Genomic DNA, 57,671 nt, shown 5'->3' with positions numbered 1-57,671 from the left:
TGCCGTTGCGCCGGGCTGCCTGGAACGCACCGTCAAGCACCTCCCCGAGCCGCAATGGCCGCAGCGGGATGACACCCGGCTTGGGCGGGGCGACGTACTGGTTATAGCCGTAGGGGTTGGGACCGGGTTGCTGCGGCTGTCCCCACTGGGGTTGCGGTGCGTACTGCCCCCACTGCGGCTGGGCCGGAGGCTGTTCGGGGGCGGCGGGAAGAGGGGACCCCGCAGGTCCCTGTCCCGGGTCGACCGGCGGCTCTTTCGGTTCCTGCGTCATCATGCTCCCCTGTGTTTTTCCCAGTCAAAAATGTCCACAGCCTCCACTGTGGCTGATCCGTTGCCGGGCCCCAAATTGAACGGCCGGAAACAGCCAGTTCCTGGTGCAGCGTGCACGTTCAACACTATCGGCAAGTGCTGCATTTGACGTGGGAACCGCCGATATCCTGCACGGATAATCGCCCGCTGCAGGCAACGGCGGCGCTGACCAGGCTGTCCGCTTGTAGCAAAACTGTGGCATCATCTGCCCTGCTGTGGAGGGTCGATGGGGACTTTGTGCCGTGGATAGGCAAATATAGAACTATGAAGGCACGCATTTTAGTGGTAGACGACGATGAAGCACTGGCAGAGATGATCGGCATTGTGCTGCGCAACGACGGATTCGACCCCGTCTTTTGCGCTGACGGTGCCAAGGCGCTGGAGACCTTTCGATCCAACAAGCCGGACCTGGTGTTGCTGGACCTCATGCTGCCTGGAATTGACGGCATTGAAGTGTGCCGGCTCATTCGGGGTGAATCGGACGTTCCGATCGTCATGCTGACGGCAAAGTCGGACACCTCGGATGTCGTGCGCGGCTTGGAATCCGGTGCCGACGACTACGTGGCGAAACCGTTCAAGCCCGCCGAACTGGTGGCCCGCGTCCGCGCCCGCCTCCGCCCCGGCGACGTCAAGGCCCCCGAAACCCTCACCATCGGCGAAATCACCATCGACGTGGCCGGCCATGCGGTCCGCCGCGCCGGTGAGCGCATCCTGCTAACGCCATTGGAGTTTGACCTCCTGGTGGCCCTGGCGCGCAAGCCCTGGCAGGTCTTCACCCGCGAACTCCTCCTTGAGCAGGTGTGGGGTTACCGGCATGCCGCCGACACCCGCCTCGTCAACGTCCACGTCCAGCGCCTGCGTTCCAAGATTGAACGCGACCCCGAAGCCCCCGAGGTTGTCCTTACCGTGCGCGGCGTCGGATACAAGGCCGGACAATAGACGCTCCGACAGCGCCGGAAACAGTGGCCAATCCACAATGAGCAGCAACCAGGGGGGACCGGGCGCCCCAATTAACGACAGTCCCGGCGGCAGAATTGTTGGCGGGCCCGACGCCGGTTCCCCGGTCGCGCGGGAAGTCCCGCCTTTCGCCGTGGAAAAAGCACCGCAGCCGGGCCGGATGCGCGGTATGCCGGCCCGCGCCGGCTCTGCGCTGCGTGGCGCCCTCGCGGCGGCTGGCCGCTTCCTCTGGAGGGCAGTGCAGTGGATCCAGCGGTTAGTCGTGCGCAGGTGGCGCACCTCGCTGCAGTTCCGCACCGTACTGACCACGCTGGTCATTGCCTCCATCGCCGTCATAGGCGTGGGCGGGTACCTCGCAGGGCAGATTTCCAACGGGCTGTTCAAGGAACGCCTCGCACAGGCCCAGGGGGAGTCCTCGCGCGGGTCCAGCCAGGTCCAGGAAAGTTTTTCCAACGCGAGCCTCAGCGACCAGCCGCGCGTGTCGACATTCGTCAAGGACACGCTGAAGCTGCTGGAGGTGGGCGGCACCGATGACAACCGCAAGTACCTGATGGTCAAGATCCCCAAGCAGGACAGTACTCTGACTGTCAGCTCCGTCGGTTCCATTGGCATCACCTCCGCCATCATCCCCGACGAACTCCGCCAAGCCGTGCAGGGGGACAGGCCCGGGCAGTACTGGCAGTCGATCGAACTGCCCACGGGCACCTCGGGAATGCACCCGGCGGTGGTGATCGGCAGCCAGGTGGAGCTGCTGAACACCAACTACGAGCTGTACATGATTTACGACCTCAACAGCGCCCAACTGACGCTCAATTACATCCAGTCGGTGCTGTGGCTTGCTGGCGCCATCCTGCTGGTGCTCATCGGCGCCATCGCCTGGTATGTGACGCGGATGGTGGTCCAGCCAGTCAGCGAGGCCGCCGCCGTGTCGGAGAAACTCGCCGCCGGCCGGCTTGAGGAGCGCATACCCGTGGTGGGCGAGGACGAGATGGCGCGCCTTGCCACATCATTCAACAAGATGGCAACGTCGCTGCAGGACCAGATCAACGCCTTGGCCACCCTTTCGGAGATGCAGCAGCGCTTCGTCTCTGATGTTTCCCATGAGCTTCGCACGCCACTGACCACGGTGCGCATGGCCGCCGAGGTGCTCTACGACGCCCGCGACGACTTTGATCCGATCAACAAGCGGTCCTCGGAACTGCTTTTTCACCAGGTGGAGCGCTTTGAACTTCTATTGGCCGACCTGCTGGAGATCTCCCGGTTCGACGCCGGTGTTGCCGACCTGGACGTGGAGTCCCTGGACATCTTCTCCGTCATCCATTCGGTGATTGATGGCGCCACGCCTGTTGCCGAGGCCAACCACAGCGCGCTTTCAGTGGTCACCCGGCTGCGGAATCACAAGTGCATCGTTGAAATGGACGCCCGCCGCATTGACAGGATTCTGCGCAACCTGGTGCTCAATGCCCTGGAACACAGCGAGGGCAGCCCGGTGAAGATTTTCGTCTCGGCCGATGAAAGTGCCGTCGCCATCGCCGTGCGCGACTACGGGATCGGCATGTCTCCGGATGCCCTGGAGCACGTCTTTGACCGCTTTTGGCGGGCGGACCCGGCCCGGGCCCGCACCACCGGCGGCAGCGGCCTGGGCCTGTCGATCGCCATGGAAGACGCCCGGCTGCACAGCGGCTGGCTGGAAGCCTGGGGGGCTCCCGGCGAAGGTGCCTGTTTCAGGCTGACCCTGCCCCGCACGCGGCGGGGCGAGCTGGCGCACTCACCTGTTCCCCTGCCGCCAGACGGCGGAGCTGCCGCGGCGTCCCGCAATCTCTACACCGGCCCCATCATGATCAACACCGGCTCTTTCGGGGTGGTGGGTGCGCTCGGTGCGATCAATCCAGCGGCCGCCACCGGTTCGAACAGTGCTGCCGGGAACGGTGGCGCAACATACGGGGACCATTCCAGCGGCGACTCGTCAAGGGCGGAATCGTGAGCAACATCGTGAAAGAGAATCAAATGGGACCGGCCGCTCCGGCGCGCCAGGACCGGCCACGGCGCCAGGGGCTGCTTCCCTGGTTGGTGATGGCCGCCGTCGTACTTTTCGTTGCGGCGGGATGCGCAGCCATCCCCACAGACGGGCCGGTGGGAAAGAGCGATCCCGTGAGTCCGCGCACCAATTCCCTCAGCGTCAATTACACCCAAAACAAGCCGGTGGCTGGCGCGTCCCCCGAAAGCATCATCCGCGGTTTCATCGATGCAGGCACCGGCATCGACGACGACTTCCAGACAGCCAGGCAGTTTCTGACGACCGGGTTGGCCCAGTCATGGGCCGCGGACACGCGGACCCTGGTCTACGGCAACGCGCTTTCCGTGGAACCGGGCAAAACCAAGGACTCGTACGTGGTGAAGGTCGACGCCATCTCCTCCGTGGACTCCACAGGGGTGCTGACGCCCCTGCCGGCCGGTTCCTCGGAAACCCTCGAAATGGACCTGGTCCAAGTTGACGGTGAATGGCGCATTGCCAAGACCCCGGACGGGCTTGTGCTCAGTCAGGACACCTTCAGCGTGCTCTTCAAGCCGGTTTCGCTTTATTTTTATGATTCGACGTACACCTATGGCATACCGGACGTTCGGTGGCTGGCCGGTCGCACCACACGGACGGCAACGGCCATTGTCCGCGCCATGCTGGCCGGGCCCGCCCCCTACCTGAAAGGAGCCGTGTTCAGTGCGTTCCCAACCGGAATGTCATTGGCACGCGAAGCCGTGCCGGTCAACGGCGGTTTAGCCAAGGTGGGACTGACGGCGCAGCCGCTGCTGGGATCCAGCGTGCGCCAACGCCAGCAAATGCACGCGCAGCTGCTCATCACGCTGCAGAAAAGCCTGAACGACGTCACGGAAGTGCAGTTCCTGGCAGACGACCGCGAGGTGGACATGGGCGGCTCCAGCGACTCCGTCCCGGCCATGGTCATTGATGCGCCGGTCCCGTCCGTCCAGGTGGGCATTTCCAAGAATGAACTCGCCACCTACGACGGGAGCACGATCACCCCGGTGCCGGGCATTGGCCCCATCGCCGGTCTCGGGCCCGCAGCGCCCGCCATCTCCTACAGCGGCAAGGACTTCGCCTTCCTCTCGGCCGACGGCAACCACGTTTTCAGTGCCTCGGCGGGACGCCAGCCGGCCGTTGCCGCGGACGGCACTGACCTGACTGCGCCTTCGTTCGCCCCGAACGGGTGGCTGTGGACGGCCGCCGGGGACGGCTCCGGTTCGGTGGTGGCCGTCAACGCAAATACCGGAGCCAAGGATGCGACGCCTGTGGTGCTCACCGTGCCGTGGCTGGTGGGACGGCAGGTGACCACGCTGCGTGTCTCCCGGGACGGCACACGGGCGCTGGTCATTTCCACCGCGAACGGCGAAACCCATGTGTCCATCACGGGCATTTCCAAGTCCGGCGACGTGCCCAAGGAACTGACGGCACCCATCAGCCTGGCCTCAGAGGGTTCGCCGACAATCGGCGTTTGGGTTAGTGAATCAAGTGTCGCCGTCATGGCCCCGTCCGCCAAGGGGGCCGTTGCGATCCAGATCCTGGATCTGGCCCGGGCGCCGTCGAAACTGCCCCCGGTCAAGGGCATTGTCTGGATCAGCGCCGGGGCCGGAGTGTTGAATGTGCACCCACAGACCGGCACCGAACTGTATTCGCTGGTCGGCAACAACTGGCAGGTCTCCGCCAAAGGCCTGCGCCAGGCGTCCTTCGCCGGCTGACACCTCCGCCGCCAGTGGATGCACAAGCGCCCGGTGGAGACCTTGCTTCCTCCACAGGGAGCTCCGGCGGCCGGCAGCCCACAAGATGGTCCCGGCCGCTGGCGGCTGCTTAAAACGCCGTTGATGCTGGTGGAATGGAGACGATCCGCACCAGCAACAGGGACGACGGCGCCCCCGCCACCTGTGGCGAGGGCGCCGTCACCTGCGAACCGGAGCCGGCCTGCGGTCCGCTCGCGCGGGGCGGGCGGCACCGTGGCAGGCCCCGCAGCTGGTGGGCCCGGGCCTGGCATTGGTGGGAAGGCGCGTGGCGGGACTTTCTGTATTTGGTGATGCCCGCCGAATGTGTGGTGTGCGGCCGTGACGACGCGGCGCTGTGCCCTGCCTGCACCGCCGTGCTCCGCCGGGAGACGTGCAGCCCCTATCGCGCCGAGCAGTTCGCGGACGCACTAATGAGCGTTTTTGGGCATACCATGCTGCCCGTGGTGGCGGTGGGCGACTACCGTGACACGCTGGCTTTGGCCATCCTGGCCTTCAAGAACCACGGCCGCACTGAGCTGGGGCCGCCGCTGGGCCGGGCTTTGGCCGGTGGGATTGCGGCACTGCCCCGGCGACTGCCCGGCCTGGAGGGCCAAAGGGTGCTCCTGGTGCCCGTTCCCAGCACCGGCAGCGGCTGGCGCCGCAGGGGCTATGACCCCGTGGCACTCATGCTGGGCGCCGTGGACCGGGAGCGCAGGCTGCCGCCTGGGATGGCGGTCGCCCCCGTCCTCGCGATTCGGCCCAGGCTGCCTTGGCGCCGGCACCACCAAAAGGGCCTGGGCCGGGCCGCCCGGCGCAGCAATGTCCGGAACTCCATGCGAATCCGGAGACGACGGATGGGTGGAATTCGGCCCGCAATGCCCCTGGCCGGATTCGCCGTGGTGATCGTCGACGACGTCCTGACCACGGGCTCAACTGTCCGCGAGGCCGCAAGGACCCTGGAAGAAGCAGGGGCAGTGGTGTGCGGGGCACTGGTTTTGGCCGCTGCCCGGGCGCCCGACAAAGGTGCCCCCGGAAGGCCGTTTTAAGGACTCGCCGAAAATAGTTTTGGGCAAAAGATGAATAAAGGGATGTGGTGAACTAACGTAAGTAAACGGGTACCTCTTGCGGGAGGAAACCACCCGACGGCGGCCAGGAGCGGTACTTGGATTGCTGGCCGGCCGCCGTGTCACCGAAGTTGTTTGGAGGGCACCATGGAGTTCATGATCAGCGGTCGCAACTTGAGCGTTTCAGACCGTTTCCGCGAATACGCCGGCGAAAAGCTCACGAAGATTGAGCAGCTGGCCAACAAGGTCCAGCGTGTCGATGTGAAGGTTTCCAAGGAGACCAAGTCCCGTTCAGCAGAGTCTCCGCTCACGGTGGAGTTGACCGTTTTGGGGCGCGGCCCAGTGATCCGGGCCGAGGCGGCTGCACCGGACAAGTTCGCTGCGTTCGACCTGGCCTACGGAAAGTTGCTGGAGAGGCTGCGCAGGGCCAAGGACAAGAAGAAGGTCCACCATGGCCGCCATGCGCCCGTGGCCGTCAACGAGGCGACCGGGGCGCTGGCCCCCGTCAGCAGCTCGGAGCCGATCTACGCGCAGTCCGAGCCGGAAGCCGCAGCCGAGCACTCTCCCTATGAGATCGAAAATGACATCCCCGCGGGTGACTCTCCGGTGCTGATCCGCCGCAAGGTCTTCCCTGCGACATCACTGACCGTCGACGACGCCGTTGACAACATGGAACTGGTGGGGCACGACTTCTACCTGTTCGTCGATTCCGCCACGGGCATCCCATCCGTGGTGTATCGCCGCAGCGGCTGGACGTACGGGGTCATCTCCCTGGACCCCAATGCGGACGAAACGCAAAGCCCGGAGGAAATTTCCGCCTACCGCTCACCGGACGAACCGGCCCGGGTCTAGTACCCCGCTGCGGAGTCAGCAAAAAGACGGCCGCAGACTGGATTTTTACGTCAGCAGCAAGAAAACGAAAAGGGGTCTTGAACGCATGGGTGCACGCCTGAGCCTGTCGCAGGCCCGGCGCATCGCACTCAACGCCCAGGCACTGGCCGGAGTCCGGCCCACTAAACCCGTGAATGCACGGGCGGTGGGCCGGACTTTTGCGCAGTTGCAGCTGGTCCAGATTGACTCCGTCAACATCCTCTCCCGCAGCCACTTCCTGCCGTTCTTCTCCCGCTTGGGCGACTACGACCGAACCATCCTTTCCACGCTTTCCGGCAGCGCCCCACGAAAGATGATGGAGTACTGGGCACACGAGGCCAGCTACATCCGCCCGGAACACTTTCGCGACCTCACCCTGTGGCAAAACCGCACCTGGGTGGGATCCTCCAGCCTGGACCCGGAACTGAGGGACTCCCTGGAAGGGGAGATCCTGGCCCTGCTGGCACACAGCCGCCCGCTGACCGCCCGCGAAGTCAAGGACAGAATTGGCCACCAGGAGGAAAAGAACCGCGACGAGTGGGGTTGGAACTGGAGCGCGGTCAAGCGCACCCTGGAAGGGCTGTTTGAGCGGGGAGTGGTGGGTGCGGCATCCCGCAACGAGCAGTTTGAGCGCCGCTATGCCCTGGTGGATAAGGTCCTGCCCCGATCCCTGCAAGGCAGTTGCCACGCCCTGCCGGCCCCGGGGCCGGCGCACCGCGCCACGGCGGCACAGGAAAGAGAGCTGGCCATGGACAGACTGATCGAGGCGGCGGCCCGGGCGCACGGGATCGGCACCCTGCGCTGTTTTGCCGACTACTTCCGCCTGCCCGCCAAGGAGGCAGCCCGATCCGTGGCACACCTGGTGGCGAGCGGGACCCTTGAACAGGTTGACGTCGGCGGGTGGAGCGCACCAACCTACCTTCACGCCGCGGCAAAAATCCCCCGCCGTGCCCAGGGCCGTGCCCTGCTGAGCCCCTTCGACTCACTGGTTTTTGAACGCCGCCGGCTGATGGATCTGTTTAACTTCCACTACAGGCTGGAGATCTACACGCCTGCGCCGAAGCGGAAATACGGGTACTACGTACTGCCGTTTCTGCTGGGAGAGAACATGGCAGCCCGCGTTGACCTGAAGGCGGACAGGCAGGGGAGCCGGCTGCTGGTCCGCGGAGCCTACGCCGAACCGGATGCCCCGGGGGGCGCGGCCGCAGAGCTGGCAGGCGAGTTGGCGCTCATGGCACGGTGGCTGGGACTTGATGACGTCGTCGTACTTCCCCACGGCGACCTTGCTGCTGAACTGGCGCTGGAGTCGAAACTAATCTGAGCGCCCGGGCATGTAAGGAACCTTCAGGGCACGTCCAGGAAATCCCATGCCGCGCGTGACAGACTGTCCTGTGGCTGTGCCTCTTCTCACGTAGACTGGTCACGCCACTTTTAGGCAGCCAAAGATTGGGAGCAATTTCGTGCCATCACTTCTTGAGCGGGTTCTTCGAACCGGCGATCGCAAGACGCTCAAACGTCTCAGCGTGCTTGCTGACGCCATTGATTCGCTGGAGGAGCCCTTCCAAACCTTCACCGATGCCGAGCTGCGTGAGGAAACGGACAAGCTGAAACTCCGCCACCAGGACGGCGAAACGCTCGATGACCTGCTGCCGGAGGCCTTTGCGGCCGTGCGTGAGGCATCGTCGCGCACCTTGGGACTGCGGCACTTCCGCGTCCAGCTGATGGGTGGGGCGGCGCTGCACCTGGGCAACATCGCCGAAATGAAGACCGGCGAGGGCAAGACGCTGGTGGCCACGGCCCCCGCCTACCTGAACTCGTTGTCCGGCAAGGGCGTCCACGTGGTCACCGTGAACGACTACCTGGCCGAGTACCAGTCGGACCTCATGGGCCGCGTTTTCCGTTTCCTGGGCCAAACCAGCGGCTGCATCATCTCCAACCAGGACCCCGCCGTGCGCCGGACCCAGTACGCCGCGGACATCACCTACGGCACCAACAACGAATTTGGCTTTGACTACCTGCGCGACAACATGGCGTGGAGCAAGGACGAACTGGTCCAACGCGGCCACAACTTTGCCATCGTCGATGAGGTTGACTCCATCCTCATTGACGAGGCCCGCACGCCCCTGATCATTTCCGGCCCGGCCTCCGGGGACGCCAACCGCTGGTACAGCGAATTCGCCAAGGTGGTGCTGCGCCTTGACATCGATGACGACTATGAGGTCGACGAGAAGAAGAAGACAGTGGGCGTCCTGGAGGGCGGCATTGAAAAGGTTGAGGACTACCTGGGCATTTCCAATCTTTACGAATCCGCCAACACTCCGCTGATCGGCTTCCTCAACAACGCCATCAAGGCCAAGGAACTCTTCAAGCGCGACAAGGACTACGTCATCATGGACGGGGAAGTCCTCATCGTTGACGAACACACCGGCCGCATCCTGGCCGGGCGCCGCTACAACGAAGGCATGCACCAGGCCATCGAGGCGAAGGAAGGGGTGGAGATCAAGGCGGAGAACCAGACGCTGGCCACCGTGACCTTGCAGAACTACTTCCGGCTCTACGACAAGCTCTCCGGCATGACCGGCACCGCCGAGACCGAAGCTGCCGAATTCATGGGCACCTACTCCCTCGGCGTTGTGCCGATCCCCACGAACATGCCAATGACGCGTGCTGACCAGCCGGACCTGGTGTACAAAAACGAGATCGTGAAGTTCGACGCCGTGGTGGAGGACATTGCCAAGCGCCACGAAACCGGCCAGCCGGTCTTGGTCGGCACCACCAGCGTCGAGAAGAGCGAATACCTCTCCAAAAAGCTGGCCGAGAAGGGCGTCAAGCACGAGGTCCTCAACGCCAAGAACCACGCCCGTGAGGCCGCGATCGTGGCCCAGGCCGGGCGCCGCGGGGCCGTCACGGTGGCTACCAACATGGCCGGCCGCGGCACCGATATCATGCTCGGCGGCAACGCCGAGTTCAACGCCGTCGCCGCGCTGGCCGCGCAGGGCTTGGACCCGGAAGAGACGCCGGAAGAATACGAGGCGGCCTGGCTGGAGGCCTTTGAATCCGCCAAGCTGGCCGTCAAGGATGAACACGAGGCCGTGCTGGAGGCCGGTGGCCTGTATGTGCTCGGTACCGAGCGTCACGAATCACGCCGCATCGACAACCAGCTGAGGGGCCGTTCCGGACGCCAGGGCGATCCCGGCGAGTCCCGCTTCTACCTCTCGCTCACCGATGACCTGATGCGCCTGTTCAACTCCGGTGCCGCGGAAAGGCTCATGTCCCGCTCCTCCATGCCGGACGACGTCGCCCTGGAATCGAAGCTGGTGTCCAAGGCGATCGCATCCGCGCAGGGCCAGGTTGAAGGCCGAAACGCCGAACAGCGCAAGAACGTGCTCAAGTACGACGATGTCCTGAACCGCCAGCGCGAGGCCATCTATGGTGACCGCCGCCGGATCTTGGAAGGCGACGACCTGCATGAAAAGGTCCAGTTCTTCCTTGAGGACACAGTCAATGAGATTATTGACGCCACCATCAACGAGGGGCACCCGGGCGACTGGGACTTCCACACGCTGTGGACCAACCTGCGCACCATCTACCCCGTCACTGTGACGCCGGACGAGATCGCTGAAGAAGCCGGCGGCCCCGGCCGCATTACGGCAGAGATGCTCAAGACCGAACTGCTCTCCGACGCCCAGGTGGCGTACCGCGAACGCGAAGCTGCCCTTGGTTCGGAAACCATGCGGGAGCTCGAGCGCCGGGTGGTGCTCTCCGTAGTGGGCCGCAAGTGGCAGGAACACCTGTACGAGATGGACTACCTCAAGGAAGGCATCGGGCTGCGCGCCATGGCCCAGCGCGATCCGCTGGTGGAATACCAGCGCGAGGGGTTCGAAATGTTCCAGTCGATGATGGCTGCAATCCGCGAAGAAAGCGTCGGGTTCCTGTTCAACCTGGAGGTACAGGTTGAAAACGCCCCGGAAGCGGCGGTGGGCGTCGTTGCCGGAGCCCCGGCCGGGCTGATGGACAGGGTGGACGGTGCCGGCAGCGACGGCGCAGAGAGCCTGGTCCATGCAGGCCCGCGCGTCATGGCTCCCGGGCTGGAAGCCCCGGCCCGCCCCGCCCAACTGCAGTTCACGTCCCCTGATGCCCAGGGCGACGCCGAAACGCATGTGGAGCGCCGCTCCAGCGGTGACGGCCTGCCGCCGTCGGCCAAGCGTGCCGGCAACAAGAACTCGAAATCCGGCAACAAGAAAAAGAAAAAGCGGTAGTCCCCACGCCCTCCCGCATGATGGCTCGCTAGCGAGCCATCATGCGGGTCCCTCGGGCGCGTGGGCCCATCCACGCCCTGTCAGCTGCCGGCAAGTCTGTGCGGGTCCCTCGGGCGCGTGGGCCCATCCACGCCCTGTCAGCTGCCGGCAAGTCTGTGCGGGTCCCTCGGGCGCGTGGGCCCATCCACGCCCTGTCAGCTGCCGGCAAGTCTGTGCGGGTCCCTCGGGCGCGTGGGCCCATCCACGCCCTGTCAGCTGCCGGCAAGTCTGTGCGGGTCCCTCGGGCGCGTGGGCCCATCCACGCCCTGTCAGCTGCCGGCAAGTCTGTGCGGGTCCCTCGGGCGCGTGGGCCCATCCACGCCCTGTCAGCTGCCGGCAAGTCTGTGCGGTCCCTCGCCGTTGTGGGCCCATCCACGCCCTGTCAACCGATCTGCAGGGCCGTCACCTTCCAGGTGCCCCGGGTCTCCTCGAAGCGCATGGCGATGGCACGGAACCGTGACTTGTCGGCAATCACCACCGACGTTTCGTAGATGCCGGGACGGACGGCGCTGCAGTGGGTCGAGTGGACTATGGGCTGGTGACGCAGCAGAACGACGTTAGCCCCGCCGCCCGTCTGGCTCAGATGCCTCCTCTCGGCCTGGCACGCGGTGGCATGCAGCCTGGCCCTGGTGGTCAGCGCACTAAAACACCTCGTGTCCAGCCACCGTGAAAGTTGTTGGACCGAGCGTGCCCCGCTGAGCACCTCCAACGCCGCCTGGGCGATTTTGCGGGACATTTCCGCCACCAGGGCCCGTTCCGGCGCCGACGGATCCAACACAGTGGGACCACCGAGCACCGGGTTGCCCGCGTGGAGCGCCGCTTCTCTGCCCGGTGCCGGGGCGTAGCCGGGACGCCGTGTCATCTTGACCACGGCACCGTCCGGGCCGTCGTCGCCTGCGGAACTTGGTCCTGTCGGGGCTGGACGTGCCACCAGCCTGGTGATGCTTGCGCCTGTTTCCCCAACGGCCATTGTGTTCATCATGTTCTCCTTCGAACTTTCCCAGTGTTCATGCGGGCTGCCGCGGCGCATTCAATAGCGACGCAGACAAGTGAAGCGTGGTGTGTATTTTGTTAGCCGGCAGGTGCGTGCAGGACCTGTCCGGGGAGGATGATGTTTGGATCACTGCCGATGACGCTGCGGTTGGCCCGGTACCACTCCGGCCAGGCCTGCGCCACCTCCACATCGGTGGCGTAGGGGCCTAAGGCGGAGGCGACGATGCTCCACAGGCTGTCGCCGCCTTGCACCACCACTTCTCCGTCGTCGTCGGCGGCGGAGTGGGAGGGACCCTGCCGCGCGGAGGGCCGCAGCTCCGGACGGGCCAGCGGCCCTGGGTCCACGGCGGGGCCCTGCGGAGTCCATTCGGGGTTGACTGGAGGGCTCTCATGCGCCCGGGCGGCGGCCCGGTCGGCAACCTGGGCCTGCACTGCGATGCGCGGTGGGGCCTGAACCGTTCCCGGAGCCTGTTCCACGCCAAGCGGTGAGGCCGCGACAGTGGCGGCATGCCACAGCGGATCGATGGTTCCGCCCCCGGGCCCGGCGGCCATGGCCATGGGTGAGGCCATGAGGTTCAGCCCCAGCACCACGGCGACCAGCCGGCGCATGAATGCCGGAGCCCCAGCTGCGGTCACAGTGGCCAAGCGGTGTCGGCCGTGCAGTTGGGCCACCCCGGAAATGAAGGCGCACACGAGGGCTGCGAACCACCACAGGGCCACGGCAACGCCGATTCCCGCTGCCGCAGCGCCCACAACCTCGGCCAGCTCCAGCGTGCCGGCCGGACGAATGCCACCGGTCCGCCGGCGCAGCAGGTCTCCGCCCGCAAAGACCAGGGACGCGCCCAGAAACAGTATTGCCGCCGTCATGGCGGCGTCGGCAACGGCCTGACGTTTCATAATCCCTATCCTTGTTCGACACTTTTTGACATCATTTAATAATGTTTGATCTTGTAAGACCAATTTTGAACCCTTTCGCTTGCTGTTGTCCAGTGTCTGATGGAAAGCTGTGGACAACACGCCGGATCCCAGGACAGTCAATTGCGTGGGCGTGCACCGGCACTGTTGACGGTGCACGGGGACAGCGCCTAGCGTGACGGCATGCGATGGGACGCACTGTTTGGCGATCTGGATGCGCAGTGGCACGCCGCCACGCAGCAGGACCTCGAGCGTGAAATCAATGAACTCGCCCGGGTGGAAGCGTCGCAGGTGACCCTTGCCGACGCCCTCCGAGGCGCGCTGGGGCGGGAGGTTGCCGCGGTCCTGCGCAACGGCGTCGTCCATCACGGCGTGATTCAGCGAGTGGAGGCCCAGTGGATGCTGCTGGGCTCGGGCGCGCTGTCGGTGGTGTTGCCGCTGGCCAAGCTGCTGCGGCTGCAGGGAATTGGCGCCGCGAGGGTGGTGCAGCAGGGCCGGGTGCGCTACACCCTCGCAGCTGCCCTGCGGATACTGGCACGGAACCGGGCGGTGGTGGTGCTGGAACTTGATTCGGTGCAGCCGGGCCGGGTGCGTGGCGTGGTGGACCAGGTGGGGGCGGACTTTGTGGTCGTCATGCAGCTGGCCGACGGCGTGTCCCGGGTGCGCGACAACAGGCAGGGCAGCGTGGTGGTTGCGTTGGATGCGGTGATGTCGGTGACGTCCTCCGTGGACAACGAATTCTAGCGGTCGGTGCCTGGACGATCCGGCCCCGGGGGGCCTCCGGCGGCAAGCATGGTCCGGGCAGCCGCATGGCGGTCCTCGATGAACTGCTCAAACTTGTCCGAGTCAACGCGCCATTGGCCGCGGCCGCCGATCTGGAACGCCGGAAGCTCCCCGCTGTGCACCAGGGCGTAGCAGGCGGCGGCGGAGATTTGGAGTTGTTCGGCCACATCAGCCAGGGTCAGGAATCTAGGCATGCACCCATTATGGCCCCATTCAACGTAATTTGTTCCAGTTATCCACCGTTTGCCATTCTTCGTCCACGGTCCGCATGGACGGGTTGTCCACAGTTTCCATGCCATTTGTCGATGGGGCTACCACCGCGGCAGAAACGGCGGTAGAAATAGAGGCAATGCGGTCCACGCCGGAGGGGTAATTCCAGTCCCCGCGGCCGTTCCCCCTTCCAGGGGACGCCGCAGCGTGGGGACCGGTGGAGGGACCGTGGGGATGGACGCACAGGACAGGGCGCCAAGGCTGACCAGGCCATCGTGGCGGGACCCGCGGCTTTTCGTGGGGATACTGCTGGTCCTTGCTTCCGTCGCTGCCGTGGTCGCGCTGGTCGGCAGCGCCGACAAAACGGTGCCTGCCTATGTGGCCCGGGACGCGCTGGTGGTCGGCCAGACCGTCACCGGGGATTCCTTTGACATTGTCCAAGTGCGCCTTGGAGACCTGGATGCCAAGTACCTGGATCCCGGGGTGGAACTGCCCTCCCATGCCGTGGCTGTCCGAATGGTTCCAAAGGGGGAGCTGGTGCCGCTGACCAGCATTGGCGGAACTGACGCGCTTGACCGAAAGCCGGCCTCGGTCACCGTATCGGAGCCACTGCCCAAGGAAGTGGCGGTGGGTTCCCACGTCGACGTTTGGGTGGCACTGCCCGATGAGCGGAACGGCTTCCGGGAGCCCGTCCTCATGCTGCCGGGGGCCGAAGTGGCCGCGCTCTATGACGCCGCCTCGGGCCTGGGGGCCGGCAAAAGCACACAGCTGATGGTGTTGGTGACGGACGTGCAAATGCCCAAGTTCCTCGGGGCTGTCGCCAACAAGGCCAAGGTGTCTGTGGTCTGGAATCCAGGTGCGGCCCAATGAGCCCGGTGACCGTGGTGAGCGTCGGTGAGACCCACAACCGTGCCATTGATGAGCTCGAACGCAGCCGCGGCCCGGTCACCGTGGCCCGGCGGTGCCCCGAGCTGACCGGGCTGCTGGCCGCCTGCCAAAGCGGCCTGGCCTCCGTGGCATTGGTGGCCGGGTCCACGGAGGAGCTGACGGCCACGCTGGTTGACCGGCTCACCGCCGTCGGAGTCGGGGTTGTGGCTGTGGCCGGCACTCCGGCCGAGGCAGCGCGGCTGCGCAGCATCGGTGCCTGGACGCTCACCGGCACAGTCACGGCGGAACTCCTCACTGAATCGGTGCTGGCTGCCCTCAGTGCCCGCAGGCACCACACGTCCGCCGCGTTCGGCTTTCCGGCGGAGTCGCCGGCGGCAACAACGGCGGTGCACGACGGCGGACGGTGGAGTTCAGCGGGTCCGTCCCTGGACGGCGGTGGTCCACCACGCGGGGGCCGTTCCACAAGTGACCGCAGTAACGGGAGCCCCTCCGGCGGCCATGATGGCGGGGACAATTCCATGGGGAGCGAAGCGCCCGAACTCCTGGACGGCGTGGGACTGGAAACGGGCTCGGTGGCCAGCGACGGGCCGGCCGCCGGGGCCGCCAACGGGACCGCGGCCGGTGCCGCGGCAGGGACCGCCAACGGGACCGCGGCCGGTGCCGGGCGGCCATCCGCCCGGCCGCAAACGTCTGGCCACTCAACGGCCCGTGGCGGAATGCCGGGCGCCGCGGCACGGGTGCGCTCCGCTGTGGCCGGCAGGATTTCTTTGCTGCGGTCCGGGCGCGGTCCCGACGGCGGTGTCCGGCACCAGGGAAGCCAAGACGGTCCGCGCCGTGACGGTGAGGCCAATGCCAATGCTTATGCCAAGGCGCGGCAGACCCGCCGCGGCCACCCCGCGCCCGCTTCGGCCGCAGGAATGGCCGCGGCGGACACCGGCCCAGCAGGCGCACCCACTTCGGCCGCAGCCGGCGGGTGGACCTCGCCGCGGACGCTGGCTGTGTGGGGTCCTGTCGGATCACCCGGGCGCACGACTGTCGCCATCAACCTGGCTGCGGAGCTTGCGGCCCAGGGGAGCCGGGTCATGCTGGTTGATGCGGACAGCTACGGGGCCAGCGTGGCGGCCAGCCTGGGTCTGCTGGATGAATCCGCCTCCTTTGCCCAGGCCTGCCGGGTCGCCGACCAGGGCATGCTGACTGCGGCAGAACTTGGCCGGATCTGTACCGAGGTGGTGTTTGCCGGGGGCACGTTCTCGCTCTTGACCGGGTTGACCCGCTCGGACCGCTGGCCGGAGTTGCGCGCGGCCGCCGTGGAACGGGTGCTTCAGACCGCGCTCACAATGGTGGACACCGTGGTCATCGATTGCGGCTTTTGCCTGGAAACGGACGAGGAGCTCAGCTACGACACCGTGGCGCCGCGGCGCAATGCGGCCACGCTGACCGCCCTGGGCCAGGCCGACACCATTTATGCCGTGGGCAGCGCAGACGCCATCGGCCTGCCGCGGCTCATCCGGGCGCTGGCGGACCTGCCGGAGGCATGCGCCGGCGCCGACGTGCAGGTGGTGGTGAACAAGGTTCGCAAAAGGGCGGTGGGAGGCACGCCGCTGAAAGCACTGGAGCAGGCCTGGGAGCGTTTCGGGCCGGCGCTGCCCATCAGCCACGCGCTGCCTTGGGACGCCGACGTGACAGCCCGGGCGCTGCTCGAAGGCAGGCTGCTGCAGGAACTTGCCCCCGATGCCCCCCTGCGCCGTGCCATTCGCGAGCTCTGTTGTGCACCTGTCCAGACGAAACAAAAGACTGTTGTATTAAACGCCACAGCAAGGCCTGGGAATACGGGCTAGGCTCGGGTTGAGGCCGCAAAGAAGCGGTCTTTTACTCTTTGACGGAGGCGTTAGATTTATGTCGTCCAACTCACCCACGACCGGGTCCGTTCAGGATTCAGCCCAGCCTGGAGCCGGTGACCAACAGTACATCACCGACTACTACGTACATTTGTCCGGCGAGGACGCTGCCGCGTACGACCCGGCGGTCCTCAATTCCCGGGCGCTGATCCACCGTGCCCTGGCTGCGGACCGGGCCCCCCGAACCATCAAGGTCGAGGTCCTGGACGAGCGTGATGCCAGCGTGGTTTACATCGTGACCGACGACATGCCGTTCCTGGTTGATTCCGTCAGTGCCGAACTGGTGCACCAAAACCTGGCCATCCGCCTCGTGACCCACCCCATGTTCGTGGTGTCCAGGGACCGCGTGACCAATGCGCTGGCCGGCATCCACAAGGTGCCCTCCTACGCCGGCGTGGCCAGCGGCGACACGTCCACGATGCCCAGCATCGCCCACCTGGTCACGGTGGGGGACAACACGTCCCATCTGGAGTCCTGGATGGCCGTCGAGATTGACAAGACCGACGACGCCGCGAAGGCCGGGCTCGTCGAAGGCCTCACCAAGGTCCTCGGAAACGTCCGTGCCGCCGTCGAAGACTGGCCTTCCATGCGCGAGAAGGCGCTGAGCCGGGCGGAAGTGCTGGCCACTGAACTGGCCGGCGAGCACATCACCGACACCCGCGAGGCCGAAGACCTGCTGCACTGGATGGATGCGGGCAACTTCACGTTCCTGGGCTACCGCGAATACGACCTGGTCAAGCAGGATGGCGAGGACGTGCTGGTCAACCGCGAAGGCAGCGGACTGGGCCTGCTCCGGGACGGTTCGAGCCACCCAACGGTCCAGCACCTGACCACCACTGGCCAGCGCAAGGCCCGCGAAAAACGGGTCCTGGTCATCACCAAGGCCAATTCCCGCTCCACCGTGCATCGGGCAGCCTACCTCGACTACATCGGCATCAAGTCCTTTGACTCCCAAGGCAATGTCAACGGCGAGCAGCGCTTCATCGGCTTGTTCGCCTCGGCCGTCTACACGGGCTCCGTACGCAACATCCCCGTGGTGCGTGAAAAAGTCGACGCCGTTCTGCGCCATTTTGGCTTCCCACCCGATTCCCACTCAGGCAAGGACTTGTTCGCGGTCCTGGAGACCTACCCGCGCGACGAGCTGTTCCAGATTGAGACCGAGGACCTGATTGAGATCGCCGACGGCATCCTGCGGCTCCAGGAGCGCCGCCGCACCCGGCTTTTCCTGCGTCCGGACATCTACGGCCGCTTCATGTCGGCGCTGATCTTCATCCCGCGCGACCGCTACACAACGGCAGTGCGCCGCCGCATCGAAAAAGAACTTACCCGGACCTTTGACGCAGTCTCCATCGACTTTGAGGCCAGGATGAGCGAATCAGCGCTGGCGCGCCTGTTCTTCCGCATCCGCCTGTCCAAGGACTACCACGTTCCGGCCGAGCTGCAGGCCGCCGAGCTGGAACAGCGCCTGGTCATGGCGGCCCGTTCGTGGCCCGAGGGCATCGCCCAGGCGCTGCGTGAAACCGAGCACTTGGAGACCGCAGAACGCTTGGCTGCCAAGTGGTCCGAAGCATTCCCCGCCAGCTACCGGGTGGATTTTGAGGTCGAGGACGCGCTCGAGGACATCAAGCGTTTTGAAAGTTTCGACACCCATTACAAGCAGGTGGTCGAAGCCGGCGGGGCACCGGAGAAGTGCGCCCCCGGGATGAACGTCTACCTGTCGGACAGTGCCGTGGACGGCCAGCAGGACGACGCCCGCGTCAAGTTGTACATGGCGCACCCGCAGACCTTGAGCCAAATCCTGCCCTTCTTCCACAACCTGGGCATTGAAGTCATTGACGAGCGCCCGTTTGAGATTGAAACCGCGGACAAGCGCGACTTCTTCCTGTATGACCTGGGCTTGAAGTACCCCGCCGATGTGGATCCGCGTGCGACGGCGTCGCTGCTGACGGACGCATTTGGAGCCGCCACCACGGGTGCCAGTGAGTCGGACCTTTTCGACCGGCTGGTGTTGACCGAGGGAATGGACTGGCGCCAGATCGTCATCCTGCGCGCTTACGCGAAGTACCTGCGGCAGATGGGCAACACCAACTCCTTTGGCTTCATCGCGGACACGCTGCTGCGCAACGTCGCCGTGACGCGGGCACTGGTGGAGCTTTTTGAATGCCGCTTTGACCCGCAGGGCGGGGACGCCGGCCGTGACGAACGCATCGCCGAAGTTCGCGGCCGCCTGGACCAGGCCCTGGACGGGGTTCCGACGCTGGACGCGGACAGGGTGCTGCGCACCATCGCCAATCTAGTGGACGCCACGCTGCGCACGAACTACTACCGCGGCCGGGACTTCCTGAGCCTGAAGTTCGATCCGTCGATGATCACCGGGCTGCCGTTCCCTCGTCCCATGTTTGAAATCTGGGTCTACTCGCCCCGGGTTGAGGGCGTGCACCTGCGTTTTGGCAAGGTGGCCCGCGGCGGACTGCGCTGGTCGGACCGCCGGGAGGACTTCCGTACCGAGGTCCTGGGCCTGGTCAAGGCACAGACGGTCAAGAATGCGGTCATTGTGCCTACCGGTGCCAAGGGCGGGTTCTTCCCCAAGTCGCTCCCGAATCCTGCCGTGGACCGTGGCGCGTGGATCACGGAGGGCCGGGAAAGCTATAAGACGTTCATCCGCGGGCTGCTCGACGTCACCGACAACCTGGTGGCCTCCGACGCCGGTGAGGTGGTGGTGCCGCCCGAGAACGTGGTGCGCCATGACGGGGACGACACCTACCTCGTGGTGGCCGCGGACAAGGGCACGGCGTCCTTTTCCGACACCGCCAACGCCATCTCCGCCGAGTACGGCTTCTGGCTGGGCGATGCCTTCGCCTCCGGAGGCTCCGTTGGCTACGACCACAAGGCCATGGGCATCACCGCCCGCGGAGCCTGGGAGTCCGTCAAGAGGCACTTTAGCGAATTCGACGTCGACACCCAGACCGAGGAATTCACGGCAGTTGGCATTGGTGACATGTCCGGCGACGTCTTCGGCAACGGGCTGCTGCGCACACGCCATGTGAAGCTGGTGGCGGCGTTTGACCACCGGGACATCTTCCTTGATCCCACTCCGGAACCCGGTGCGGCGTTCGATGAGCGCCAGCGCCTATACGACCTTCCACGGTCCTCCTGGCAGGACTATAACAAGGAACTGATCAGCGACGGCGGGGGCGTGTACTCCCGCGCGTTGAAGTCGATCCCCGTTTCCGAGCAGGTCCGTTCAATCCTGGGCCTGCCTGAGGGCACTGTGAAGCTCAGCCCGCCGGAACTGCTGCGGGCCGTTCTCCTGGCTCCCACCGACCTGCTGTACAACGGCGGCATCGGCACTTACATCAAGGCCAGCGGCGAAAGCAATGCAGAGGTGGGCGACAAGACCAACGACGCCATCCGGGTGGACGGCAGGGATCTGCGCGTGAAGGTCATTGGCGAAGGCGGAAACCTTGGCATGACCCAGCACGGCCGTGTTGAGGCGGCGTTGCACGGCGTCATCCTGAACACCGACGCCATCGACAACTCCGCCGGCGTGGACTGCTCCGACCATGAAGTGAACATCAAGATCTTCGTGGACCGGATGGTGGCGGCCGGCAAGCTTGACCCGTCCGAACGCACGGAGTTCCTGATGTCCATGACGGATGAAATCGGGCAGCTGGTCCTTGAGGACAACATCGACCAGAACGTGCTGTTGCTCAATGACCGCCAACGCGTGGTGGAGTGGAGCCCCAGCTATGAACGGTTCATGGACTGGCTTGAGGAACACGGCGACCTTGACCGCGGAATTGAGGCACTGCCCAGCAACGTGGAACTGCGCGAACGCTTGCAGGGTGGACAGGGGCTGACGTCCCCGGAGCTTGCCGTCTTGGCTGCCTACGCCAAGATGGAGCTCGCCACGGCGCTGGGCCAGAGCGGGCTGGCAGACGATCCGTGGTTCAAGCGCACACTGCGCCGGTACTTCCCCCGCGAAGTGGCCGAACGCTTCGATGAGGAGCTCGACACGCACCCGCTGCGCCGGGAGATCATCGCCACTGTCGTCGCCAACGACATGGTGAACCTGGGCGGCATCACGTTCGCCTTCCGTGCCATGGAGGAGTCCTCGTCCGACGAGGTGGCGATCGCCAAGGCCTTCGTTGCGCTGCACGAGATCTTTGACTTCAACGCCATGACCACCGCCCTGCGTGAGCTGCCGCCGTCGTTCCCCACCGAACAGTGGTGCACCGTGCAGCTGGACATGCGCCGGCTGCTGGACCGCGCCGTACGGTGGCTTGTCAACGAGGGCACCGGACAGCGCACCGTTGAGGAGGTCATAGGCCAGTTCAAGCCGGTGGTTGCCTCGGTCGGTGGGCGCATGGGCAGCTTTGTGAAGGGGGTCGACGCCGACCGTGTCCAGTCCTGGTACGACCGCGCCAAATCGTTCAACATGCCCGACGCGCTAGGCCGACAGTGGGCCGAACTGTTCGAGTCGTTCCCGCTGCTTGACGTGGCCAAGGTGAGTCGGAACGTCGACGAACCCGTGGAGGAAGTCGCCAGCGTCTACTATGCCCTCTACAACCGCTACGGCGTGGATGCCCTCCTGGAGAGGATTACCGCGCTGCCGCGCAATGACCGCTGGCAGGCGCTGGCCCGTGCGGCCCTCCGTGACGACCTGTACGCCACCACGGCGGACATGGCGCGCAATGTCATGCACAGCACGGATGGCGGGTCAGGCACCACAGAGCGCATCGAGGGTTGGGAAGCACAGAACAAGGAACAGCTGACTCGGGCAGCCAAGATGTTTGCCGAGGTCAACGAGCTTGAACAAGACGACATGGCTTCATTGTCGGTAGCATTGAGACTCCTGCGTTCAATCGTCCGGCGCTAGCCGATCCGGGGGCGTCCGGCTTCCCCACGGGAGCCGGATGCCACCCACTGAAAATTTTTAGGAGCCGCGCGTGGCCATCTTTGCCGACATGATCAGGGAAGGCGCTGATTTTGGTCCGGGGGATGCCGAATGGCTCCACCTCCTGGTGGGGGACTGGCAGCTTATTGCCGATCTCTCCTTTGCCGACCTGGCGCTCTGGTTCCCGCATCCGGACAAGGGCTATGTGGCCCTGGCCCACGTCCGCCCGTCCACCAGCCACACCATGTTCCACCTGGACTTCGTGGGCGAGGGCATCCAGTCGGAGCTGGAACCGCTGGTGGGCGCTGCCTGGCGCAGCCAAAACATTGAGCGTTCCAATGAAACCAGCATCTGGAATGCCGACCTGGCAATGCGGGTGGAGGCCATCCCCATGGTCCGCAACGGCCGCACCTTGGCAGTCATCACCTCCCACATGGACCTCTCCAGCTCCCGCATGCCGTCGCGGCTGGAACTGACCTACCGGCAGTGCGCCTACGACCTGCTGAAGATGGGCACCTTGGGCCTCTGGCCCGACTTTGCCTCGCCCACCGGCTCCAGGCGCGGAGCACCCCGCGTGGGCGACGGCGTCCTGCGCCTGGACGTGGACGGCATTGTCCAGTACGCCAGCCCGAACGGCGTCTCGGCGTTCCGGCGCCTCGGCGACGGCGAGTCCCTGGAAGGCCGATCCCTGGCAGAGGTGACCACCGGCTTGCTCAAGGACCGCCGCATGGTAGATGAAACGCTGCCGCTGGTGGTCACCGGGCGGATGCCCTGGCGCACCGAAATTGAATCCCGCGGCGTGAGCCTGTCCCTGCGCGCAATCCCGCTGCGCGACGCCACGGAACGCTTCGGCGCGCTGGTGCTGTGCCGCGACGTCTCCGAACTGCGACGCCGCGAGCAGGAACTCGTCACCAAGGACGCCACCATCCGCGAAATCCACCACCGGGTGAAGAACAACCTGCAAACCGTGGCTGCCCTGTTGCGCATGCAGTCCCGGCGCATGCACAGCGAAGAAGGCAAACAAGGGTTGGAACAGGCCATGCGCCGCGTCTCCACCATCGCGCTGGTGCATGAAACCTTGTCCCAGGGCCTGGCCCAAAGTGTCGACTTTGACGAACTTATCGACCGCCAGTTCCGGCTCTCCGCAGAGGTGGCATCGCCCTCCCAGCGCGTGAGCACCGAGCGGGAGGGCGCCTTCGGCGAGCTTCCCAGCGACTTTGCCACACCCCTTGCCCTGGTCATCAACGAACTGGTCACCAATGCCGTGGAACACGGACTGCAGGACCGCGAAGGCACGGTGTGGCTGTCGGCCCGGCGCTACAAGAACAGTGCCGGCGACGACGCCCTGGCGGTCACCATCGCCGACGACGGGATAGGCCTGCCCGAAGGACACATTGCTGAAGGCCTGGGCCTGCAGATTGTGCGCACCCTGGTCACCAGCGAGCTCGGCGGCACCATCGAGTGGGCGCCCCGCGACGGCGGCGGCACGGCAGTGCTCCTGGACATGTCGCTGATCCGCCGTCACTGACAAGGCCGAGGACCGACGCTTTTCCGTCCGGCTTTCCGATCCGCGGCCGCGGGCGGCCTTCGGTCCTCCCTGACGCCGGACTACCAAAAACGCCGGCTCCGCCGCCCTGGTGGTGCCAGCCGGAACCGGCACTGCGCTACACGTCGACATCAATGTCGGGAGGCTGCTGGGGGCCTTGTCTGGACCCGGCACCTGGTGCAATTTTTATCACACACGATCCCTGTCTCGCGGTTCGGTCACCATGGGCAGGGGCGCCTGGACTTACCGAAATCCACGATGGGGGGACACATCGCTTTGGCGCGAAAATTATTTGGGGAAATTTCCCCACTCACTTATCGGATTGCCGTTCAGCGGCAAATTCTGCTGCGCAAGGTCACCAATGCGCGCTCCCGGGCGCGGTTTGCGCAACAGCGGACTGCCGAAGATCTGCCGGTCAGCATTTACCGGCACAACTCGTCGATCCGGCGCAGGCTCGGAAACGTTGACCTGGCCCTCCAGGAAAACAAGGCCGTCAGCCTGGGCCTTGCCGCACCGCACATAGACGGGGTGCTCATAAGGCCAGGGGAAACCTTCTCCTTTTGGCATCTGGTGGGCCACTGCTCGGCGAAAAAAGGCTACCGGACAGGGTTGACCATCAGCTATAACGGACCCGCTTCCGGCATTGGCGGGGGCCTGTGCCAGTTCACCAACCTTCTGCACTGGATGGTCCTGCACAGCCCGCTGGAGATCGTCGAACACCACCATCATGGGGCAATTGACCTGTTCCCGGACTTCAACCGGCAGATCCCGTTCGGCGCCGGGACGTCAATTGTGTACAACTACCTGGACTACAGGGTATTCAACGCAACCCAGAACACCTTCCAGTTCCGGATCTCACTCACCGGTGAGCACCTGAAGGGAGAACTGCGTGCCGCCGAGCCGCTCACAGTGAAATACCACCTCCAGGAAAAGGACGCCCACTTCCAGGAGGAAGGCGGCGAGGTGTTCCGCCGAAACAAGGTTTACCGCAGCGTCCGCGATAAGTTCACTGGCAATGAAATTGCCCATGAACTTATTATTGAAAGCAATGCCCGCGTGCTTTACAGCCGGGAGCTGATCAATCCGCCGATCCGGGCGGCAGCCCGGGAGGCAATCATCTAGTTCAATTGCTTTGGCCGATTAAAGAACTGACCCGCAGCAGTGGTCGAAAAAGTGCGAAATCGCAGAATTTTCGACCACTGGTGCGGGTCGGATGCTGAGCCCAAGGTGCCTAGCTGGCGCGGCGGGCGCGGGCGGCGCGGCGCTTCATGGCGCGTCGCTCGTCTTCACTCAATCCACCCCAAACACCGGCATCCTGGCCGGACTCAATCGCCCACTTCAGGCAGGTGTCGATGACTGGGCAACGACGGCACACGCTCTTTGCTTCCTCGATCTGCAACAAGGCCGGGCCGGTGTTTCCCACAGGGAAGAACAATTCCGGGTCCTTGTCGAGGCAGGCTGCGCGACTACGCCAGTCCATGCTGATCACTCACTCCTTTTAGAACGGGGGAGGCTGCTTGTGAAATATTTCACGTTGGGCCACATAAGAAAAGGGCCTCTATCGGCCCCTCTAGGTCATCGAGTTAAGCGTGTCATGTTAACTCCATGTAAACAAGGGGTTGTGGTGCTTTTGTTGGTCTGTGGCCATGAGCGATGCATCACACCGAGATTCATCACTGGATGCACCGGCCGGGGCAGCCGCGCGTGGTTCTTCCCCGACTATCTCCGGTAAGGTGCAGTTGTGTCAAGACCTCCAGTGAACCCCGCAGAACAGCCGGATCCAGGGCCAGAGGACGCCACGCCGGCCGGCCGGAATAAAACAGGCGCAGGCAGGCCGCCCGGCGTCTACGTCATTGCCGCGGTGGCCGGCCTTGAAGCCCTGGCCCTCGCCGGTTCCGGCGTGGCGCTCACGTTTGCTGCGTTCACCCAGCCGTCACTTTCGCTGGCGGGCACGGTCTTCTTGATTGTGCTGGTGTTTGCGCTTGCTGCGGGCTTGGCGGCTGTCTCCGTGAATGCGTTCAAGGGTTTTCGCTGGACCCGGTCGGCGGCTTTTGTCTGGCAGTTGCTCATGGTCGCGATCGCCGTTTCTGCCCTCCTTAACGGTTCCGCCGTGACGGGGCTGGCTTTGCTGATTCCAGCCTTGGCCGTAATTTATTACCTCTTCACGCCCAAAGTGGTGGCGTTCTCATTGCGGACCGGAGGCGAACGGCCGCTGTTGTAGCTGGCCATCTGGGTCCCCTAAAGTTTCCGTGTGGGGGAACTGGAACCATTCCATTCGGCCGCAGTCGATGAAAACGGCCCGCCCCAGCGGTTCCGATCCGGCCGTATCGAGCCGCACGCCGAACAAGTCGCCGTCCTGCTGTCTGCGGGGTGTGAGCACAATTCCCTGCTCGGCAGTGCGCAGGCCCCATTCCAGCGGAAGCCTGGACAGGGACGGCAGGTGGTTGGGAACGGCGACCAATGCGCAACTGCCGGATGCCACCGTCCGGGTAATTGCCAGGAGCTGGTCCTGTGTCAGCAGCGTGGCGTCGTCCACCCACATGATTCCGTCCGGGGCGCCATTGAGGTCCCGGAGGGCAGCCATGAAGGTTGACTTGCCTGATCCGGGGCCACCGAGCACCGGCAGGAACCTTCCCGTCGCGAGGGACACGGAGACGGGGCTGCGGCCGTCGCCACCGAGCCCCACGGTGATCGAATGGGCACGGGAATGGTTGTGGAGGCCTCCCGTTCCCGGGTCTTCGGATTCGGTGGCATCCCGGCGTGACCACGCCATCGCGCGCCTAGCGTCGACCAGGCTGAGGTGTTCGGGCAGGCCCACCACAACCAAGGGTGGCTCCGGGGGCGCTGCGGGCTTCGGGGACCCGGAAGATTCCAATACCGGGGGGTTTCCGTTGGGCGACGTCAACCAAGGCTGCTCTTGATTCGCGTCGCCGGACGATGGCACCCACGGACGAGTGCCGGATGGATGCGGGGGACTCGGGGCGGCGCCGAGCTGTGCCACGTGGGGATCGTCCGCCTGCCCCCTGGCCGCCGCGGCATTCATCGGGCCCAGGACCGCGGCCCGGCCCGGAATCGGAGTGAAACGCGGAATCCGGGGCCACAACAGCCGCGATTCTGAACTGGCACCGTAGGGCAGGAACAGGCGGTTGGGAATTGCGGCCATGAACGGGGCCGACAGCAGTTCGCGTTCGCCGCCGAGGACCACGGCCAGTTGGGGTCTGCTGCGTCGCACCAGCTCACCCACGGAGTCCTCGGCCCACGGCCAGGGACTGGAACGGAAGGCGGCAACCCAGTGTCCCCAGTCGCTCACCAACACGACGAGGTGGGCGTCAGTTGCGGCGGCCGTCTCGCCCAACCGGAGCAGCAGGCGTGCAGCGGTTCGCAGGCCGGAGGGCGTTACGTAGCTGCCCACCCACGGACAGCCGGAGAACGAACGCATCGAACCGTCGCCGTCGAGGATGTACAGGTACTGCTTCGAAGACCCTTCCCCGGCCGTGTTGGAAGCCACGCATTGTGCCGCGAGAAGTCCGACGGCTGGCGAGGACGCGGTGCGGGGGCCTACACACGCCACGTGTGAATGCCTGGATGGGGACCACAACAGGGTCTCCAACGACTGGCGTTCGGGCACGTCCACCAGTCCCACCAGGACGGGATCCCAGGCCTCCCGGCTCCCTGGCCCGCCGGCTCGGGTCCCCGCCACGGAGATGCCGTCGAGGTCCAGTTCACGGGGCAGCTCGGGGGCCACAATCACACGCGCTGCAGTCCACGGTAGCGGTGGTCCGAGGGGTGGCGTAGGAGACGGTGCGCTTGCCGGCTCCGCAGTCCCAGGGGTACCGGGGTCCTGTGCTGCCCATCCCTGCCGGCGCGGGCGGGAAAGCATCCGCCAGGCGGCAGTGAGCAGACCGGCCACGGAATCCACATCGCTGTCTCCCCCCATGCCGTCGTTGGCGCCTGCCATGCCCCTGACGAAGTTCCGATCCGCAACGGCAACCGGCCCGGCAACGGGTGCGGCGCCGCCTCCCTGACCCGGGGGAATTTGGTTTTGCAGGAAGTCGACAGCCAGGTCCGCAGTCGGGCGCTGGCCACCCCGGAAGGCCGAAAGCCTCAAGGTTGCGCTCTGGAACTCCGTGGGACGGCCTCCGGCACGGCTGATAAAAGCCCTTCCGGGCGTGTCAATGCCAATGGCTGCCGCAACGCCCGAACCAATGACGTCCTGGGAATCGAAGGTGCTTTGCACCCGCAGGCAGACGGAACTGGTGACGTTGGCCCGGATGTCTGCATTGACTGCGCCTTGCGGCCGTTGCGTGGCCATGACCAAATGGATACCCAGCGACCGGCCCACAGCTGCGATGCGCATTAGCTCGGCCATGGCAACGGGATACTGGTCCACGAGCACGCGGAACTCGTCAATGACAATTACCAGGTGTGCCATGACGCCTCTTTCAGTGTTGGCATGGCTGGAGCGGTAGGCATCGCAGTCGGCAGCCTCGGCGTTGCCCAACACCAACTCGCGCCGCTTGATCTCCGCACGCAGGGACCCAAGAATGCGGTCCATCCCGCGGCCGTCGAGGTCCGTGACCAGGGCTGAGGTGTGGGGGAACTTTTGCAAGGTGCCCAACCCGGCTCCGCCCTTAAAGTCAACAAAAACAAATTGCAGGTCGGCGGGGGAGTGGGCCACCGCCAAGCTTCCCACCAGAGTCCGCAGGAACTCGGACTTCCCGGAACCCGTGGTGCCGCCCACCAGCAGGTGGGGTCCGTCGCTGGCAAAATTGAAAAGTTCGCTCCCGGCAGCCGACCGTCCAACAGGGACAGGTGTGAGCGGACCGCCCGCGTTGGCGAGCCAGCGGTCCGCCACAGCCCGCGGGCTGCTGCTGGGAAGCGGGACAGTGCAGGGAGCCATTGCCTGCCCCGTCGACACGGACCTGCCCGAGCCCGACCTGGCCCGGGCATATCGGTCGAAAATGTGCGCCGGGACCCCGTCCGGAACGAAGGAATGGCCGCCGCTCATGCCCGCGGCACCGTTTCCGTCTGGCTGCAGCTGCACGTCAGCGGCATCGTCGCCGCTGCGGCCAAGCCGGGAGGTGAAATGCAGGACGCGGATTCCCGGAAACACGGCCCGCACGCCCGTGGGTGGTTGGCCAATGGACACCAGTACGCAGTCCGGGACAGCCGCAGCCGCGCGTCCTGCAACCGTGCCCGGCCCGGCGCCGTCCGCAGATTCCGTGCCCGCACCTGCGCCCAGCCCGTTGACGGCAGCCACGGCGCCCGACAGGCTTCCTGCCAGAACAGTCAACGGCAGGAACCTGGCTGACAGCGGAAGTTCCCGCACCGGCCCCATAAGGACCACCGGCACCCCCGCGGCATCCAACTGCATCAGCACAAAGTGCAATAACAGGCGCAGCGGCCCCGGAGCACCCGCAATCTGCACCGGAGACTGGCCCACCGGCACCGACATGGGCAGTTCGCTGGAGAGGGGAGCCAAGAAACCCGGATAGTCCGGCACGGGCTCCACCAGGGCCCGCTGTGCTGCCGTGCCGACGCGGACGGCAAGACGCCGGCCGGCCGGGTCCGTGTCCCGCAGGGCCGCAACACCCGGGTCCGGACCCCGCAGGACCGCCACCCCGGGTTTGGCATTCACGGCGCCCGAGTGCAGTGCCCAGCCCACCAAGACATCGGCGCCCGGGAACGCGGCCGTACGGCGGGCAGCGTCACGCACGGCAGCCGCCCCCACCAGGGCAGAGAACTCGCGCCGCCGCCGGACCCCGCCCAGCAGTGGTGAAATGACGGCGACGGCTCCCATGGCGGCAAACCCCAGGAACATCCACGAGCCGGTAAGCCAGGCAAACAGCACGCCTATCACCAGGGGAAGCAATCCGGCGGACGTCATTGCCCATCTGCTCCGGGGTGGTCCGGCTCCGTGGGGGAGCTTCACGGGATCAAGGACAGCCGCATCCAGCAGGCCGCCCCGATCCAGCCTTGGGCCCGAAGGAATGGACAGGAAACCGGCGGGGGCATCCCCGCCAAGCCCGGCGCCACGACCGGGGGCGTGGTCAAGCGCAGCGTCGTCAGCCCCTGAGCCGGAAGGTATGGACAGGAACCCATCGGGGGCATCCCCGTCAAGCCCCGCACCGCCAGCCCCCAAGCCGGAAACCCCGAAACCGTCGGCCCCAGGGCCGGAAACCCCCGCGCCATCAACCCGGGGACCCGTAAGTCCGGGATCCCGGGAATCAGTAGCGCAGCCGGCCGGTGTACGCAGTTCGATGGCCAAGCCGGACATGCCGCAGCGGATGAGGTCGCCCACTTCCACCGCGGCGGTCCCCTTCAGCGGCACCGCGACCACCAGGGGATCATCCTGCCAGCCGCGCAGGATGCTGAAACCCGTTGACCCCGGTGCCGCTGTCAGCGTCATGGCGCGCTCGCCGACTGTCAGTGTGCCGTGGTTCCTGGACAACGTGGGGTCGTCGATCACAATTTGGCATCGGCCGCGCCCCAGGCGGTACCGGCCGCGGTGCAAGGCAAACATGGCACCTGCGCCGGGCCCGGAGCGGACGGCCAGCACGGCGGGCGCATCGGAGCGGGGGCCGCGTCCAGTCCCCGCTCCGCCCAGGGGACCCACATCCCCCTGCACGACGACGACGGCGCCGTCCGTGAGCGGCCGCTGTCCGACGCGCAGATCGCCGAGGGGGACGCCGGCCACGGTGAATGAACAAGCCGGCCAGCGGGCGGACAGCGCCTCCACCACGGCAGATCCATCCGGGGAGCCACCGGACCCGGGCAGCCCCCCGGCATGGGATCCGAGCGCCGTCCCGACCTCCGCCGCCCCTGATGGAGCCTCACCGACCTGCCGCGGCAGTGAAACGCTCAGTTCCGCGGGTTGGAATGGAACGGCCCCCGGACCGGCCACCGCAGTGATTTCCAAACGCACTGCCACTCCCTTCCCGGCATTCCGGCGGCTCCGGTGCCCGTCTTGTTTCCAAGCCTAGGCGGGCGGCAGGTGTCCGCAAGGGCCGGCGTCGGCCATTGTCAACAACCCGAGGGGAAGCTCCACTTGTGGAGGAGGGAACGGCCGCAAAGTGCCCCGAGTCATACACCAGGGAATCAAGGATTGGGTAACGTTCGGGTAACCTAGAACGGTAGGCGTGGGCACGGCTGTGCCCATAAACCGCCGAACAAGGAACACAGGAGAGTTTGTGAACGCTGACCTAGTCGTCGTCGGTTCGGGTTTCTTCGGCCTGACCATTGCAGAGAGAGCCGCCACCGAGCTGGGGTTGAAGGTGGCCGTGCTGGACCGCCGGCACCACATTGGCGGCAATGCCTACAGCGAAAACGAGGCCCAGACCGGCATCGAGGTGCACCGCTACGGAGCCCACCTTTTCCACACCTCCAACGAACGCGTATGGGAGTATGTGAACCGCTTCACAAAGTTCACCAATTACCAGCACAAGGTGTACACCTCCCACAAGGGCGAGGTATACCAAATGCCCATCAACCTGGGCACCATCAACCAGTTCTTCCGTTCCTCCATGGGGCCGGACGAGGCGCGCGCGCTGATCCAGGAGCAGGCCGGCGAACTGGCCGGCACCGATCCGGCGAACCTGAACGACAAAGGCATCCAGCTCATTGGCCGCCCCCTCTATGAGGCGTTCATCAAGCACTACACAGGCAAGCAGTGGCAAACCGACCCCAAGGACCTGCCGGCGTCGATCATCTCGCGGCTGCCCGTGCGGTACAACTACGACAACCGCTATTTCAACGACACCCACGAGGGCCTGCCCGTGGACGGCTACACGGCCTGGATCGAACGCATGGCCGACCATCCCAACATCGAGGTCGTGCTGAACACCGACTTCTTCGACGACGGCGAATACTCCCGGCAGGCTGTCAGCGGCCAGGTGCCCGTTGTTTACACCGGCGCCGTGGACCGCTACTTTGACTACGCCGAGGGCGACCTTTCGTGGCGAACCATCGACCTGGAGCAGGAAGTGCTGCCCATCGAGGATTTCCAGGGCTGTGCCGTCATGAACTACCCGGATGAGGCGCAGAAGTACACGCGCATCCACGAGTTCCGCCACTTCCACCCGGAGCGGGACTACACCAAGGATGCCACCGTCATCATGCGCGAGTTCTCGCGCTTTGCCGAAAAGGGCGACGAGCCGTACTACCCGGTCAATACCGCCGATGACCGCAAGAAGCTGCTCGCCTACCGCGACCTGGCCAACGGCGAATCGGAGGTGCTGTTCGGCGGGCGCCTGGGCACCTACAAATACCTCGACATGCACATGGCCATCGGGTCCGCCCTGAACATGTATGACAACAAGATCAAACCGCACTTCACCGGCGGGGCGAAGCTGCTAAGCGGAGGAGTTGACGCGTGAGCGTAACAACCAAGACCGAGTCGGTCCAGAAGAAATCAGATCAGACAGTCTGGAAGACCGTCCACCGTATTGTTTTCCCCACGGACGGCGATATGGACACCCTGCCGTTGTATGTGGATTTCAATGCAGCACAGCGCGTTGTTGCCACAGAGATGGACGTTACCAAGCTGTCGGCCAACCCGAGTGAGTCAGCGGTCGTCGCCCCCGGCGCGCAGCAGCGCACGGATTTCTTGGAAGGACGCCGGGGGCTCCGCCTCCCCGCCTTCCAGCGCGTGTCCTTTGGCACGTATTTCAACGCATTTCCGGCGAGTTACTGGCGGGCCCACACCAACGTCTCAGATGTCCGCCTGACGGTGGAAACCGAAGGGGCAGCCACAGTCGTCATCTATCGCTCCACCCCGCGCGGGACGGCTAACCGCGTCGAGAGCATCCCGGTCGCGGACGGCGCACCTGCTTCGATTGAGCTCCCGTTGGCCAATTTTGGCGACGGCGGTTGGTACTGGTTTGACTTGGTCGCGGGCCCGGAGCCGGTGCGGCTGGTCAGCGCCGAATGGTCGGTGGCGGAGCCCGAGGTTTTCGTGCCGGGAACGGCTACCCTCGCCGTGACCACTTTCAACCGTCCCGACTACTGCATGAGGCACCTGGCCACCCTTGCCGAATCCCCCGAACTGCTGGAGTCGGTGGACCGGTTGCTGATCACTGACCAAGGCACGCAGAAGGTCAGGGACCAGGAGGGATTCGATGCAGCCGCTGCGCAGCTGGGTGACAAGTTCACGCTGATCGAGCAGGGGAACCTGGGCGGATCGGGTGGATTCGCGCGCGGCATGCACGAGGCGGTCAAGGACGGGCGCAGCAAGTACGTCCTATTGTTGGACGACGACGTGCTCATCGAAACCGAGGGCATCTTGCGGGCCTTGAACTTCGCCGACTTCACCCGGACTCCCACCATCGTCGGTGGACACATGTTCAACCTGTACGAACGTTCCGTCATGCACAGCTTTGGCGAGCAGATGAACGAGTACCGGTTCATCTGGGGCCCGGCCGATAACACCCAGGAGGGCCACGATTTCGCGGCCAGCAACCTGCGAACGACGCCGTGGATGCATCGGCGCGTTGACGTCGATTTCAACGGCTGGTGGATGTGCATGATCCCCACCAGCATCATCCGTGAAATCGGCCTGGCGTTGCCCGTCTTCATCAAGTACGACGACGCCGAGTACGGCATCCGTGCCAAGGCGCACGGCTACACCACCGTGACGCTGCCCGGGGCGGCCGTGTGGCACATGCCGTGGACGGAGAAAGACGACACCATCGACTGGCAGGCCTATTTCCACCAGCGCAACCGCTGGGTGACCGGACTGGTCTACTCGCCATACAAGAAGGGTGGCTTCCTGTGGCGCCACAGTTTCCTGCTGGACGTCAAGCACCTGTTGTCCATGCAGTATTCGGCAGTTGACCTTCGCCTGGACGCGCTCGAGGACGTACTCCGCGGACCGGAACACCTGCATCCCACAATCCTGACGAAGCTGCCGGAGATTCGCTCGCGCCGCGCGACGTTCGATGATGCGAAGGCGACGAAGGAAGTCTCGAGTTTCCCGGCTGTGCAGCGTGTGCGACCGCCCCGAATGGGCAAAAAGCCAACTGCCCCGCGGACCATCATCGGTGCACTCGGTGCCGCCGCATCGGCAGGCGTCCGGCAACTGCGCAGCATCCGTCCCGGCGCCCTGGAGCACCCGGAAGCGGTGGTCGCTGCGATGGACGCGCGCTGGTGGCGCCTGTCCCAGCTGGACTCCGCCATCGTCTCCAATTCCGATGGTTCGGGTGCAGCGTGGTATAAGCGCCAGCCTGCGAATTTCCGCGACATGTTGTCTCGAAGCATCAAATTGCACCAGCGTTTGCTCTCGGAATGGGACTCCCTTTCCGAACAGTATTCGCGGGCACTTCCGCAGTTCACCTCACCAGAGGCATGGGAGGAGACCTTTCGGGCCGCCTCGAACAGTCCGCAGAACGAGACCAAGAAGCTGTAGTGGCGCGTACAATGGCTGACTCCGCTCAATCGGAACTTCAGACGCCTGGGCGGGGCAACGGCCTGCGCGACGTGTATGGATCCCGATTCCTGCTCAAGTTGCTTGTCCGCAAGGAACTGAAGGTCAGGTATCGAGGCTCCGTGCTGGGCATCGTTTGGTCTTACGTGAAACCTGGTGTTCAGTTCATCGTCTTTTACGTGGCGCTGGGTGTGTTTCTGGGGCTCGAACAAAGCCCCACCAACAGGGGAGGGCTGCCCAACTACGCCATCTACTTGTTTTCCGGAATCATCTTGATCAATTTCTTCACCGAGGCCCTGGGGAACGCATCGCGTTCGATCGTTGGCAACGGCGGGTTGATCAAGAAAATCTACCTGCCCCGACAGTTGTTCCCCGTGGCATCGGTCTGGGTTTCTGCCGTGCATTTCTTCCCCCAACTGCTGATCCTGGCGGTGGCGTGCCTGTTCACCGGTTGGCACCCGTCCCTGATTCAGGTATTGGCAGCTGTCGCAGGATTCATCATCGTGACACTGCTGGCCACGGGCCTTGGGCTGCTGTTCGGCGCGGCCAATGTGTACTTTCGGGACTCTGAAAACTTTGTGGACATGCTCTTGATGATTGCCACGTGGGCCTCTCCCGTCATGTATTCGTGGACCATGGTTCAACACAAACTGGGAGAGACGTGGTATGCGCTTTACCAGGTCAACCCCATGACGATCGCCGTGGAGACATTCCACTACGCGTTCTGGCTTCCGACGACGGACGGGTCGGCGGGCATTCCGCCGCACCTCTTGTCCCTGTGGATACCCGTGGGGCTGCTGGTCTCGGCCGGCGTTTTGCTGTGGGGCCAAATGACTTTCCGTCGGCTCGAGGGCCGCTTTGCCCAGGAGCTCTAGCATGACGACAGCCATCGAAGTAAAAGGCATCAGCAAGCAGTTTGTGCTGCGCCACACACGTTCCCTGAAAGAAGCGTTTGTGTGGCTCATCAAGGGCCGCAAGGGGGACCTGTCGGAGAAGTTCCATGCGCTCAAGGACGTTGACCTAGTAGTCAGCCAGGGCGAAACGGTCGCCCTGCTTGGGTTGAACGGTTCCGGCAAGTCCACGCTTCTCAAGCATATTTCGGGCGTCATGATCCCGGACTCAGGAACCGTGCGCACGCGTGGCCGCGTGGCTGGGCTCATTGAGGTTGGAGCCGGTTTCCACCACGACCTCTCGGGCCGCGACAACGTCTACCTCAACGGCGCGATTTTGGGCATGACCGAGGAGCAGATCAAGGACCGCTTTGACTCGATTGTCGAGTTCGCCGAGATCGGGCAGTTCATCGACACCGAGGTGAAGTTTTATTCGTCGGGCATGTACCTGCGCCTGGCCTTCTCGGTGGCTGTCCACACGAATCCGGAGGTCTTTCTGGTGGATGAAATTCTTGCCGTGGGGGACGAGCCGTTCCAAAAGAAGTGCATCGCCAAAATCCAGGAATTGGCTGCGGAGGGGCGGACGCTTGTCGTTGTCAGCCACGACCTCGACCTGGTGTCGGGGATTTGCGACCGGGGCGTGGTCCTGGACCACGGCAACGTCACCTTCGACGGGCCAATCCATGAGGCCGTTGCCAAACTACGCGGCGAGTAGGCGCCTGGCTTGAGCATCACAGCGGGGACTGCCACGTCCGGCACACAATCGCGCGCAACGGCCAGGCCCACGGGGTTCCGCCCGGACATCCAAGCTCTGCGCGCTCTCGCCGTGTCACTGGTGGTCCTGACGCACCTGTGGCCGAATCGGCTCACAGGGGGATACGTCGGCGTTGACGTCTTCTTTGTCATCTCCGGATTTCTGATCACATCGCACCTAGCCAAGGAGATCTTTGGCACGTCCACTCTGTCCTTTGCCCGCTTTTATGCCCGGCGCATCAAGCGGCTCCTGCCCGCTGCGTTCACCGTGCTTGCTGCGGGGGCCTTGGCTGTGGTGATCTGGGTGCCGTACTCCGAATGGCAGCCCACCGCACGCGAAGTGATGGCAAGCGCCTTCTACGTTGAGAACTGGTCCCTGGCCGGGCAGTCGATCGATTACTCCGCCATCAACAATCAGGCCACGATTGCCCAGCACTACTGGTCACTGTCCGTGGAAGAGCAGTTCTACTTCTTGTGGCCGCTGGCCCTCTTTGGCCTGTACCGGCTGGGAACACGGTTAGGCGCCCGTCGCATGACCTTCCTGGCGGGGATCAGCGTTCTGGGCGTGGCAAGCCTAGTGTATTCGATCATTTTCACGGCGGCCAATCCAAACCCGGCCTACTTCGTCACGCCCGTGAGGGTTTGGGAGTTTGCAACAGGGGGGATATTGGCCATTGCTGCCGCGAAGGTGTCCCTGCCGCGAATGCTCGCGGACGTTCTTGCAGTCCTGGGTTGGCTCGGCATTGCCGCCTCCGCCATGTATTTCAGCTCTCAGACCGAATTCCCCGGTTGGACGGCGCTTCTTCCTGTTCTCGGTGCAGCAGCAGTCATCGCCAGCGGCACGGGACGTACACGCGTCCCCTTCCACCCAATTGTCGCGTGGAAACCCGTCCAGTTGGTGGGTGATGTTTCCTACTCGATTTACCTATGGCACTGGCCGATGATTGTGGTGACTCCCTACATTCTTCTGGCGCCCCTGAACTCATGGGCGAAGATCGGCATCATTGCCCTCTGCATCCCCTTGGCTTGGCTGACAAAGGTGCTCGTGGAGGACCGTGGCAAGTCCTGGAAGATCCTGGGTGTGCGCCCGCATGCCACTTTCCTCAGCATGGGCGCAGGCCTTGCCATCCTTGCCATGCTGGCTGGCGGGATAACTTGGGGTGGCTCCCTCCAGGAAAACCGCGCCGAGGCCGTGCAGGCGCAACAAATGGGCCGGCCCTGCCTTGGACCGGCGGCCCTGCCGGCCCAAAAGGACTGTACGAATGCCCTAGGCCCGGCGGCAGTCACCGTCATGGGACCGGGCAACCGGTACTACACATCGCCGCCCGAATGTGCCACAGACCCCAACAGGAAAGGGCCGGGGGTCAAGGCCGTCGCAGTCTGCGATTACTCCGGCGGGAAGAAAGACGCAACCACGGTCTGGCTGACAGGGGACTCCCACGCCGAGCAGTGGAAGCCGGCACTTTTGCTTCTGGCGAAGAAGAATCATTGGAAGCTGACATATTCGCTGCTGGGCGGGTGCCCCGTCGCCGACGTCAGCTTTGCCGGGTACCGCGGCAAGGGAGATCCCGCTGGGAACGCGGCCTGCATCAACGGGTCGCGGTCCATCGCGAACATGATTGCGGCCGACAAGCCGGACAAGATCTTTTACTCCATCTTTTCCCGGAAGGAAACGGTTGACGACGGTTCCGGACGAAGTCAGAAAGCCCAGTACGACGCCGGGCTGCCGAAGTTTTGGGGGCGCTGGGCCGACGCAGGCAGCACCGTGTACGTCATGGCTGACCCGCCGCTAAACGGCTTCGTTCGCGATCCGCAGTGCGTGGTGCTCAACCCGGCACAGCCGCTCAACTGCACGGTTCCCAGGGCAACAGCCCAGCCAAGCGACCCCCTGGTTTCCGCGGTCCGGCACATGAAGTCGCCGCGAGTGCAGTTGATCGACATGACCGACCATTTTTGTGATGCCAGCCGGTGCTATGCCGTAATTGGCAATATAGCCGTCTACTATGACGAAGACCATCTCAACGCCGAGTTTTCGAAGCTCATGGCACCCTTCATTGAGCGCAAGCTCTAGCTTCGTGGGGGACGTTTTGGGGACAGTCCGGCGTGGTTTAGCTCTCAACTGGACCGAACAAGGCCCAAAGATCGATATTCTGGTAACAAAACACCGGCAGTACCAGCATGCCGGGTGTGACCCAAGCTCGAAAGAAAAGGCAACTAAAACGTGAAGATTGCAGTCATCGCACTCGGAAAAATCGGCCTGCCTCTGGCGGTCCAGTTCGCCTCCAAGGGCCACGACGTGGTGGGCGTGGATGTGAACCAGGCCGTGGTGGACCTGGTCAATGCCGGCACCGAGCCGTTCCCGGGCGAAGCTTACCTGCAGGAAAAGCTTTCCGAACTGGTTCCGTCGGGGAAGTTGCGTGCGACGACGGACTACGCCCAGGCGGTCCCCGGAGCCGACGCCGTGGTGCTGGTGGTGCCGCTCTTCGTTGACTCCGAGGCCAAGCCCGACTTTGGCTGGATGGACGGGGCCACCGCCGAGCTGGGCAAGCACATGACGGCCGGCACCCTGGTCTCCTACGAGACCACGCTGCCCGTCGGTACCACCCGCACCCGCTGGAAGCCGGCCCTTGAGGCAGCGTCCGGCCTGGTGGAGGGCAAGGACTTCCACCTGGTGTTCTCCCCGGAGCGCGTGCTGACCGGCCGCGTCTTTGAGGACCTGCGCAAGTACCCGAAGCTGGTCGGCGGGCTGTCCGACGCCGGTGCCGCCAAGGCAATCGAGTTCTACGAGAGTGTGCTGGACTTTGACGACCGCCCGGACCTGGCCCGCGCCAACGGCGTGTGGGACCTGGGCTCCGCAGAGGCGTCCGAGCTGGCCAAGCTGGCCGAAACCACCTACCGCGACGTCAACATCGGCCTGGCCAACCAGTTTGCCCGCTTCGCGGCCAAGACCGGCATCGACATCTACCAGGTCATCGCCGCGTCCAACTCGCAGCCGTTCAGCCACATCCACCAGCCCGGCATCGCCGTGGGCGGCCACTGCATCCCCGTCTACCCGCGCCTGTACCTGTGGAACGACCCCGACGCCACCGTGGTCCGTGCCGCGCGCGCCGCCAACGCCGACATGCCCGACTACACCATCGGCCTCCTGGAAGGTGCCTACGGGGACTTGTCCGGGGCACGCGTCGTCGTGCTGGGGGCCGCCTACCGCGGCGGGGTGAAGGAAACCGCGTTCTCCGGCGTGTTCGACGCCGTTGAATCGATCAGCCGGCGCGGCGGCACCGCCTTGGTGCATGACCCCCTGTACACGGATGAGGAACTGGCCCGTCTGGGCTTCGTCCCGTACCACCTCGGCGAGCCAGTGGATGCCGCCGTCGTGCAGGCCGACCACGCAGAGTATCGTGACCTGGGGCCGGCGGACCTGCCTGGGCTGAAGGCGTTCATCGACGGACGTCGCGTAAGCTCGGAAGCCAAGTGGCCCGGCGTCACCTACCGCGTCATTGGCAAGGCATAAGGGAAAGTTCCCCGGCCGCATCCGACCGTGATCAGGAGTATCAGCATGACTTACATAGCCCCCACCGCCGATGTGGCGGACCAGGCAGTTCTTGGCGAAGGCACCAAAATTTGGCATCTTGCCCAGGTGCGTGAAGATGCCGTGCTCGGCGAGAACTGCATCGTGGGCCGCGGCGCCTACGTCGGCACCGGCGTGCAGATCGGCGAAAACACCAAGATCCAGAACTACGCGCTGGTCTACGAACCGGCGGTACTGGGCAAGGGCGTTTTCATCGGCCCGGCCGTGGTGCTCACAAATGACACGTACCCGCGGGCCGTCAGCCCGGACGGCTCGCTGAAGAGCGCCCACGACTGGACCCCCGTGGGCGTCACCATTGAGGATGGCGCCTCCATTGGGGCCCGCGCCGTGTGCATTGCCCCCCTGACCATTGGCCGGTGGGCCACCATCGCTGCCGGTTCCGTGGTCACGAAGGACGTTCCCCCGTTCGCCCTGATGGCGGGGGTTCCCGCCCGCCGCCTGGGCTGGGTTGGCAAGGCCGGCTTCCCGCTCAAGGCGGACGGTGCATTCTGGGTGTGCCCGGAAACCGGGGCAAAATACATTGAAGAGGGAATTTCCCTGAAAGAGGCAGAGGACAACGCATGAGCCAGGACTTCATTCCCGCAGCAAGACCCATCATTGGCGCCGAGGAGCGGGCGGCGGTCGACGCCGTCATGGCCTCGGGCATGCTGGCGCAGGGCAAGGAGGTGGCCGGCTTTGAGACGGAATTCTCGCAGGTCCTTTTGGACGGGCGCGCCAGCGTTGCCGTGAACTCCGGCACCTCCGGGCTGCACCTTGGCCTGCTGGCCTCGGGCGTGGGCCAAGGAGACGAGGTCATCGTCCCTTCCTTCACCTTTGCCGCCACCGGAAACTCCGTGGCCTTGACCGGCGCCACCCCCGTGTTCGCGGACATTGAGCTGGACTACTACGCGCTGGACGTGGCGCACGTTGAATCCCTGATCACCGACAAGACCAAGGGCATCATGCCGGTGCACCTGTACGGGCACCCCTTTGCGGCCGAGGCCTTTGCCGCACTATGCGACAAGCACGGGATCGACCTCTACGAGGACGCGGCCCAGGCCCACGGTGCGGCACTGAACGGCAGGAAGGTGGGCACCTTCGGCAAGTTCGGCATGTTCAGCCTGTACCCCACCAAGAACATGACCTCCGGCGAGGGCGGCATGGTGTCGACGTCGGACGCCGAAGTTGAGCGCAAGCTGCGACTGCTGCGCAATCAGGGCATGGACAAGCAGTACGAAAATGAACTCGTGGGCTTCAACAACCGCATGACGGACCTGCACGCCGCCATTGGCCGGGTTCAGTTGACCAAGGTGCTGGGCTGGACGAAGCAGCGCCAGGACAACGCGGCCTTCCTGACGGCGAACCTGGAAGGCGTGGAAACGCCCAAGGTGGCCGAGGGTGCCGAGCACGTGTACCACCAGTACACCGTCCGTGTCCCAGAGGGCCGTGACGAACTGCACGAACGCCTGCGTTCGGACTACAACATCGGTTCCGGCGTGTACTACCCGGTCCCGAACCACCGCCTGCCGTCTTTCAACCAAACCTCGGACCTGCCCAACACGGAGACGGCCGCCAGGGAAGTCCTGTCCCTGCCCGTCCACCCGTCGCTGACCCAGGACGACCTCGAGCGGATTGTCACCGCCGTCAATACGCTCGTCAAGGCAGGTGCCTGAGCATGGCCAACTTGCGCGTAGGACTCATCGGCCTGGGCATGATGGGTCGCCACCACGCACGGGTCATCCGCGAGGTCGACGGCGTTGAGCTGGTTGCCGTGGCTGACGCCTTTGGCGACCCTCACGGGGTGGCCAAGGACCTGACCCTGCTCCACAACGTTGAAGAACTCATCGCCGCCGGCCTCGACATGGCCGTCGCTGCCGTACCCACCGGCATGCACGAGGAAGTCGGGCTTGCCCTGGCCGCGGCCGGCATCCACACCCTCGTGGAAAAGCCCATCGCCGCCAGTGCGCCGGCCGGGCAGCGCCTCGTCGAGGCCTTCGCCGCCAAGGGCCTGGTGGGCGCCGTCGGACACATTGAGCGCTTCAACCCCGCCCTGCAGTCGCTGCGGAAAAGGATTGCCGACGGCGAACTGGGCGAGGTCTACCAGATCGCCACCCGCCGCCAGGGGCCATTCCCGTCCCGCATTGCCGACGTCGGGGTGGTCAAGGACCTGGGCACCCACGACATCGACCTGACCGCGTGGCTGGCGCAGAGCCGCTTTGAGTCGATTTTTGCCCAGACCACCACCCGCAGCGGCCGCCCACACGAGGACATGGTGGCCGCCACCGGCAAACTGGCCAACGGCGTCATCACGAACCACCTGGTGAACTGGCTGTCGCCGATGAAGGAACGCCTGACCGTCGTCACCGGGGAAAAGGGTGCGTTCGTGGCCGATACCGTGACGGCCGACCTGACTTTCTTTGAAAATGGCACGGTGGCCACCGAATGGGATTCCATGGCGGCATTCCGGGGCGTGTCCGAGGGCAATGTGACCCGCCTGGCCATTGCCAAGCCGGAGCCGCTGCGCACCGAGCACGAGGCTTTCCGCGACGCTGTTTTGGGACTACGCACCGACGTCGTGACGATGGCCGAGGGCCAGGACACCCTGGTGGTGGCCGAGGCCGTGCTGGAATCCTCCCGCACCGGCGAATCGGTAAGGATCCCGTCTTAGTGGCAGCACAAAAACCGTTGAGGGTCGTCGTTGCCACCCGGCTGTATGCGCCGGAAGTGGGGGCGGCGGCCTTTCGCCTGAAGGCCCTGGTGGACGGACTGGTCGGGCAGGGCGCTGAGGTGGAGGTCATCACCACCGTCCCGCCCAAGGGCTCCGGACTGTTCAAGCCACGGTATGGGCTCAGCCGCTGGCCGGTGCTGCGGGACGCCGGCGGAAACGTCCGCGGATACGTCCAGTACCTCAGTTACGACATCCCCGCGTTCTTCCGCCTGCTGGCCGTGAAGGCGGACGTGGTCGTTTCCGAACCGCCGCCCACCACCGGCGTGGTTGTGGCACTGACGTCCCTGCTGCGCGGCCGGCCGTTTGTGTATTACGCCGCGGACGTGTGGACGGAGGCGCTCTCCGCCATGGAGGTACACGGCGCCGTCAAGCGCGTCATGGGCGCCATGGAGGGCTTTGTGCTGCGGCGTGCCGCCAAGGTCATTGCCGTCTCCGAACCGGTGGCCGGACAGGTGGCGAAGTTCAACGTGCCGGCTGACCGCATCGAAACCGTGGGCAACGGCGTGGACACGGGTGTGTTTTCGCCGGACGGGCCGGTTGCTTTGGCTGCGAATCCATATTTCATCTACACCGGCACCATGAGCGAATGGCAGGGGGCCGGAATCTTCATTGAGGCCCTCCCGCTGGTGCGGCAGCAGCATCCCGATGCCGAGATCCGCTTCTTTGGCCAGGGCACGGACGAAGCGAACCTGAAGGCGCTGGCGGCAGCGCTGGCCCCGGGGGCAGTGCACTTTGGTGGAGTCGTTGCTCCGGCGGAGGCTGCGAAGTGGATCCGAAGCGCAGCCGGAGCCCTGGTGAGCATCAAGCCGGGGCAGGGCTACGACTTTGCCAAGCCCACCAAGATTTACGCCGCCGCAGGGTGCGGCACGCCAGTCATCTTTGCCGGCCAGGGCGACGGCGCCGCCATTGTTGTGGAGGGCGGGCTGGGCAACGCGGCGCCCTACGATGTGCAGGCGGTTGCCGACGCCATGGTCAGGGCGATGGTTGATCCGACGATCGGCGGCACCCAGTCCGCCGGCTCCCGCATCCAGTGGGTCCTGGAGAACGCGTCGCTGGCGGCGGCGGGACGGGTCGCTGCCGAGGCTGTGCGGGCTGTTGTTCGCCGGCCGGTCGGCACGAAGCCGCACTAACCCGATTCCGGGCTTGGGACCGGGGAGCAGGCGGTTGCATCCTTGGCCGGCGCCTCCGCTTTTCAGCGCCGGATGGCTATCGTGCCGGGGGCGGGGCGGCTCCGTACAGCACCGGTTCGTATACATGGGGCACGTCGCCAATATTGAGGTGGAGTCCCTGCGGCCCGTAGCTCCGGGTGAGGTAGTCGGCCTTTTCCGCCGTGCCGTCATAGACGTCCACCCGCACCATGCCGGTCTGCGCGACGACGCCCATCACGCCAAGGTGGATGCCCCGCTTCGCCAGTTCCCGTGCATCGTCCGCAATGCGGTCCATCTGTCGTTTGGCCGCCGCTTCCGTCCGCCACACACCGGCCAGATGGGTCTCAAAGCCTTCGGCACGGGCGGCGCGTGAATACCGGGCGAACGTGGCCGGGTCCGGCAGCGGTCCGGCGACGTAGGCGGTCGCCAACTTGTGTGCGAAATCCAGCTCCATGGCGTTGACGTTGAAACCGCCGCCCTCAAGGTCGGTTTTGAGGTTCTCCGCGGCCCGGCCCAGAACGGCATGCCAGCCACCGCCGGCGTCCTCCAACGGCATGCCCAGGGCCCGACGGAAGTCAGTGGCGCTCTGATTGTAGTGTCCGCTCTTTGCCTGATCCGCCGAGGAGGCGGTGGCAGAGGACGGTGTGGTGGCCGTCGCGGCCAGGATGGGCGAGACGCACATGGCCGCGGCAGCCAGAGCTGCTGCGGCAGCCAGCGACCGGCGCCGGCTGCCAGATGTCTTGTTCGCCTTGGAATCCATGCTTGAAGTATATGGCTGGCGGAGCGAATGCCGAAGGGCCCGGGCTGCGGCCCGGGCCCTTCACAACAAAACTTACTTCGCGAACGTCGCCAGCAAAGCGTCAACCGTGCGCTCGGCCGCGTGCCCGTCGCCGTAGGGCGTGGCATCCGTCGCGGGCGGGGCCGGGCGCTCCACCGTGGCGGCCAGCTTGGACAGGTCGCTGTTGACCAGCACGTTCCAGCCCAGCTCCACCGTTTCCACCCATTCGGTCTCGGGGCGGATGGTGGTGCAGGGGATGCGCAGCAGGAACGCCTCCTTCTGCAGGCCGCCGGAATCGGTCACCACGCCTGCACTGTTGGCCACGGCGTTGACCAGCTGCGGGTAGGCCAGCGGTTCATGGAGCACGATGGAACCGGAGGCCAGGTCGATGCCGTGTGTCTCCGCCAGGGCCTTCAGCCGGGGGTGGGCCAGGAGCAGCACCGGCTTGCCCAGGGCTGCCAGTGATTCCACAATCGCCTTCAGCCGCGCGGGGTCGTCCGTGTTGTCCGGGCGGTGGATGGTGCACACATAGTAGTTGCCGGCGCTGACGCCGTCGGGCAGGGGCTGGCCCTGTGCGGCGAGCTGTTCGCGCACCCTGTACAGGACGTCGGTCATGACGTCGCCAACCATGCGCGACCTCTCCGCCAGACCCTCGGTGGCCAGATGGTCCATGCCTACCTGTGTGGGGGAGAGCAGCAGGTCCGATGCGTGGTCGGTCAGGACCCTGTTGTGTTCCTCGGGCATGCGCCGGTTGAAGGACCGCAGGCCCGCTTCCAGGTGTGCCACGGGAATGTGGATCTTCACGGCGGCCAGGGCCGCGGCCAGGGTGGAGTTGGTGTCGCCGTAGACCAGCACCACGTCGGGCTGTGCTTCCTCAAGGACCTTTTCCAGGCCGGCCAGCATGGCGCCGGTCTGTTCGCCGTGCTTGCCCGAGCCGACGCCCAGGTTATAGTCCGGTGCCGGGATGCCCAGGTCCTGGAAGAAGACGTCGGACATGAGCTCGTCGTAGTGCTGTCCGGTATGGACTATAACGTGTTCGGCCCGGCCTTCCATGGCCTTCGCGATCGGGGCAAGCTTGACAAACTGGGGGCGTGCGCCCACCACACTCAAAATTCGCATGGTTCCAGCCTAGCGGAGGGCGAACACTCCCGATTTCGTTCGGCGCCGCTCGTTGACATAGTGCCGCAGCACCGAATCCGCCGCTAACAGGGACAGCGGATTGTCGGTGAGCAGTTCCCCGAGGCGTCCGCTACGGGAATGCAGGACGACGGCGTCGCGCAACGCCGATTCACCGCTCGCCGCAGCGGCGGCACGCGATAGCGCGGCGTCGCGCCGGGAGAGGGCAGGCAGCGCGCCGCCGGCCAGCTCGAGGAACTGCCCCCGTGCCTTCGTCCAGGCGGTTTGGTCCGCAGCGGACCACACGGGTGCCTGCACCGATCCGGCCATGGAGCCGCGCCGGATGAGGGCACCGATGCCGTGGACCCGCAAGAGCTTCAGGGCGATGGTTCGCCGTTCGGCAAGGGTTGCTTGGAGCAGCCACGAGGACTGGACCAGTGCGTCCAGCCATCGGAACTCATCAGCCAACGGACGCACGGCACTGGTGACACGGGCGGGGCCCGAAGCGTCGGTCTGGTGGTAGGCGGGCGCTGCATAGGGATAGACGGTTGGGCCTCCCCGGAACCACAACTTCAAGGCTGCTTCGAGGTCTTCACCAATCAAAATGCCCTCCTCGTAGCGAAATCCGCAGGTCTTCAGGGACTCCCGGCGCAGCAGGCCGTACGGGACGCTGCGGTAAGCCAGGCCGTCCCTGACAGGGTCCAGCACTGCCGGCTTGGAAGGGCGGATCCGCGGAGAGCGGAGGATGGAGCCTTCGGGGGTGCGCAGGGGAGCGATGACGGCGGCCGCACCGTGGGACTCGGCTGCCTTCCACCAAGCCGCCAAGGACCCGGCCTCCAGGTAGTCGTCGGAGTCCAGAAAGCTCAGGAAGGTTGCCGAACTTTGGTCCAGCGCCGCGTTGCGCGGCCCGGCGGGGGACTTGATGCCGTCCCGGTGCCCAAGCCAGGTGACGGCGTCGTCCGTTGAGAGTGCGGACGTGACGCTGTCCTTAATGTCGTCGACGGGGATGTTGTGGCAGACCACGGTGACGCGTAGATCCACGCCAAGCTCCGCGAGTTCGGCACGCTGGGCCAGGACGGAATGGATGCCCCGTTCCAGCGGCCTGGCGGGGTCGTGCACCGGTATGACAACTTCAATGCTTTGGCTCATGGCCGCGATCTCCTGTGCAGGCTTGGTTCCTTTGGTTCCGCGATAACCTTACTGGGTGGACAACGATACTCAGGATTCAGTGCTCGTCGATGTGGTGGTTGCCGTGCACACGCCGGACCGGCCCATTGAGCGCACCGTCGCCTCGCTCATGTCGTCGGGGCTGCCCACGGAGCCCGGCGCCGCCGGGCGGCTGCGCGTCACAGTGGTGTGCCACAACACCGAGGTTGCCCCGATCCGGGAGCGCGTGGCGCCCGAACACCGGGACCGGGTCCGCTTTGTGCAGTATTCGGACGGAATTAAGAGCCCCGCCGGCCCCTTCAACCACGGGATTTCACTGGCCAGCGGGACCTGGGTGTCCATCATGGGCAGCGACGATTCGCTGGAGCCGGACGCCCTGGCCCGCTGGGTCGCGGCTGCCGACAGGGACGGCGCGGACGTGCTGATTGCACCGATGGCCCATGCCGGTGGAAGGGCCATCCGGACCCCCGTCGTGCGCCGGAACCGGAACGCGGCCCTTGACCCGGTGGCCGACAGGCTCACTTACCGGACCGCGCCGCTGGGGATCATGCGCCTTGCCCTGGTCCGCTCGCTCGGGCTGGACTTTCCCACCCGATACGCCACGGGGGAGGACCAGTCCTTCTCCGCCAAACTCTGGTTCTCCGGGGCGGGCATCAGCTACGGCCGCGGCCTGCCCCGGTACCTGGTGCACGACGACGCCGTGGCGCGCGTGACGGCGACGCCGCGAAGCGTGACTGACGACTTGGCCTTTGCCACGGATCTGGTGGACACGAACTGGTTTGCCGGCCTCGGCCCAGCGCAGCGGGCCTCGATCGTGACCAAGCTGATCCGCGTCCACGTGTTTGGCCACGTGATGCTGCGTGCCGATTCCGGCACGTGGAACGCCGAGGAAGCCGACGCCATGGCGGGGGTTGCCCGCCGATTGTTGTTCGCCGCCCCCGAAGCGGCCCGGCCGTTGTCGATTGCGGACCGGGCCCTGCTTGATGCGGTGGCAAGGCGGGAAGGGGACGCCGCGGTGATGAAGTCCCTGGCCACGCTCCGGCGTACCTTCACCAATCCGCGCACTTGGCTGCCGCGGGACCTTTCGCAGCTGCTTCACCCGGAAGCCCCGCTGCGGTTCATGAGCGCCTCGGCGTTGGTGTCCTAGCCTTTGCACGCACAGCCTCTTCACCCACAGACCCCATTCAAGGAACCCATGAAGATCCTGGTCATTGCCACTTGGTACCCGCACGAGGAAAACCCCGCCGAGGCGCCGTTCAACGCCGAGCACGTCGAAGCCATTCGCGGCCAGGGCCATCAGGTGCGCGTGGTCCACGTCCGGCTCGGGACGGCCCTGGCCATGCCCAAGTCCGTTAACGGAGTGTGGGAAGGCATCCCGGTGCGGCGTGTTGCAGCCGATCCCAGGCGTCCGGGAACCGTGCTGGCCTGCGAACGGCTGCTGACACGCGAGATGGGCTGGGCCGACGTCGTCCACACCATGGCCTTTTCCTCGATCCTGCTTGCCCTGCCGGCCTGGTCGGCGCGCACCGCGACGGGACGCGGACGGCCGTGGGTCCACACGGAGCACTGGAACGGCGTAGTTAACCCATCCAGTGTCTCGCCGTTGTGGGAAAAGCTCTCCGGGCTGCGCCGCGTGCTGCGGTTCCCGCACGTGGTGACAGGCGTGACCGGCCAGCTCGCGGCCGAAATGCAGCGCTTTGCCAGGCCGGATGCCGCCCGTGTGGTGCCCTGCGTCGTGAAGGGCCGGGGCACTGTTGCGGCTTCCGTCTTTGGCACGCCGCTCCGGCTGGTGGCCGTGGGCGGACTCATTGACCGCAAACGCCCCCTGGCAACCATTGAAACGCTCGCCTGGCTGCGCGACCACGGAACGGATGCGCACCTGACGTGGGTGGGGGACGGGCCCCAACGAGCCGAGTGCGAGGCGCTGGTGGCGAAGCTGGACCTGGCGGACCGGGTCACCCTGGCCGGTTCGGTGCGGCCGGCCGAGGTGGCGGAACATCTGTCCGCAGCGGACCTGTTCTTCCTGCCGACCGCCCAGGAGAACTTCTTCACCTCGGCTGCCGAGGCGCTGGCTGCCGGCCGGGCGGTGGTGGCAACCCGGGTGGGCGGCTTCAGCGACTACGCCGACGCGTCCAACAGCAGGCTTGTCGACGACGTCACGCCCGAGGTGCTGGGCAGGGCGGTCCTCGATGCCGCCGAGGCGTTCCGGAACGTGTCCGCCGGTGACATTGCCGCGCCCATCCGGGCCCGGTTCGCCCCGGCTGCTGTCGGAGAACTTTTCGATGATGCGTATGCTGCCGCAATCGCCCGGGCCTAGCCGCCGATTATGCCCAGGAGAGAAAATATGACGACTGAGACGAAGGTCCTGCAGTTCAACGACTGCGCCTTTGTGGCCCGCTCCATGGTCAGCGCCGCGGCCCGGGCCGGCATCCACTGGGACTACCTTCCCCCGGAAGAGGTCCGGCCGATGACGGCCGCCCCTAAAAATCCCTTCCTGGCCAAGGCGCGCTTCGTGCCCTACCTCCTGCGCCGGCGGGCAGCACTCCAGGCCGCCGAAGTGGTCCATGTCCACTACGGCACCAGTGCCCGGCTGCTGAAGGAACGCGGCATGCCGCACCGGCCGTATGTGCTGACCCTGCACGGAACGGACATCCGCAGGCAGTGGAAGGACCCGGCCTTCCACGATGAAATCCAACGGGCGGTTGACGGTGCGGAACACGTTTACTTCGCCAATATCGACACCGCCGGGAACGCACGGGCGGCACGGGCGGACGCCGAATTCCTGCCCGCCATGGTCGATGCCGGGGCACTGCCGGCCTGGGCGCCGTCGGGGGAGTCCACAGTCCTGTTTGTTTCCCGGTGGGACGAGGACAAGGGAGTTGACGTCCAACTGGAGCTTGCCCGCAAACTCCGGGCCGCCGTCGGACCTGCCACGAGAATCCAGGGCCTGAACTGGGGGCCCGGCGCCGGCACAGCGGCGGCGGCCGGTGTCGAATTGCTGGACAGGATGCCCCAGGCGGATTTTCACCAGGTCATCGCCCGGTCGCACTTCACTGTTGGCCAGGCAACCAACAACTTTGCCACGAGTGAATTTGAGGCGCTATGCATGGGCGCCCCGATGGCGGCCGTGGGCCAACGGTTGCCCAGGCCCGACGACGGCACCACGCCGCCGGTGGTGCAGGGGACCGCCGATGAGGTGGTGGAGCAGCTGCTCATGGACCTGGCCGACCCTGTGGTGGCCGCTGCCCGGCTCGGGGGCGCCGCCTGGGCGCGGCCGCGCTACGACGCCGCCAGCTACGTGCCGCGTCTTGCGCAGCTGTACCGCGGCATTGCCGCCTAACTTTGCAGGTGCCTAGTCGGTGACTGACGCAGCCTGGACGTTGCGGTGGGTTTGGCCGGCGGGAGTATAAAGACCGGCCAGGGCTGCCTGCTGGGCGAAGTCGGGATTGCCCAGCACCACCTCGTCGAAGGTGCCCTGGGTGACGATGCTGCCGTCCTTCATGAAACAGACCTGGTCGTTGTCCCGGATCGTGGAGAGCCTGTGGGCCACGGATATCACGGTGATATCGCCCTTAAGCTCGCTGATGGCCTGGGCGACAGCGGCCTCCGTGGCCGTGTCCAGGGCGCTGGTGGCCTCGTCGAGGACAAGCACCAGCGGGTCCATGTAGAGGGCGCGGGCGATGCCGAGGCGCTGGCGTTGTCCACCGGACAGCGCGCCGCCGCGTTCACCGACGCGCCCGTGAATGCCGTCGGGACGGGACTCAATGGTCTCCAGCAGCTGGGCACGTGAGAGGGCCATCCGGACGCGTTCGTCGTCGAGCTCCCCTCCCCAGGAAAGTGCCACGTTTTGGGCCACCGAACCGTCAAAGATGGCGACCTCCTGCGGGACGTAGCCCACGCGCTTCCGCCAATCACCCAGGACATCCTCCAGGGGAATGCCGTCCAGGGTCATGGTTCCTTTTGACGGTACCAACAGCCCCAGGAAGATATCGATCAGCGTTGACTTGCCGGCACCGGACTGGCCAACCACGCCAACGGTGGATCCCATGGGCAGCTGCAGGTTGATGTCCGTCACCGCGGCTCCGTTGGCGCCGGGATAGGTGAACTCGACACCCTTGAGCTCGAGAACTTTCGGTTCGCCGTGAATGGGCCGCTTCCCCAGCTGCTCCGCATTGGCCCGGAACTCTGCGGCATCCTGGATGTCCTTCATGACCAGTTCCGTGTAGGGCAGGGTGGACTGGACCAACGTCAGCTGGGACTGGACCTGTGTCAGGGCCGGTACCATCTTGAAGCCGGCCAGCGCGAAGATGGCCACCGACGACATGGCCGGGCCGATGCCTCCACCGAAGAGGAATCCGACGGTTCCGATGAGCAGGAATCCACCAATGAGTGCCATGTCGATGACAAATTTCGGTACGGCGGCCATGAATCGAATGTTGGATCTTGACCGGGCGGCCTTTTCCCGGCTGATGTAAACAATGTCGCCAACCTCGTCGGCCTTGTCGCGCAGGGTGATTTCCTTCAATGCGGCGAGCATTTCCGAGACAAGGGTGGACATTCTCATGGCCGAGTCCCGGTTGACGCGTCCGGCCTCGTAGGACTTCTTGGCCAGGTACAGGTAGAGGAACGCCGCGATCAGCCCAAGATAGATGACCGTGATCACTGCCGTCTGCCAGGAGGCTGCCAGGAGGATGACCATGACGGAGGCAAAGGTCAAAAATTGCGCCGGCAGTGAAACAGCGGGGAACAGGACGCCGGAGATCGTGTTGGCGATGCCGACGTCGATCATGCGGACCAATTCGGCGGTCGACCTGTTCTGGCGCGATGTCCAGGGGGCGCGTATGTAGCTCTGGAACAGTACGGTGCCAATTTCCAGCTCGTAGTCGGCAAACTTGCGGGTGGAAATCCACTGCAGCCAAATGTTCAGCAGGGACTTGAGGATCATGACGCTGGCAGCCCCTACGAGGACGATCAGCCCCACGCCCAGGGGAACCGAATGGAGCAGGGGCAAGGTGAGGGTCTCAACGCCCGGCTTCAGCTGCATGATGGCGTTCAACACCAGCGCGAAAACACCGAGTGCACCGGCGTCGACAAGGGCCAGAACAGCCGACAACACAGAGAACAAAAGGAGGAACTTTTTTGCGCTGGCAGGAAGAAGTGGCAGCAACTCGCGTAGTGTGCGGCGCAGTTGTTTCAAGTGTTTCTCCCAAACGGCTGATGACTTTGATCCAATTCAGTCTACGTCGTTGCACCTGCGTGGTTGCTCAGCAGGCAGTGCGCTTCACAACACAGTGCGGCAGTGACACGGACCTGGCCGCTGCGCCGCAAATGAGACAATGGGGACCATGAGCCAGGACATCCGCGTTACCCATCTCTTCGACTGTGCCGACGTCGGCAAGACATTTGTTGAGGAGGCCAGGAGCCAGGGCAAACCTTGGAAGATCATTCAGGGCCCATGGACCCGGGGTGGCACAAAGGCCGCTTACTATCGCTTTCTCCTGGAACAGGCCGCGGCATACCCCCGCACCCAGGTGTGGCACGTCAACATGGGGGGACGGGCAAAGTGGGCCCGTGGCAGGTTCGCCCGCCCCTACGCATTGACCCTGCACGGGACCGATATTCGGGAAAACTACTGGCAGGAACAGCACCATTCCGTCATGAAGTCGGACATCGACGGTGCCGGACAAGTCTGGTACGCGACACCGGATGTTCAAGAGAAGGCGGAACAGGCCCGGGCCGACGCCGAATACATGCCCATACCGGTCGACCAGTCTAAATTGCCGCAGTGGTCCCCGGCGGCAAAACCACGTGTCTTCTTCCCGTCGCGCTGGGACGCGTCCAAGGGAGGCGACGCCTGGGTCCAGACGGCGGCAGACGTGGTGGCAGCCTTGGACGGGATGGACGTTGACGTAGTCGGCATGGACTGGGGCGACCGTGCGCCTGAGGTAGCGGCATTGGGCGTGCAGCTGCTGCCTAAAATGCCCAAGGACGAGTATTTGCGTGAAATGTCACGGGCCCACGTCACCGTCGGGCAGATTGCCGGAATTTTGGCCACGAGCGAACTTGAGGCCATGGGCATGGGAATTCCCACCATATTCGCCGACCAGGACCTGGGGTACCCGGCGGACGTCGCAACCGTTTCAGTGGCCAGGGCCGATGTTGGAGACGCTGTGCGGGAGTCATTGGCAGATCCCAGGGGCCTGTCCCGGACCCTGGCCAGCAAGGAGTACATCCGCGCCAACCATGGGCCTGCCGCCCTCCTGCCCAGGCTGGAGGCCGGCTACGCCAAAGTGCTCGGAGGTGCTGCATGAACCGGCCACATCTGCTGTACATCGCCTATTCCTTTCCGCCCAGCACGGCGTCGTCCGTCTACCGCTGTACAGCGGTTGCCAACGCCTTCGCGGCGGATGGCTGGGATGTGACGGTCCTCACCGTCGACCCAACCGTATGGTCGGAAATTGCCGGACTGGATGAGAAGCTGCTGGAGTCAGTGGACCCGCAGGTTCACATTGTCCCGGTAACTGATGGAGGCGCAGAAGATCCTGCCCGTGGGGACCTGCGAACGTTTTCCCGGCTGCGCGTCGCGGCGCCCTACGTTTGGAAGGAACTGCGGCGCCGCCGAAGCCGCCGTGACTTCCCGGAGAACTTCCACGGGGCGTGGCTGAAGCCTGCGGGCCGGGCCGCCCGTGACATTCATGCGGACAAGCCCGTCGACTTGGTAATGGCCTCGGCAAACCCGTATGTTTCCTTCGCGGTGGCCCAAGCACTGGACGGGGTTCCCTACGTCATGGACTACCGGGACGCATGGGCATTCAACACGATCAGCGGGGTGGAGGACTTCGCCCCCGATTCCCCGACAGGACGCCTGGAAGCCGGCTATTTGGACAGGGCCGCCCAAATTTGGTTTGTCAATGAGCAAATTCGCAGTGAATATTCACTTAGATACCCGTCGGCCGTGGGGAAGATGCGTGTCGTGGCGAATGGTTTTGACCCGCAGCCAGGCCACGGCCCGCGCACCGTCAGAGCAACGCAACGGCCTAGGTTCGGCTACTTGGGCACGCTGCAGTATGTCAACATGCCCTTGGAACCCTTCCTTGAAGGTTGGGACGTGGCCTTCGGTGCTGCAGCGCGGGGCCGTGCCGACGGAATATTCCGCGGCAAGCTAAGCCCCTCGGGCGCAGCCCCGGCGGAAGTGCTGGCTGCCTTTGGCTCCGCAGCTGGCAACGGCCTGCGCTACGACGGACCCATTTCCAAGAGGGATGTTGCCGGGTTCTACGGCAGCCTCGATGCCTTGATCCTGCTGCTGTCCTCTGGAAAGTTCGTTACCGGCGGCAAAACAGCCGAATACCTAGCCACGGGTCTGCCCATCGTTTCCGTCCATGACCTTGGCAATGCAGCCACCGACCTGCTCCGCGACTATCCCCTGTGGTTCCCGGCCAGGGACCTGACACCGGAGGGCATCAGCGCGGCGTTGCAGGAATGTGCCAACGCCCTGCAAAGCCCCGACACTGCACGGTGGCAGGCGGCCTGGGAGTACGGCCAACAGTTTGACCGTGCAGCGATCCTGGCACCCGTCATCGCGGAGCTGAGGGAGATCGCCGGACATTCCAAGGCCGAACTACCCACCGGAACGGGGGACATGCAGTGAGTGCACCGCATCAGTTGAGGGTCGGCATCCTCGTAGGCCAAGTTAGCCATCCGCAGGCCGTCATCGACGATTTGTGGCACCGCGCCACCGGCGCCGCCCCTGCCGGCTGGCAGGTACAGGTGGAAGTGGTCCATGTCGGAACACGGCCAGACAGTGCACAGCCTGCCGGCGGTGTCCAGGGGATCGTCCAGCTCCAGCCCCCAACGCCCTTCCGCGGCTCAGCGCGCTTGAGCGCGCTGGCCGGCGGACAGGGGCCCGCCGGTGTGGTTGGCCGTCTGGTCCGGGACAACCTTGAATCACGCAGGGTCGCTGTGACACTGGCCCGGCGAAAGGACCTGGTGGCAAGCCTTCGGGGGTCCGCCGTCGTGGTAGCCGCCGATCCCAGCGCCGACCGCGCAGTCTGGCAACTGCGCAAGCTCACCGGCGCCCACCTGGTCCATGGGCCCGCCGCCATGGTGCATGCCATCAAGGTACTTTCCGACAGCTGACGCCGCGCCCTGAATCACCGGGGGGAGCCCCTATGGGATACTTGTGCGGTGAGTCGAACTTGGATAGTCATCCCCATGTATAACGAGGCGTCGGTTGTCGGCGACGTCATCACGGGGCTGCGAAAGGTGTTCCCGTACGTCGTCTGCGTCGACGACGGCAGCACCGACGGCTCCCAGGACGTGGCCCGCGATGCCGGAGCGGTGGTGGTCCAGCACCCGGTCAACCTCGGTCAGGGCGCTTCCCTGCAGACGGGAATCGAATACGCACTCAACGATCCGGAATTGGACTGCATTGTCACCTTCGATGCCGACGGCCAACACCGTGTGGTTGATGCCCAGCTCATGGCGGAGCGCATCAAGTCAGGGGAGGCCGAGATCGTCCTCGGTACCCGTTTCCTGGACAGGCGCACCAAGATGTCGCCGGCCAAGCGCCTTGTGCTGCGCACCGCAGCCGTGCAGTCACGCATGGCCACCGGCATGGCCCTGACGGACGCGCACAACGGGCTCAGGGCACTAAGCCCCAAAGTGGCCAGGGGCATCCATCTGACGCAAAACCGGATGGCCCACGCCTCGGAACTGGTCCACCAGGTTGCCGAAATGAAGCCACAATGGGTGGAGCAGCCCGTGGAAATAATCTACACCGACTACTCCAAGGCAAAGGGCCAGTCCCTGCTGAATTCGGTCAACATCCTCGCCGACCTTTTGTTTAGGTGACATTGTGCAAATAGTTGTTCAAATAGTTCTTGTCCTGGCGGTTGTCATCGTTTCCCTGGCGCTGATGCGGGGCGGATCCAATGCCCGGCACCTGGCCATCCGCCGCCTCATGCTGATGCTCTTTGCCTGCGTGGCGGCCTTGTCCATCTTCTTCCCCGGCCTGCTCAGCCACGTTGCCCGCTTCTTCGGCATCGGCCGCGGCACCGACCTGGTCCTCTACGGACTCATTGTCAGTTTCCTGGTGTTCATGGCCACCACCTACCAGCGGTTCAGGCACATGGAGACCACCATGACCAGGCTGTCACGCAGGATTGCCCTGGATGAAGTCAACCGGACGCAATCGCCGGCAACTGTCGCCCTCGCAGCCGAATCTGCCCCTGCAAAGCCGGAGCGGAACGAGTCCGCCACCGGATGAGCGATGCTCCCCGCGCAGGAAAACCCGCGATGACGACTCCGGCCGTGATCCAAGGCCGGGCGCCGCGCAACTATGGTCTGGACATACTTCGGATCGTCAGCATTTGCGGCGTAGTGGCCATCCACGTCTTTGGTCGCCGGGTGGGCGCCGAGCCGAAAGCGGGCCGCGGCTGGTGGGCGGCCGTTGCCATCGACATTGGCTTCATCTGGGTGGTGCCGGTATTTGTGATGATCTCCGGCGCCCTGCTGCTGGGCTCCCGCCAGGTGGTCCAGGCCCCGGCCGCGTTCTACCGCAAGCGCGCCGCCCGCCTGGTGCCGGCACTCATCTTTTGGAACGCTGTCTACCTGGTGGGCGTGCGGATCTGGATGAGGCACGAGCACCTTACGACCGGGCGGGTGCTGCAACTGCTGTACGACAGCTCCGTGTTCACCCAGCTTTACTTCCTCTGGCTCATTTTGGGCCTCTACGCCATAGCGCCCTTACTCGCGTCCTTCATGGTGGGAAAGGGGGACCGGCGTGCCATGGCCACTGCCGGCCTCCTGCTTGCAGTGACCGTCCTGGCCTTTGTGGTGCCCGGAATTTTGGGGCACTTTGGTGTTTCGCGGCCCATCCCCATGAATATCTTCACGTACTGGTTGCCCTACGTGGGCTACTTCGCGGCGGGGTATGCCCTGCGCCATGTCCGGCTCAAGGGCATGGCGCTTGCCGGCGCAGCCTTGGCGATGGCAGCCTTGATCGTGTTCACCGTCTGGCACTTCGGGCACGGGGGAGTCCTCCCGGTGGCTGACATGCTGGTCTCCACATCGTATTTGGGGGCTGGGGTGGCCATGACGGCGCTCGGCGTGTTCGCCGTCGGACTTTCCCTTTCCGAGTTCATCAGTGTTCCCCGGCGGGTGGGAACGTTGCTGGTGGCCCTCTCCAACGCTTCCTTTGGGGTGTTTCTTGTGCACCTGGTGATTTTCGAGGCGATCAGGCTCCATGTGCCCGCCGTTCTGGGTGCGAAGTCATTCACCGCGATCGCGATGGCGTACTTGGTGACCCTGGCCGCCAGCTTTGCCGTTTCCTGGCTTGCCTCAAAAGTGCCGTTGCTGCGCCGGGTGTTTTAGCCACTGCGGCTGTGGCGTGGGTCAGGTCTCTCTCCGCAATCGGGAATAATGGGGGACATGACTGAGCTCCCCTCCTTGCTGATCCTGACGTTTTCACCCATCCGCTCGGACCCCCGGGTACTCAAGCAGGTGGAGCTGTTCAAGGGCAAATACCGTGTGAGCACCTGCGCCTACGGTGCCGCGCCGGATGGCGTGGAGGAGCACTTCGCCCTGCCGGAGGATTCACGGGGCTGGCCGTCGGACAAGGTTGGGCTCATCAGCCGCCAGTACGGCAAGGTCTACAACGGACTTCCCGCCGTCCGCTCCGCCCGTGCATTGCTGCCCAAGGGACGATTCGACATCATCTTGGCCAACGATCTCAACACGCTCCCTCTGGCCCTCGAACTGGAGCCCAAGCTTGGCGTGCACTCGGACCTGCACGAGTTTGCACCCCGGGAAAAGGAAGACAACGTCAAGTGGCGGCTGTTCATTGCCCCCTTCATGCGGTGGCTGTGCTCCCGGTACCTTCCCGCAGCCTCATCGGTGACGTCAGTGTCCCAAGGCATTGCCGATGAATACCTCAAGGACTATGGGACCCCGACGGGCGTGGTCACCAATGCCGCGCCCTATGCCGAAGGCGCCGTTCGGCCTGCGGGGGAGAAGGTGCGCCTGATCCACAGCGCGGCCGGCCAGCGGTACCGGAAGCTGGAGAACTTCATCGAGGCCATGAAGGACGCCCCGGAATGGCTGTCCCTGGACATGATTGTCATGCCCAATGAACCGGACTATGTGGCCGAACTCAAGGCTCTGGCCGCTTCGGTCCCGTCCATTACCTTCCGCGACCCTGTTCCCTACAGGGAGCTGGTGGCCACCCTGAGCGAGTACGACGTATCGGTGGTGTTCCTGCCACCAACCAACTTCAACCTGAAGAACGCCCTGCCAAACAAGTTCTTTGAGGCGGTCCAGGCCCGGATTGGTCTCATCGTCGGGCCGTCCCCGGCCATGGTCGAACTGGTCAGGCAATACGGGCTGGGCGCCATCACCGATGACTTCTCGGCCGAGTCGCTGCGGCGCACGCTGCGGTCGCTGACCCCCGAAACCATCGACGGCTGGAAGCGGGCGGCCGACGCCGCCGCCCTTCCGTTGTCGGCGGAATCGCAGATGGCCGTGTGGGAGGAATCCATCGCGCGGATCGCCGGCACCGGGAAAGCCCCAAAAACCGCGTGAGCGGCGGCCACTTCGGGGACGGCGGTTAGCCGGCGTACTTGGCGAGCTGTGCCTGGACGTTGTTGGTGAGGGATCCGGTGCCGCCGAGGACGACGATCTTTTTGGGTTTGAGGCGGGCGAGTTCGGCGTT

45 protein-coding genes (1 of these 45 cut by a window edge) are annotated in these 57,671 nt (G+C 65.0%); 34 read left to right on the top strand and 11 right to left on the bottom strand.

Annotation, left to right across the window (positions count from 1 at the left end):
* On the bottom strand, window positions 1-271 hold the beginning of the coding sequence (locus CVV68_RS02375) for a DUF7847 domain-containing protein (RefSeq protein WP_170133062.1). Its footprint begins 1,055 nt before the window's first position; 271 of the gene's 1,326 nt are visible here — the first part of the coding sequence; its start codon is at window positions 269-271; its stop codon lies beyond the left edge, outside the window.
* A gap of 302 nt (window positions 272-573) precedes the next feature.
* On the opposite strand from CVV68_RS02375, the gene mtrA reads away from it, so the two are divergent.
* The 7 genes from mtrA to secA all read left to right on the top strand — a co-directional run bounded on the left by mtrA (window position 574) and on the right by secA (window position 11,227).
* A complete protein-coding gene (mtrA, locus tag CVV68_RS02370) occupies window positions 574-1,248 on the top strand; it encodes an MtrAB system response regulator MtrA (protein ID WP_110499413.1) in 675 nt (224 codons plus the stop codon).
* A gap of 37 nt (window positions 1,249-1,285) precedes the next feature.
* Entirely contained in the window at window positions 1,286-3,250 is a 1,965-nt protein-coding gene (gene mtrB, locus CVV68_RS02365) for an MtrAB system histidine kinase MtrB (RefSeq protein ID WP_245933284.1), read from the top strand.
* Window positions 3,247-5,016, top strand: coding sequence for an LpqB family beta-propeller domain-containing protein (locus tag CVV68_RS02360; RefSeq protein WP_110499411.1), 1,770 nt, complete (start codon window positions 3,247-3,249; stop codon window positions 5,014-5,016). Before mtrB ends, CVV68_RS02360 begins: the two co-directional genes overlap by 4 nt.
* Before the next feature lie 134 nt (window positions 5,017-5,150).
* Window positions 5,151-6,080 carry a ComF family protein gene (locus tag CVV68_RS02355; RefSeq protein WP_245933283.1) on the top strand — a complete coding sequence of 310 codons (930 nt, stop codon included), beginning with the start codon at window positions 5,151-5,153 and terminating at the stop codon, window positions 6,078-6,080.
* A 165-nt stretch (window positions 6,081-6,245) separates the two neighbouring features.
* A complete protein-coding gene (gene hpf, locus CVV68_RS02350; protein WP_110499410.1) occupies window positions 6,246-6,950 on the top strand; it encodes a ribosome hibernation-promoting factor, HPF/YfiA family in 705 nt (234 codons plus the stop codon).
* A gap of 85 nt (window positions 6,951-7,035) precedes the next feature.
* Window positions 7,036-8,289, top strand: a complete 1,254-nt coding sequence (locus tag CVV68_RS02345) for a winged helix-turn-helix domain-containing protein (RefSeq protein WP_110499409.1) — start codon at window positions 7,036-7,038, stop codon at window positions 8,287-8,289.
* 139 nt (window positions 8,290-8,428) lie between these two features.
* Entirely contained in the window at window positions 8,429-11,227 is a 2,799-nt protein-coding gene (secA, locus tag CVV68_RS02340; protein ID WP_110499408.1) for a preprotein translocase subunit SecA, read from the top strand.
* Window positions 11,228-11,648: 421 nt separating this feature from the next.
* Here the strand turns inward: secA and CVV68_RS02335 are convergent, their stop codons facing one another.
* Both CVV68_RS02335 and CVV68_RS02330 read right to left on the bottom strand, forming a co-directional pair.
* Window positions 11,649-12,245, bottom strand: coding sequence for an Rv3235 family protein (locus CVV68_RS02335; protein WP_110499407.1), 597 nt, complete (start codon window positions 12,243-12,245; stop codon window positions 11,649-11,651).
* A gap of 92 nt (window positions 12,246-12,337) precedes the next feature.
* Complete coding sequence (locus CVV68_RS02330) at window positions 12,338-13,156, bottom strand: LysM peptidoglycan-binding domain-containing protein (protein WP_110499406.1); 819 nt, start codon at window positions 13,154-13,156, stop codon at window positions 12,338-12,340.
* Window positions 13,157-13,357: 201 nt separating this feature from the next.
* Between CVV68_RS02330 and CVV68_RS02325 the strand changes: the two genes are divergently transcribed.
* Window positions 13,358-13,918 carry a hypothetical protein gene (locus CVV68_RS02325; RefSeq protein WP_110499405.1) on the top strand — a complete coding sequence of 187 codons (561 nt, stop codon included), beginning with the start codon at window positions 13,358-13,360 and terminating at the stop codon, window positions 13,916-13,918.
* On the opposite strand, the gene CVV68_RS02320 is transcribed toward CVV68_RS02325, so the two are convergent.
* Window positions 13,915-14,151 carry a helix-turn-helix domain-containing protein gene (locus CVV68_RS02320; protein WP_110499404.1) on the bottom strand — a complete coding sequence of 79 codons (237 nt, stop codon included), beginning with the start codon at window positions 14,149-14,151 and terminating at the stop codon, window positions 13,915-13,917. The two genes, CVV68_RS02325 and CVV68_RS02320, sit on opposite strands and share 4 nt — an antisense overlap.
* A 19-nt stretch (window positions 14,152-14,170) precedes the next feature.
* A complete protein-coding gene (locus CVV68_RS23765; protein WP_211320695.1) occupies window positions 14,171-14,317 on the bottom strand; it encodes a hypothetical protein in 147 nt (48 codons plus the stop codon).
* Between the two features lie 84 nt (window positions 14,318-14,401).
* Here CVV68_RS23765 and CVV68_RS02315 point away from each other — a divergent pair, with 84 nt between their 5' ends.
* The 5 genes from CVV68_RS02315 to CVV68_RS02290 all read left to right on the top strand — a co-directional run bounded on the left by CVV68_RS02315 (window position 14,402) and on the right by CVV68_RS02290 (window position 24,518).
* Entirely contained in the window at window positions 14,402-15,037 is a 636-nt protein-coding gene (locus CVV68_RS02315; protein ID WP_110499403.1) for a hypothetical protein, read from the top strand.
* The gene (locus CVV68_RS24090; protein WP_245933282.1) at window positions 15,034-16,893 is read left to right on the top strand and encodes a CpaE/TadZ family protein; all 1,860 of its coding nucleotides are present in this window, start codon (window positions 15,034-15,036) and stop codon (window positions 16,891-16,893) included. Before CVV68_RS02315 ends, CVV68_RS24090 begins: the two co-directional genes overlap by 4 nt.
* A 58-nt stretch (window positions 16,894-16,951) precedes the next feature.
* Window positions 16,952-21,832 carry an NAD-glutamate dehydrogenase gene (locus CVV68_RS02300; RefSeq protein WP_110499400.1) on the top strand — a complete coding sequence of 1,627 codons (4,881 nt, stop codon included), beginning with the start codon at window positions 16,952-16,954 and terminating at the stop codon, window positions 21,830-21,832.
* A 70-nt stretch (window positions 21,833-21,902) separates the two neighbouring features.
* On the top strand, window positions 21,903-23,378 hold the full coding sequence (locus CVV68_RS02295; protein WP_110499399.1) for a sensor histidine kinase: 1,476 nt from the start codon (window positions 21,903-21,905) through the stop codon (window positions 23,376-23,378).
* 294 nt (window positions 23,379-23,672) lie between these two features.
* Window positions 23,673-24,518 (top strand): VanW family protein, encoded by an 846-nt coding sequence (locus CVV68_RS02290; RefSeq protein ID WP_110499622.1) that lies wholly within the window; start codon window positions 23,673-23,675, stop codon window positions 24,516-24,518.
* A 109-nt stretch (window positions 24,519-24,627) separates the two neighbouring features.
* On the opposite strand, the gene CVV68_RS02285 is transcribed toward CVV68_RS02290, so the two are convergent.
* Window positions 24,628-24,876, bottom strand: coding sequence for a WhiB family transcriptional regulator (locus tag CVV68_RS02285; RefSeq protein ID WP_038469266.1), 249 nt, complete (start codon window positions 24,874-24,876; stop codon window positions 24,628-24,630).
* Between the two features lie 261 nt (window positions 24,877-25,137).
* On the opposite strand from CVV68_RS02285, the gene CVV68_RS02280 reads away from it, so the two are divergent.
* Window positions 25,138-25,617: a hypothetical protein gene (locus CVV68_RS02280; RefSeq protein WP_146238806.1), complete on the top strand. Its 480-nt coding sequence runs from the start codon at window positions 25,138-25,140 to the stop codon at window positions 25,615-25,617.
* Here the strand turns inward: CVV68_RS02280 and CVV68_RS02275 are convergent.
* Window positions 25,582-30,321 carry an FtsK/SpoIIIE domain-containing protein gene (locus CVV68_RS02275; protein ID WP_110499397.1) on the bottom strand — a complete coding sequence of 1,580 codons (4,740 nt, stop codon included), beginning with the start codon at window positions 30,319-30,321 and terminating at the stop codon, window positions 25,582-25,584. The genes CVV68_RS02280 and CVV68_RS02275 overlap by 36 nt on opposite strands.
* Before the next feature lie 232 nt (window positions 30,322-30,553).
* On the opposite strand from CVV68_RS02275, the gene glf reads away from it, so the two are divergent.
* The 10 genes from glf to CVV68_RS02225 all read left to right on the top strand — a co-directional run bounded on the left by glf (window position 30,554) and on the right by CVV68_RS02225 (window position 42,885).
* The gene (glf, locus tag CVV68_RS02270) at window positions 30,554-31,771 is read left to right on the top strand and encodes a UDP-galactopyranose mutase (protein WP_110499621.1); all 1,218 of its coding nucleotides are present in this window, start codon (window positions 30,554-30,556) and stop codon (window positions 31,769-31,771) included.
* Window positions 31,768-33,798, top strand: coding sequence for a glycosyltransferase (locus tag CVV68_RS02265; protein ID WP_110499396.1), 2,031 nt, complete (start codon window positions 31,768-31,770; stop codon window positions 33,796-33,798). The genes glf and CVV68_RS02265 overlap by 4 nt, the downstream gene beginning before the upstream one ends.
* A gap of 11 nt (window positions 33,799-33,809) precedes the next feature.
* Entirely contained in the window at window positions 33,810-34,691 is an 882-nt protein-coding gene (locus tag CVV68_RS02260; RefSeq protein ID WP_110499395.1) for an ABC transporter permease, read from the top strand.
* A gap of 1 nt (window position 34,692) precedes the next feature.
* A complete protein-coding gene (locus CVV68_RS02255; RefSeq protein ID WP_110499394.1) occupies window positions 34,693-35,421 on the top strand; it encodes an ABC transporter ATP-binding protein in 729 nt (242 codons plus the stop codon).
* Between the two features lie 9 nt (window positions 35,422-35,430).
* Window positions 35,431-37,530 carry an acyltransferase family protein gene (locus CVV68_RS02250; protein ID WP_110499393.1) on the top strand — a complete coding sequence of 700 codons (2,100 nt, stop codon included), beginning with the start codon at window positions 35,431-35,433 and terminating at the stop codon, window positions 37,528-37,530.
* 150 nt (window positions 37,531-37,680) lie between these two features.
* Window positions 37,681-38,970 carry a nucleotide sugar dehydrogenase gene (locus CVV68_RS02245; protein ID WP_110499392.1) on the top strand — a complete coding sequence of 430 codons (1,290 nt, stop codon included), beginning with the start codon at window positions 37,681-37,683 and terminating at the stop codon, window positions 38,968-38,970.
* A 45-nt stretch (window positions 38,971-39,015) separates the two neighbouring features.
* Entirely contained in the window at window positions 39,016-39,612 is a 597-nt protein-coding gene (locus tag CVV68_RS02240; RefSeq protein WP_110499391.1) for an acyltransferase, read from the top strand.
* Complete coding sequence (locus CVV68_RS02235) at window positions 39,609-40,700, top strand: DegT/DnrJ/EryC1/StrS family aminotransferase (RefSeq protein WP_110499390.1); 1,092 nt, start codon at window positions 39,609-39,611, stop codon at window positions 40,698-40,700. Before CVV68_RS02240 ends, CVV68_RS02235 begins: the two co-directional genes overlap by 4 nt.
* Before the next feature lie 2 nt (window positions 40,701-40,702).
* A complete protein-coding gene (locus CVV68_RS02230) occupies window positions 40,703-41,695 on the top strand; it encodes a Gfo/Idh/MocA family protein (protein ID WP_110499389.1) in 993 nt (330 codons plus the stop codon).
* Window positions 41,695-42,885 carry a glycosyltransferase family 4 protein gene (locus CVV68_RS02225; protein WP_110499388.1) on the top strand — a complete coding sequence of 397 codons (1,191 nt, stop codon included), beginning with the start codon at window positions 41,695-41,697 and terminating at the stop codon, window positions 42,883-42,885. Before CVV68_RS02230 ends, CVV68_RS02225 begins: the two co-directional genes overlap by 1 nt.
* 76 nt (window positions 42,886-42,961) lie before the next feature.
* Here the strand turns inward: CVV68_RS02225 and CVV68_RS02220 are convergent, their stop codons facing one another.
* From CVV68_RS02220 to CVV68_RS02210, 3 genes are all read right to left on the bottom strand, one after another.
* Window positions 42,962-43,663: a hypothetical protein gene (locus CVV68_RS02220; protein WP_110499387.1), complete on the bottom strand. Its 702-nt coding sequence runs from the start codon at window positions 43,661-43,663 to the stop codon at window positions 42,962-42,964.
* A gap of 72 nt (window positions 43,664-43,735) precedes the next feature.
* The gene (gene wecB, locus CVV68_RS02215; protein WP_110499386.1) at window positions 43,736-44,800 is read right to left on the bottom strand and encodes a non-hydrolyzing UDP-N-acetylglucosamine 2-epimerase; all 1,065 of its coding nucleotides are present in this window, start codon (window positions 44,798-44,800) and stop codon (window positions 43,736-43,738) included.
* A 9-nt stretch (window positions 44,801-44,809) separates the two neighbouring features.
* Window positions 44,810-45,946: a glycosyltransferase family 2 protein gene (locus tag CVV68_RS02210; protein ID WP_110499385.1), complete on the bottom strand. Its 1,137-nt coding sequence runs from the start codon at window positions 45,944-45,946 to the stop codon at window positions 44,810-44,812.
* A gap of 55 nt (window positions 45,947-46,001) precedes the next feature.
* Here CVV68_RS02210 and CVV68_RS02205 point away from each other — a divergent pair, with 55 nt between their 5' ends.
* From CVV68_RS02205 to CVV68_RS02195, 3 genes are read left to right on the top strand one after another with little or no spacing between them, the layout of a single operon-like run.
* Window positions 46,002-47,111 carry a glycosyltransferase family 2 protein gene (locus CVV68_RS02205; protein WP_110499384.1) on the top strand — a complete coding sequence of 370 codons (1,110 nt, stop codon included), beginning with the start codon at window positions 46,002-46,004 and terminating at the stop codon, window positions 47,109-47,111.
* 48 nt (window positions 47,112-47,159) lie between these two features.
* Window positions 47,160-48,281: a glycosyltransferase gene (locus tag CVV68_RS02200; protein ID WP_110499383.1), complete on the top strand. Its 1,122-nt coding sequence runs from the start codon at window positions 47,160-47,162 to the stop codon at window positions 48,279-48,281.
* Window positions 48,282-48,308: 27 nt separating this feature from the next.
* Complete coding sequence (locus tag CVV68_RS02195) at window positions 48,309-49,304, top strand: glycosyltransferase family protein (RefSeq protein WP_110499382.1); 996 nt, start codon at window positions 48,309-48,311, stop codon at window positions 49,302-49,304.
* A gap of 12 nt (window positions 49,305-49,316) precedes the next feature.
* Here CVV68_RS02195 and CVV68_RS02190 read toward each other — a convergent pair whose 3' ends face one another.
* Window positions 49,317-51,080, bottom strand: coding sequence for an ABC transporter ATP-binding protein (locus CVV68_RS02190; protein ID WP_245933308.1), 1,764 nt, complete (start codon window positions 51,078-51,080; stop codon window positions 49,317-49,319).
* 229 nt (window positions 51,081-51,309) lie between these two features.
* Between CVV68_RS02190 and CVV68_RS02185 the strand changes: the two genes are divergently transcribed.
* From CVV68_RS02185 to CVV68_RS02155, 7 genes are all read left to right on the top strand, one after another.
* Window positions 51,310-52,275: a glycosyltransferase family protein gene (locus CVV68_RS02185; RefSeq protein ID WP_146238805.1), complete on the top strand. Its 966-nt coding sequence runs from the start codon at window positions 51,310-51,312 to the stop codon at window positions 52,273-52,275.
* Window positions 52,272-53,612, top strand: a complete 1,341-nt coding sequence (locus tag CVV68_RS02180) for a glycosyltransferase (RefSeq protein ID WP_110499379.1) — start codon at window positions 52,272-52,274, stop codon at window positions 53,610-53,612. The genes CVV68_RS02185 and CVV68_RS02180 overlap by 4 nt, the downstream gene beginning before the upstream one ends.
* On the top strand, window positions 53,609-54,100 hold the full coding sequence (locus tag CVV68_RS23355; RefSeq protein WP_170133061.1) for a hypothetical protein: 492 nt from the start codon (window positions 53,609-53,611) through the stop codon (window positions 54,098-54,100). The genes CVV68_RS02180 and CVV68_RS23355 overlap by 4 nt, the downstream gene beginning before the upstream one ends.
* Before the next feature lie 75 nt (window positions 54,101-54,175).
* Window positions 54,176-54,814: a glycosyltransferase family 2 protein gene (locus CVV68_RS02170; RefSeq protein WP_110499378.1), complete on the top strand. Its 639-nt coding sequence runs from the start codon at window positions 54,176-54,178 to the stop codon at window positions 54,812-54,814.
* A gap of 4 nt (window positions 54,815-54,818) precedes the next feature.
* Window positions 54,819-55,229, top strand: coding sequence for a DUF2304 domain-containing protein (locus CVV68_RS02165; RefSeq protein ID WP_110499377.1), 411 nt, complete (start codon window positions 54,819-54,821; stop codon window positions 55,227-55,229).
* Between the two features lie 29 nt (window positions 55,230-55,258).
* Complete coding sequence (locus CVV68_RS02160; RefSeq protein ID WP_170133060.1) at window positions 55,259-56,335, top strand: acyltransferase; 1,077 nt, start codon at window positions 55,259-55,261, stop codon at window positions 56,333-56,335.
* Between the two features lie 57 nt (window positions 56,336-56,392).
* Window positions 56,393-57,541, top strand: coding sequence for a glycosyltransferase family protein (locus CVV68_RS02155; protein ID WP_110499620.1), 1,149 nt, complete (start codon window positions 56,393-56,395; stop codon window positions 57,539-57,541).
* Window positions 57,542-57,671 lie beyond the last annotated feature (130 nt).

Origin of the sequence: Arthrobacter livingstonensis, from assembly GCF_003219815.1 — a bacterium.
GTDB classification, from domain to species: Bacteria; Actinomycetota; Actinomycetes; order Actinomycetales; family Micrococcaceae; genus Specibacter; species Specibacter livingstonensis.
The sequence above is the reverse complement of the archived record's forward strand: the minus strand, read 5'-3'. Positions and strand labels throughout refer to the sequence as shown.

Bases quoted from the DNA above. Each gene is read 5' to 3' on its own strand.
- mtrA (WP_110499413.1), top strand. From the start codon at position 574: ATGAAGGCACGCATTTTAGTGGTAGACGACGATGAAGCACTGGCAGAG.
- mtrB (WP_245933284.1), top strand. From the start codon at position 1,286: ATGAGCAGCAACCAGGGGGGACCGGGCGCCCCAATTAACGACAGTCCC.
- CVV68_RS02355 (WP_245933283.1), top strand. From the start codon at position 5,151: ATGGAGACGATCCGCACCAGCAACAGGGACGACGGCGCCCCCGCCACC.
- hpf (WP_110499410.1), top strand. From the start codon at position 6,246: ATGGAGTTCATGATCAGCGGTCGCAACTTGAGCGTTTCAGACCGTTTC.
- CVV68_RS02345 (WP_110499409.1), top strand. From the start codon at position 7,036: ATGGGTGCACGCCTGAGCCTGTCGCAGGCCCGGCGCATCGCACTCAAC.
- CVV68_RS02335 (WP_110499407.1), bottom strand. From the start codon at position 12,245: ATGAACACAATGGCCGTTGGGGAAACAGGCGCAAGCATCACCAGGCTG.
- CVV68_RS02330 (WP_110499406.1), bottom strand. From the start codon at position 13,156: ATGAAACGTCAGGCCGTTGCCGACGCCGCCATGACGGCGGCAATACTG.
- CVV68_RS02325 (WP_110499405.1), top strand. From the start codon at position 13,358: ATGCGATGGGACGCACTGTTTGGCGATCTGGATGCGCAGTGGCACGCC.
- CVV68_RS02320 (WP_110499404.1), bottom strand. From the start codon at position 14,151: ATGCCTAGATTCCTGACCCTGGCTGATGTGGCCGAACAACTCCAAATC.
- CVV68_RS02315 (WP_110499403.1), top strand. From the start codon at position 14,402: ATGGACGCACAGGACAGGGCGCCAAGGCTGACCAGGCCATCGTGGCGG.
- CVV68_RS24090 (WP_245933282.1), top strand. From the start codon at position 15,034: ATGAGCCCGGTGACCGTGGTGAGCGTCGGTGAGACCCACAACCGTGCC.
- CVV68_RS02300 (WP_110499400.1), top strand. From the start codon at position 16,952: ATGTCGTCCAACTCACCCACGACCGGGTCCGTTCAGGATTCAGCCCAG.
- CVV68_RS02285 (WP_038469266.1), bottom strand. From the start codon at position 24,876: ATGGACTGGCGTAGTCGCGCAGCCTGCCTCGACAAGGACCCGGAATTG.
- CVV68_RS02260 (WP_110499395.1), top strand. From the start codon at position 33,810: ATGGCTGACTCCGCTCAATCGGAACTTCAGACGCCTGGGCGGGGCAAC.
- CVV68_RS02255 (WP_110499394.1), top strand. From the start codon at position 34,693: ATGACGACAGCCATCGAAGTAAAAGGCATCAGCAAGCAGTTTGTGCTG.
- CVV68_RS02240 (WP_110499391.1), top strand. From the start codon at position 39,016: ATGACTTACATAGCCCCCACCGCCGATGTGGCGGACCAGGCAGTTCTT.
- CVV68_RS02235 (WP_110499390.1), top strand. From the start codon at position 39,609: ATGAGCCAGGACTTCATTCCCGCAGCAAGACCCATCATTGGCGCCGAG.
- CVV68_RS02230 (WP_110499389.1), top strand. From the start codon at position 40,703: ATGGCCAACTTGCGCGTAGGACTCATCGGCCTGGGCATGATGGGTCGC.
- CVV68_RS02220 (WP_110499387.1), bottom strand. From the start codon at position 43,663: ATGGATTCCAAGGCGAACAAGACATCTGGCAGCCGGCGCCGGTCGCTG.
- wecB (WP_110499386.1), bottom strand. From the start codon at position 44,800: ATGCGAATTTTGAGTGTGGTGGGCGCACGCCCCCAGTTTGTCAAGCTT.
- CVV68_RS02210 (WP_110499385.1), bottom strand. From the start codon at position 45,946: ATGAGCCAAAGCATTGAAGTTGTCATACCGGTGCACGACCCCGCCAGG.
- CVV68_RS02200 (WP_110499383.1), top strand. From the start codon at position 47,160: ATGAAGATCCTGGTCATTGCCACTTGGTACCCGCACGAGGAAAACCCC.
- CVV68_RS02195 (WP_110499382.1), top strand. From the start codon at position 48,309: ATGACGACTGAGACGAAGGTCCTGCAGTTCAACGACTGCGCCTTTGTG.
- CVV68_RS02185 (WP_146238805.1), top strand. From the start codon at position 51,310: ATGAGCCAGGACATCCGCGTTACCCATCTCTTCGACTGTGCCGACGTC.
- CVV68_RS02180 (WP_110499379.1), top strand. From the start codon at position 52,272: ATGAACCGGCCACATCTGCTGTACATCGCCTATTCCTTTCCGCCCAGC.
- CVV68_RS02170 (WP_110499378.1), top strand. From the start codon at position 54,176: ATGTATAACGAGGCGTCGGTTGTCGGCGACGTCATCACGGGGCTGCGA.
- CVV68_RS02160 (WP_170133060.1), top strand. From the start codon at position 55,259: ATGACGACTCCGGCCGTGATCCAAGGCCGGGCGCCGCGCAACTATGGT.
- CVV68_RS02155 (WP_110499620.1), top strand. From the start codon at position 56,393: ATGACTGAGCTCCCCTCCTTGCTGATCCTGACGTTTTCACCCATCCGC.